54 protein-coding genes (1 of these 54 only partly in view) are annotated in these 55,353 nt (G+C 70.7%); 22 read left to right on the top strand and 32 right to left on the bottom strand.

All coding sequences use genetic code 11. From position 1 onward, the window contains the following. A protein-coding gene (locus ACWD2L_RS08360; RefSeq protein WP_224317165.1) for a helix-turn-helix domain-containing protein crosses the window boundary here: on the top strand, positions 1 to 348 show its 3' portion. 900 nt of this gene lie to the left of the window's left edge; only the last 348 of its 1,248 coding nucleotides appear in the window; the start codon falls outside the window, past its left edge; its stop codon occupies positions 346 to 348. Positions 349 to 399: 51 nt separating this feature from the next. Here the strand turns inward: ACWD2L_RS08360 and cutA are convergent, their stop codons facing one another. Both cutA and ACWD2L_RS08350 read right to left on the bottom strand, forming a co-directional pair. Further along, positions 400 to 726 carry a divalent-cation tolerance protein CutA gene (gene cutA, locus ACWD2L_RS08355; RefSeq protein WP_004921029.1) on the bottom strand — a complete coding sequence of 109 codons (327 nt, stop codon included), beginning with the start codon at positions 724 to 726 and terminating at the stop codon, positions 400 to 402. Between the two features lie 277 nt (positions 727 to 1,003). Then, a complete protein-coding gene (locus ACWD2L_RS08350; RefSeq protein WP_451187898.1) occupies positions 1,004 to 1,684 on the bottom strand; it encodes a hypothetical protein in 681 nt (226 codons plus the stop codon). Positions 1,685 to 1,957: 273 nt separating this feature from the next. Here ACWD2L_RS08350 and ACWD2L_RS08345 point away from each other — a divergent pair, with 273 nt between their 5' ends. Both ACWD2L_RS08345 and ACWD2L_RS08340 read left to right on the top strand, forming a co-directional pair. Next, positions 1,958 to 2,224 carry a helix-turn-helix transcriptional regulator gene (locus ACWD2L_RS08345; RefSeq protein ID WP_326591475.1) on the top strand — a complete coding sequence of 89 codons (267 nt, stop codon included), beginning with the start codon at positions 1,958 to 1,960 and terminating at the stop codon, positions 2,222 to 2,224. A gap of 120 nt (positions 2,225 to 2,344) precedes the next feature. Further along, positions 2,345 to 3,781, top strand: coding sequence for a tyrosine-type recombinase/integrase (locus tag ACWD2L_RS08340; RefSeq protein WP_451187894.1), 1,437 nt, complete (start codon positions 2,345 to 2,347; stop codon positions 3,779 to 3,781). A gap of 34 nt (positions 3,782 to 3,815) precedes the next feature. On the opposite strand, the gene ACWD2L_RS08335 is transcribed toward ACWD2L_RS08340, so the two are convergent. Together ACWD2L_RS08335 and ACWD2L_RS08330 are read right to left on the bottom strand one after the other, a co-directional pair. Next, positions 3,816 to 4,484 (bottom strand): TMEM175 family protein, encoded by a 669-nt coding sequence (locus ACWD2L_RS08335; RefSeq protein ID WP_351335335.1) that lies wholly within the window; start codon positions 4,482 to 4,484, stop codon positions 3,816 to 3,818. A 46-nt stretch (positions 4,485 to 4,530) separates the two neighbouring features. Continuing rightward, the gene (locus tag ACWD2L_RS08330; protein WP_351335332.1) at positions 4,531 to 5,511 is read right to left on the bottom strand and encodes a L,D-transpeptidase; all 981 of its coding nucleotides are present in this window, start codon (positions 5,509 to 5,511) and stop codon (positions 4,531 to 4,533) included. Positions 5,512 to 5,763: 252 nt separating this feature from the next. Here ACWD2L_RS08330 and ACWD2L_RS08325 point away from each other — a divergent pair, with 252 nt between their 5' ends. After that, on the top strand, positions 5,764 to 6,318 hold the full coding sequence (locus ACWD2L_RS08325; protein ID WP_351335454.1) for a glycoside hydrolase family 25 protein: 555 nt from the start codon (positions 5,764 to 5,766) through the stop codon (positions 6,316 to 6,318). 22 nt (positions 6,319 to 6,340) lie between these two features. Here ACWD2L_RS08325 and ACWD2L_RS08320 read toward each other — a convergent pair whose 3' ends face one another. Next, positions 6,341 to 7,051, bottom strand: a complete 711-nt coding sequence (locus tag ACWD2L_RS08320) for an NADPH-dependent F420 reductase (RefSeq protein ID WP_351335329.1) — start codon at positions 7,049 to 7,051, stop codon at positions 6,341 to 6,343. Positions 7,052 to 7,137: 86 nt separating this feature from the next. Further along, the gene (locus ACWD2L_RS08315) at positions 7,138 to 7,827 is read right to left on the bottom strand and encodes a FadR/GntR family transcriptional regulator (RefSeq protein WP_351335326.1); all 690 of its coding nucleotides are present in this window, start codon (positions 7,825 to 7,827) and stop codon (positions 7,138 to 7,140) included. Between the two features lie 189 nt (positions 7,828 to 8,016). Here ACWD2L_RS08315 and leuA point away from each other — a divergent pair, with 189 nt between their 5' ends. Next, positions 8,017 to 9,711, top strand: coding sequence for a 2-isopropylmalate synthase (gene leuA / locus ACWD2L_RS08310; protein WP_451187889.1), 1,695 nt, complete (start codon positions 8,017 to 8,019; stop codon positions 9,709 to 9,711). A 49-nt stretch (positions 9,712 to 9,760) separates the two neighbouring features. Here the strand turns inward: leuA and ACWD2L_RS08305 are convergent, their stop codons facing one another. From ACWD2L_RS08305 to ACWD2L_RS08285, 5 genes are all read right to left on the bottom strand, one after another. Beyond that, positions 9,761 to 9,973 carry an EF-hand domain-containing protein gene (locus tag ACWD2L_RS08305; RefSeq protein ID WP_351335321.1) on the bottom strand — a complete coding sequence of 71 codons (213 nt, stop codon included), beginning with the start codon at positions 9,971 to 9,973 and terminating at the stop codon, positions 9,761 to 9,763. Between the two features lie 46 nt (positions 9,974 to 10,019). Continuing rightward, positions 10,020 to 10,934 (bottom strand): helix-turn-helix domain-containing protein, encoded by a 915-nt coding sequence (locus tag ACWD2L_RS08300; protein WP_351335318.1) that lies wholly within the window; start codon positions 10,932 to 10,934, stop codon positions 10,020 to 10,022. Positions 10,935 to 11,039: 105 nt separating this feature from the next. Further along, positions 11,040 to 11,543, bottom strand: a complete 504-nt coding sequence (locus tag ACWD2L_RS08295) for an ATP-binding protein (RefSeq protein ID WP_351335315.1) — start codon at positions 11,541 to 11,543, stop codon at positions 11,040 to 11,042. 272 nt (positions 11,544 to 11,815) lie between these two features. Further along, positions 11,816 to 12,583 carry an enoyl-CoA hydratase/isomerase family protein gene (locus ACWD2L_RS08290; RefSeq protein ID WP_351335312.1) on the bottom strand — a complete coding sequence of 256 codons (768 nt, stop codon included), beginning with the start codon at positions 12,581 to 12,583 and terminating at the stop codon, positions 11,816 to 11,818. Between the two features lie 109 nt (positions 12,584 to 12,692). After that, a complete protein-coding gene (locus ACWD2L_RS08285; RefSeq protein ID WP_351335310.1) occupies positions 12,693 to 13,883 on the bottom strand; it encodes a L,D-transpeptidase in 1,191 nt (396 codons plus the stop codon). A gap of 300 nt (positions 13,884 to 14,183) precedes the next feature. On the opposite strand from ACWD2L_RS08285, the gene glgX reads away from it, so the two are divergent. Continuing rightward, positions 14,184 to 16,448 carry a glycogen debranching protein GlgX gene (gene glgX / locus ACWD2L_RS08280; RefSeq protein WP_351335307.1) on the top strand — a complete coding sequence of 755 codons (2,265 nt, stop codon included), beginning with the start codon at positions 14,184 to 14,186 and terminating at the stop codon, positions 16,446 to 16,448. Here the strand turns inward: glgX and ACWD2L_RS08275 are convergent. Together ACWD2L_RS08275 and ACWD2L_RS08270 are read right to left on the bottom strand one after the other, a co-directional pair. Continuing rightward, on the bottom strand, positions 16,438 to 16,875 hold the full coding sequence (locus ACWD2L_RS08275) for a VOC family protein (protein ID WP_351335304.1): 438 nt from the start codon (positions 16,873 to 16,875) through the stop codon (positions 16,438 to 16,440). The genes glgX and ACWD2L_RS08275 overlap by 11 nt on opposite strands. Beyond that, entirely contained in the window at positions 16,872 to 17,744 is an 873-nt protein-coding gene (locus tag ACWD2L_RS08270) for an AraC family transcriptional regulator (protein ID WP_351335302.1), read from the bottom strand. The genes ACWD2L_RS08275 and ACWD2L_RS08270 overlap by 4 nt, the downstream gene beginning before the upstream one ends. A 135-nt stretch (positions 17,745 to 17,879) precedes the next feature. Here ACWD2L_RS08270 and ACWD2L_RS08265 point away from each other — a divergent pair, with 135 nt between their 5' ends. Next, positions 17,880 to 18,989 (top strand): HAD family hydrolase, encoded by a 1,110-nt coding sequence (locus ACWD2L_RS08265; RefSeq protein ID WP_351335299.1) that lies wholly within the window; start codon positions 17,880 to 17,882, stop codon positions 18,987 to 18,989. 3 nt (positions 18,990 to 18,992) lie between these two features. On the opposite strand, the gene ACWD2L_RS08260 is transcribed toward ACWD2L_RS08265, so the two are convergent. From ACWD2L_RS08260 to ACWD2L_RS08245, 4 genes are read right to left on the bottom strand one after another with little or no spacing between them, the layout of a single operon-like run. Beyond that, positions 18,993 to 19,646 carry a response regulator transcription factor gene (locus ACWD2L_RS08260; protein WP_351335296.1) on the bottom strand — a complete coding sequence of 218 codons (654 nt, stop codon included), beginning with the start codon at positions 19,644 to 19,646 and terminating at the stop codon, positions 18,993 to 18,995. Then, the gene (locus ACWD2L_RS08255; protein WP_351335294.1) at positions 19,636 to 21,030 is read right to left on the bottom strand and encodes a sensor histidine kinase; all 1,395 of its coding nucleotides are present in this window, start codon (positions 21,028 to 21,030) and stop codon (positions 19,636 to 19,638) included. Before ACWD2L_RS08255 ends, ACWD2L_RS08260 begins: the two co-directional genes overlap by 11 nt. 14 nt (positions 21,031 to 21,044) lie before the next feature. Next, positions 21,045 to 21,830 carry an ABC transporter permease gene (locus ACWD2L_RS08250; RefSeq protein WP_351335291.1) on the bottom strand — a complete coding sequence of 262 codons (786 nt, stop codon included), beginning with the start codon at positions 21,828 to 21,830 and terminating at the stop codon, positions 21,045 to 21,047. Further along, entirely contained in the window at positions 21,827 to 22,747 is a 921-nt protein-coding gene (locus ACWD2L_RS08245) for an ABC transporter ATP-binding protein (RefSeq protein WP_351335288.1), read from the bottom strand. Before ACWD2L_RS08245 ends, ACWD2L_RS08250 begins: the two co-directional genes overlap by 4 nt. A 157-nt stretch (positions 22,748 to 22,904) precedes the next feature. Here ACWD2L_RS08245 and ACWD2L_RS08240 point away from each other — a divergent pair, with 157 nt between their 5' ends. The 4 genes from ACWD2L_RS08240 to ACWD2L_RS08225 all read left to right on the top strand — a co-directional run bounded on the left by ACWD2L_RS08240 (position 22,905) and on the right by ACWD2L_RS08225 (position 29,637). Next, entirely contained in the window at positions 22,905 to 24,773 is a 1,869-nt protein-coding gene (locus ACWD2L_RS08240; RefSeq protein WP_351335285.1) for an ABC transporter ATP-binding protein, read from the top strand. Continuing rightward, positions 24,770 to 26,665 carry an ABC transporter ATP-binding protein gene (locus ACWD2L_RS08235; protein ID WP_351335283.1) on the top strand — a complete coding sequence of 632 codons (1,896 nt, stop codon included), beginning with the start codon at positions 24,770 to 24,772 and terminating at the stop codon, positions 26,663 to 26,665. Before ACWD2L_RS08240 ends, ACWD2L_RS08235 begins: the two co-directional genes overlap by 4 nt. A 237-nt stretch (positions 26,666 to 26,902) precedes the next feature. Continuing rightward, on the top strand, positions 26,903 to 28,699 hold the full coding sequence (locus ACWD2L_RS08230) for a S9 family peptidase (protein WP_351343759.1): 1,797 nt from the start codon (positions 26,903 to 26,905) through the stop codon (positions 28,697 to 28,699). Between the two features lie 143 nt (positions 28,700 to 28,842). Next, positions 28,843 to 29,637 carry an SURF1 family protein gene (locus ACWD2L_RS08225; protein ID WP_351343762.1) on the top strand — a complete coding sequence of 265 codons (795 nt, stop codon included), beginning with the start codon at positions 28,843 to 28,845 and terminating at the stop codon, positions 29,635 to 29,637. Positions 29,638 to 29,782: 145 nt separating this feature from the next. Here ACWD2L_RS08225 and ACWD2L_RS08220 read toward each other — a convergent pair whose 3' ends face one another. The 7 genes from ACWD2L_RS08220 to ACWD2L_RS08190 form a co-directional block, all read right to left on the bottom strand. After that, positions 29,783 to 30,877: a hypothetical protein gene (locus ACWD2L_RS08220; protein WP_351343765.1), complete on the bottom strand. Its 1,095-nt coding sequence runs from the start codon at positions 30,875 to 30,877 to the stop codon at positions 29,783 to 29,785. After that, positions 30,874 to 31,548: a SigE family RNA polymerase sigma factor gene (locus ACWD2L_RS08215; RefSeq protein WP_351343768.1), complete on the bottom strand. Its 675-nt coding sequence runs from the start codon at positions 31,546 to 31,548 to the stop codon at positions 30,874 to 30,876. The genes ACWD2L_RS08220 and ACWD2L_RS08215 overlap by 4 nt, the downstream gene beginning before the upstream one ends. 307 nt (positions 31,549 to 31,855) lie before the next feature. Next, the gene (locus ACWD2L_RS08210; protein ID WP_351343771.1) at positions 31,856 to 32,938 is read right to left on the bottom strand and encodes an aspartate-semialdehyde dehydrogenase; all 1,083 of its coding nucleotides are present in this window, start codon (positions 32,936 to 32,938) and stop codon (positions 31,856 to 31,858) included. Further along, the gene (locus tag ACWD2L_RS08205; RefSeq protein WP_351343774.1) at positions 32,938 to 34,224 is read right to left on the bottom strand and encodes an aspartate kinase; all 1,287 of its coding nucleotides are present in this window, start codon (positions 34,222 to 34,224) and stop codon (positions 32,938 to 32,940) included. Before ACWD2L_RS08205 ends, ACWD2L_RS08210 begins: the two co-directional genes overlap by 1 nt. 300 nt (positions 34,225 to 34,524) lie before the next feature. After that, on the bottom strand, positions 34,525 to 35,274 hold the full coding sequence (locus ACWD2L_RS08200) for a DUF5063 domain-containing protein (protein WP_451187875.1): 750 nt from the start codon (positions 35,272 to 35,274) through the stop codon (positions 34,525 to 34,527). After that, on the bottom strand, positions 35,267 to 35,866 hold the full coding sequence (gene recR, locus ACWD2L_RS08195) for a recombination mediator RecR (protein ID WP_351343777.1): 600 nt from the start codon (positions 35,864 to 35,866) through the stop codon (positions 35,267 to 35,269). Before recR ends, ACWD2L_RS08200 begins: the two co-directional genes overlap by 8 nt. Positions 35,867 to 35,926: 60 nt before the next feature. Next, the gene (locus tag ACWD2L_RS08190; protein ID WP_351343780.1) at positions 35,927 to 36,271 is read right to left on the bottom strand and encodes a YbaB/EbfC family nucleoid-associated protein; all 345 of its coding nucleotides are present in this window, start codon (positions 36,269 to 36,271) and stop codon (positions 35,927 to 35,929) included. A 269-nt stretch (positions 36,272 to 36,540) separates the two neighbouring features. Between ACWD2L_RS08190 and ACWD2L_RS08185 the strand changes: the two genes are divergently transcribed. Then, positions 36,541 to 37,299, top strand: a complete 759-nt coding sequence (locus ACWD2L_RS08185) for an SLATT domain-containing protein (RefSeq protein WP_351343783.1) — start codon at positions 36,541 to 36,543, stop codon at positions 37,297 to 37,299. An 84-nt stretch (positions 37,300 to 37,383) separates the two neighbouring features. Here the strand turns inward: ACWD2L_RS08185 and ACWD2L_RS08180 are convergent, their stop codons facing one another. The 3 genes from ACWD2L_RS08180 to ACWD2L_RS08170 all read right to left on the bottom strand — a co-directional run bounded on the left by ACWD2L_RS08180 (position 37,384) and on the right by ACWD2L_RS08170 (position 41,071). Next, entirely contained in the window at positions 37,384 to 38,034 is a 651-nt protein-coding gene (locus tag ACWD2L_RS08180) for a hypothetical protein (protein WP_351343786.1), read from the bottom strand. Between the two features lie 125 nt (positions 38,035 to 38,159). Beyond that, positions 38,160 to 38,843, bottom strand: a complete 684-nt coding sequence (locus ACWD2L_RS08175; protein WP_351343789.1) for a GntR family transcriptional regulator — start codon at positions 38,841 to 38,843, stop codon at positions 38,160 to 38,162. Between the two features lie 872 nt (positions 38,844 to 39,715). After that, complete coding sequence (locus ACWD2L_RS08170; RefSeq protein ID WP_351343792.1) at positions 39,716 to 41,071, bottom strand: aspartate aminotransferase family protein; 1,356 nt, start codon at positions 41,069 to 41,071, stop codon at positions 39,716 to 39,718. 166 nt (positions 41,072 to 41,237) lie between these two features. On the opposite strand from ACWD2L_RS08170, the gene ACWD2L_RS08165 reads away from it, so the two are divergent. The 3 genes from ACWD2L_RS08165 (at position 41,238) to ACWD2L_RS08155 (ending at position 43,836) form a co-directional block, all read left to right on the top strand. Then, positions 41,238 to 41,741, top strand: a complete 504-nt coding sequence (locus tag ACWD2L_RS08165; protein ID WP_351343795.1) for a hypothetical protein — start codon at positions 41,238 to 41,240, stop codon at positions 41,739 to 41,741. Between the two features lie 89 nt (positions 41,742 to 41,830). Next, positions 41,831 to 42,529, top strand: a complete 699-nt coding sequence (locus ACWD2L_RS08160) for a response regulator transcription factor (protein WP_351343798.1) — start codon at positions 41,831 to 41,833, stop codon at positions 42,527 to 42,529. Next, the gene (locus ACWD2L_RS08155) at positions 42,529 to 43,836 is read left to right on the top strand and encodes a sensor histidine kinase (protein WP_351343801.1); all 1,308 of its coding nucleotides are present in this window, start codon (positions 42,529 to 42,531) and stop codon (positions 43,834 to 43,836) included. Before ACWD2L_RS08160 ends, ACWD2L_RS08155 begins: the two co-directional genes overlap by 1 nt. Positions 43,837 to 43,979: 143 nt before the next feature. Here the strand turns inward: ACWD2L_RS08155 and ACWD2L_RS08150 are convergent, their stop codons facing one another. Both ACWD2L_RS08150 and ACWD2L_RS08145 read right to left on the bottom strand, forming a co-directional pair. Continuing rightward, a complete protein-coding gene (locus ACWD2L_RS08150) occupies positions 43,980 to 44,798 on the bottom strand; it encodes a polyphosphate polymerase domain-containing protein (protein WP_351344006.1) in 819 nt (272 codons plus the stop codon). Next, positions 44,795 to 45,490, bottom strand: coding sequence for a DUF4956 domain-containing protein (locus ACWD2L_RS08145; RefSeq protein WP_351344009.1), 696 nt, complete (start codon positions 45,488 to 45,490; stop codon positions 44,795 to 44,797). Before ACWD2L_RS08145 ends, ACWD2L_RS08150 begins: the two co-directional genes overlap by 4 nt. Positions 45,491 to 45,657: 167 nt before the next feature. Between ACWD2L_RS08145 and ACWD2L_RS08140 the strand changes: the two genes are divergently transcribed. Beyond that, complete coding sequence (locus tag ACWD2L_RS08140; RefSeq protein WP_451187867.1) at positions 45,658 to 47,382, top strand: serine/threonine-protein kinase; 1,725 nt, start codon at positions 45,658 to 45,660, stop codon at positions 47,380 to 47,382. Positions 47,383 to 47,412: 30 nt separating this feature from the next. Here the strand turns inward: ACWD2L_RS08140 and ACWD2L_RS08135 are convergent, their stop codons facing one another. Then, positions 47,413 to 47,757, bottom strand: a complete 345-nt coding sequence (locus tag ACWD2L_RS08135; protein WP_351344015.1) for a hypothetical protein — start codon at positions 47,755 to 47,757, stop codon at positions 47,413 to 47,415. A 211-nt stretch (positions 47,758 to 47,968) separates the two neighbouring features. Here ACWD2L_RS08135 and ACWD2L_RS08130 point away from each other — a divergent pair, with 211 nt between their 5' ends. The 3 genes from ACWD2L_RS08130 (at position 47,969) to ACWD2L_RS08120 (ending at position 49,686) form a co-directional block, all read left to right on the top strand. Then, positions 47,969 to 48,805, top strand: a complete 837-nt coding sequence (locus tag ACWD2L_RS08130; protein ID WP_351344048.1) for a helix-turn-helix domain-containing protein — start codon at positions 47,969 to 47,971, stop codon at positions 48,803 to 48,805. Beyond that, entirely contained in the window at positions 48,802 to 49,050 is a 249-nt protein-coding gene (locus ACWD2L_RS08125; protein WP_351344018.1) for a DUF397 domain-containing protein, read from the top strand. The genes ACWD2L_RS08130 and ACWD2L_RS08125 overlap by 4 nt, the downstream gene beginning before the upstream one ends. 147 nt (positions 49,051 to 49,197) lie before the next feature. Then, complete coding sequence (locus ACWD2L_RS08120) at positions 49,198 to 49,686, top strand: hypothetical protein (RefSeq protein WP_351344021.1); 489 nt, start codon at positions 49,198 to 49,200, stop codon at positions 49,684 to 49,686. Here the strand turns inward: ACWD2L_RS08120 and ACWD2L_RS08115 are convergent. Continuing rightward, entirely contained in the window at positions 49,670 to 50,953 is a 1,284-nt protein-coding gene (locus ACWD2L_RS08115) for an adenylosuccinate synthase (protein WP_351344024.1), read from the bottom strand. The two genes, ACWD2L_RS08120 and ACWD2L_RS08115, sit on opposite strands and share 17 nt — an antisense overlap. Before the next feature lie 262 nt (positions 50,954 to 51,215). Between ACWD2L_RS08115 and ACWD2L_RS08110 the strand changes: the two genes are divergently transcribed. Continuing rightward, the gene (locus ACWD2L_RS08110) at positions 51,216 to 51,986 is read left to right on the top strand and encodes a serine/threonine-protein kinase (protein WP_351344050.1); all 771 of its coding nucleotides are present in this window, start codon (positions 51,216 to 51,218) and stop codon (positions 51,984 to 51,986) included. Between the two features lie 75 nt (positions 51,987 to 52,061). On the opposite strand, the gene ACWD2L_RS08105 is transcribed toward ACWD2L_RS08110, so the two are convergent. Further along, a complete protein-coding gene (locus tag ACWD2L_RS08105; RefSeq protein ID WP_351344027.1) occupies positions 52,062 to 52,583 on the bottom strand; it encodes a GbsR/MarR family transcriptional regulator in 522 nt (173 codons plus the stop codon). A gap of 105 nt (positions 52,584 to 52,688) precedes the next feature. Here ACWD2L_RS08105 and ACWD2L_RS08100 point away from each other — a divergent pair, with 105 nt between their 5' ends. Both ACWD2L_RS08100 and ACWD2L_RS08095 read left to right on the top strand, forming a co-directional pair. Continuing rightward, positions 52,689 to 53,609, top strand: coding sequence for an ABC transporter ATP-binding protein (locus ACWD2L_RS08100; RefSeq protein ID WP_351344030.1), 921 nt, complete (start codon positions 52,689 to 52,691; stop codon positions 53,607 to 53,609). After that, complete coding sequence (locus tag ACWD2L_RS08095) at positions 53,606 to 55,222, top strand: ABC transporter permease (protein ID WP_351344033.1); 1,617 nt, start codon at positions 53,606 to 53,608, stop codon at positions 55,220 to 55,222. Before ACWD2L_RS08100 ends, ACWD2L_RS08095 begins: the two co-directional genes overlap by 4 nt. Positions 55,223 to 55,353 lie beyond the last annotated feature (131 nt).

The following is a 55,353-nucleotide window of genomic DNA, read 5'->3' as shown; positions in this document are numbered from 1 at the left end:
GAGCAGGCGTGGGTCCGCTTCGTGACGCCGTACCGCATGGACTCGTTAACCCTCTCGGTCTATGGCGAACTCGCGCGTCAGGAGCTGACCGCCACGGCCGACTCCGCAGTCGAGCGCCTCGGCGGCGAACTACCCGAGTCCGGCGTGGTCGTCCTGGGTGACCTGGCGTCCGCCCTTCTGCGCGGCGGCGACATAGATCGCGGAGCCTACGTAGCGCACCAGTTCGCCGCAGCGGCGGAGTCGAAGCCCAACACCATGGGCCGGCAGCGGGCTCAGGCCATCGCTGCCGGGCTCCCCGACACTGAGCATGACCTGGCCAGCCACCTGCTGACGTTCGCGACGCTGTGAAGCGTCGAAGCGCACAGGCTCAGTGAGAGCAAGGCGCTGTAGTGGAGACCTCTACCCCGGGCGCGTCTCGTCGACGACCCAGGACAGGTACGCCTCCGACCCTCCGGTCACAGGCAGCGTGACCCACTGGGGGACGTCGTACGGGTGCCTCTCGTGCAGCCATGCCTCTAGCGCGGGGAGGCGATCCGACGACGTCATGTAGGAGATCCGCCACTCCTGAGCCGCCTCGACCTTCCCCTGCCACCAGTAGAAGGCGGTGATGGGCGCATCGATGTGGACGCCCGCCGCCAGTTTGCTCTCAACAGCGCCTCTGGCGAGGGTCTTCGCCTGCTCCTCGTCGTCACTCGTCGTCTGCGCGATCACGATCTCGGGGTCCATGCGGCTACCTCTCCAGCTCGGGTACCGCGACCCTACCCATGTGTTCGACGCAGGCCAGCGAGAGGGCCGGAGGCGGCCCGCAGGGTTCGGGCCGCCATGTTGTGGAACCGTCTGGCGCGCGGATCTGTACCAGGCCTGTGGGGTTCAGCGTCTCCCGCCGACGGCCCATGGAGAGCCGTTGAAGTTCCGCCGCCTTGTGGCTACCACAGGGCGCCCAATCGGTCCGGTCAAGGGGGCCCTTCAGCCGCGAGTGGGCGAGCCATACACGCCCGCGCCCTCACTTTTCGTACGGGGTCTCCGACCGAGATCCATCCAAGTCGGCGGCCTCTGCCTCAGTTATCTGTTCGGCAATCTCCCTGCGGATGGCCGCAGTGTCCGCGGGCGACCAAATGGAGCCGCTCCCGAAAGGCAGCACACGGTCATGGGGCTGGTAGAGCTCCTCGCTTTCCAGACCGCGGCAACAGGCACGGCACTTCCACGGACGGCGCAGAGTGATCCACTGTCTGAGCCCGCACCAGGGGCACAACACGAAGTACGCGCTGGGCCCGTAAGCGGCGGCCCAACTGGCATAGCCCGAACGGCTGCGAGCCACGTTGATGTCGCCATGGGTGCGTTCCGCGACCCAGCCAAGAAGAACCATCTCGCCACCGGGCCACGCACAGGCGCAGGGGCCGTCGCAGTGGCAGGCGCGCGCCTTGCCCAGCTCGACGGCCTTTTCCTTACGGGGAGTGGATGGTCCCTTGACCTCAAGCCATGTCCCGATCTCGGGCAGCCAGAAGTCCGGCAGGTAATGCGCCCCTGACGGCAGGGTAATTCGCTCAGGCTCGTACTGCCAGAGGATGCTGTGGGTGTCGAGGGTGCAGGCCCAGTCGGCTTCGAGCCGAGAACGGAAAGTGGTGCCGCTGTACTCCGTCGGTACGGCTTCGATGGGCTGGCCGTCTGTGGGGAGGTCCGTCACGGCGTCTCCGTTCCAGGTCAGTTATGCGCCGACCCACAGTTTGACCGCTACCCTCGCGCTTCATGAACCGGGCTGTCCGACGGGTGGCCAGTCCCGCTCTCGTTTGCAGACCCATGCCTCGGCCTTAGCGCAGCGGACAACCACCGTTAGCTGCTTCGGCATCGCAACATCCATTTCAGCAACGCCCTCTTTATCGCAAGAACCCGGTTCGTCCAACTCGGCCTTTCCCTGGAATCTCGTCCTGTCATCGCCCCACACGACAGGAGTCGACCCATGCCGGAACCGCGCGGAGCATCCCAGACCGCTTTCTTGACCCTCCCCAGTGCTGCCGAGTACCTCGGTATCTCACCCAACACGTTGTACGTCTGGCGACACCGCCGACAGGGGCCTCCCAGCTTCCGCATGGGACGGCGCGTGATGTACCGGATCACGGCGCTCGACGAGTGGGTCCGCGATCAGGAGCGAGCGGACTCCCGCTCCAACCGCGCCCTCGACCCGCTGAGCCGGAAGCCGCAACGGCGCTCGAAGGCCATGCAGTAGCGCGGTGGCTTACGCGTCCGGCCTCCCCGAGAAGAAGTTCTCCGCACAGGGATTGGATCGTGCCGCAGATCGCGTTAACACCGACCAGCTCATGATCACGCACCACTGGAGGGCCCCGTCATGGCGGGTTACATAGAAGACCGATGGCTGAAGAAGCGCCCCGACAAGCTGACCGGGAAGCGGGAGCGGACCGCGATCTACGGCACCGGGAAGCGCTACCGAGTGAAGGGGATTCCCGGCATCCAGGACCGGTCGTTCCACACCAGCGAGGACGCGAAGCAGTGGCTCGCCAGCGCCAAGACGGACTCCAGCCGTGGTGAGTTCGTCGATCCCCGCAAGGGCGAGATACTTGTCGCCGACTACATCGCCGAGTACTGGTGGGCGGGCCGCTCCGACGAACCCTCGACGGCGGACCCGATGCGCAGCCGCATCTGGAACCACATCATCCCGTTGGTGGGCGACTACGCCCTGCGTGAGATCGACGCGTCCGCTCTACGGACCTTCAAGGCAGCACTACTCACGAGGGTCGAAGAGTCGACGGCTGAGGTGATCTGGGGACACCTGTCCTCGATCCTCGGCAGCGCCGTCGACGACCAGCGTCTGCTGCGCAACCCGATGAAGGCGAAGAACAGCGTCAAGCCCCCACGAGCAATCGACAGCAAGGCCAAGGCGTGGTCACGTGAGGTCGTCGACGCCGTCCGCGCGGAGTTGCAGGACCGCTACCAGATCGCGGTCGATCTCGGCATCGGCCTCGGGCTGCGCCAAGGCGAAGCGTTCGGTCTCGCCGAAGAGGACTTCGACTTCGCGGCTGGAGTCGTCCACATCCGCCGCCAGCTCAGGTGGGACATCAAAGGCCGCCCCTACTTCTCGCTCCCCAAGGGGCGCAAGACCCGCGAGGTCCCCCTGCCGGCCAACCTCGCCCTCCGGGCCCGAGCTCACTTCCGCCGGTTCCCGTCGACTTCCTGCACGTTGCCCTGGCGGAACCCGGAGGCCCCGACCACCGCGCTCGAGGAGCGCCAGCGGAAGCCGATCACGGTCGAACTGATCCTCACCTCGTCGCACGGCAATCGCATCTACTACCGCACCTGGAACGACCGCAGCTGGAAGCGTGCGCTCGCCGCCGCCGGGCTGATCAAGCCCGTGGGCGAGAAGGTACGGCACGACGGCAACCGGGTTCGCCGGGTCCTGCTCTACGCCGCCCCACGCGAGGACATGTTCCACGTCCTCCGCCACACCTACGCGAGCGTGCAGCTGGAGGCCGGCGAGTCGGTCGTCAGCCTGTCCAAGTGGCTCGGGCACTCGACACCGAAGGTCACCCTCGACCACTACGCTCACTTCATGCCCGGTGCGGGGCAGCGAGGGATCGCCGCGATGGACGCCTGGCTGCGGGACCCCTCCCGTCCGAAAGTCCCTGAGAAGTCCCTGATGGCATGCAGGGCAGCTCATCTACCCCCGAACATGCAGGTCAAAGGCATAGTGCGACAGGGTGCGGACATGTCCGTCAAGTACAAGGAGACGGCGCGGGGCGGGCTCGCGGTGAACATCATCGAGTGCTGAACACGCAGGCCCCTGACTCAGCGGCCCTGCGTGTTCAGCGCGAGCGGCGCCAGGCGCCCAGGCGCTCCATCCACGGAGTGGAGGCGAGGAGTACCAGGCTGTAGTACTGCAGCGCGGGTACGGCGAGCGCGACCACGAGGGCCAGCACCAGCGCCATGATGTTGCGCACGGACTCGCCATAGGACCGGGCAACCAGGGCGCGGGACTTCTCCCCGTCGTCGGCGAGCAATTCGGAGTGCGCCTTCAGCACCCTCAGCATCGCCATGTGGCACACCATGCTCGCCAGGAGCGTGAGGTAGTAGAACGTGGCCGCGAACCGATCGCCCCCGAAGGACCCGATCATTTCGGTCGGCAGGGGCAGGACCACGATGCACAGCAGCCAGCCCATGTTCCACACCGACAGGGACCGGTTGAGCGAACCGACCACGGAGAACGCCCGGTGGTGGGCGAACCAGAACCTGGCCACCACGGCGAAGCTCAGCAGGAAGCTCCAGATCTGGTCGAGGTGGTCGAGGATGACGTCCCGGGCGTGCTCGTGCGCGGACGCGGCCTCGGGAACGAGGTCGACCAGAGGCAGCACCAGCAGAGTGAGGGAGATGGCGGTCACCGCGTCGGTGAACAGCAGTAGCCGTTCGCTCGGCAGGCCCGCCGCCTCCTTGCCGGTGGGCGCGGGGGCAGCGGGCTCGACATCGCTGGTGTTCACGAACGTACGTCTCCTTGGAAGTTGTGCTGAGCGTCATCATCGGTCGCTACAGGGTGGCGGACTTCCCCGCGCCCGACGCGCTCCCCGCGAGCCAGTCGTCCCAGCTCAGGTTGAAGGCCGCGTAGCCGTTGTCGGCGGGGGCCTTGGCGCGCGGTGAACCGGTGATGGTGACCGGGTCGCCCTGCTTCACCTGGTCGTAGAACCACTTGGCGTCGGACATCGACAGGTGGACGCAGCCGTGCGAGCCGCGGGCGCTGCCGCTGCCCGGGTTCGGGTCGCCGGTCGAGTAGTGGACGTACGTGCCGGACTGGGTGAGGTGGACGTCCCAGGGCAGCGTCAGGTCGTAATAGTTCGGGCTGCCCTTGTCGCAGCTGATGCCGACGCTGCAGGAGGTCATGTGGACCTTCTTCTGCTTGTCGATGACGGCCATCGTGCCGTTCCAGGTCGGGTACTCGGCGCTGCCCGCGTTGATCGACAGCGTGCGTACCGCCTTGCCGTTCTTCGTGACCTTCAGGGTGTGACCGGGGACGGAGACATCGGCACGCACGTCGTCCCCGACCGTGAACGTGTGGGTGTAACCGTGCACGCCGTAACGGCCGTTGCCGTTGCTGACGCCCTTCATGTCGGCGTCGACCTTCACCTTCGTACCGGAGGGCCAGTACGTCTTGGGGCGCCAGTCGGCGCGCTTGTCGCCGAACCAGTGCCAGGCGCCATCGACCGGCTGCGACGTGCTCACCTTCATGTGCTTCTCGACGGCTCCCCGCGCTTTCGCCGCCACCGGGTTGGTGAAGACCACCGAGACCGGCATGGCGACGCCGACCTTGGTGCCGGTCTGCGGAGTGATCGTATCCAGGAGCATCGGCGGGCCCTTGGGCTTCGCCGGTGACGGTTTGGCGCTCGCACTCGCCTTCCCCGACGGCTCCCCGCCCGCCTTGTCCGTGCCGCCACCGCCACAGGCGCTCGCGCCCACCAGCACCGCGACCGTCGCCAGCGCGACTCCTATGCCACTGCCCCTGCGCCGTTCCACCGACCTGCCCCACTCTCCGAGTCCGCCCTGCACAGCACGCCCCGAACGGGGCTCAGCTCCCTGTCAGACAGTCGCCGGGCCTCCGTCAGTTGCGTCCGCGCACGTAAAGCGAGTTCCAAGACTTTGGATGTCCGAAACGTCCGACTCTGTACGGTGACCGGCAGATCACTCTGCGCAAAGGGGGCCTCACGGCGGGCCGGATCAGGGACGATGAAGGTTCGACCTCGTCGCCCCACCGACCTGGAGGCCCGCATGATCCGTGGCATCGACGTCAGCTCGCACCAGTCCACGTTCGACACGGACGGCCTGTCGTTCGTCTTCATCAAGGCGACGGAGGGCCGTAGTTACGTCAACCCGCGCCTGGCCGCCCAGACGAAGCGGGCCCGCGACGCGCGCTGCGTCGTCGGCTTCTACCACTTCCTGTGGCCGGGGAACATCACGGCGCAGGCCGAGTACTTCGTGAGCAAGGCCCCCGAAAAGGTGGGGGACTTGCTGGCGGCGGACTGGGAGACGACCGGCGAGGGCACGCACGCGAGCAACGCGGAGAAGGACAAGTTCATCCGCGAGGTGAAGCGGCTGCGGCCCAATCATCGTGTCCTGTTGTACTCGAACAGGAATTTCTGGCTGAACATCGACACGACGTCCTACGCCGGCGACGGCCTCTGGATCGCCGACTACGTCAGCGCCGGCAAGCCCCGCATCAAGGCGGACTGGGCCATCCACCAGTACACGGACAGCCCACTCGACAAGAACGTCGCCGACTTCGACAGCAAGGACGCCCTGCACGAGTGGGCGGGCGGCGTCTGACGGGAGTTGACGCCCGCGACGGTCAGGCGCGCCACTCCGCCGCACGCTCCGGGGACGCCGCGTCCAGCGCCTTGCGCACCGCCGCCGCGTCGGACGCGAGGCCGTAGACCGGGGTGCCGGGCTGCTGGCGCCAGGATTCGTCCTGGCCGCCGGCGTCCACGGTGTCGAAGCCGATCTCGTCGAGGAGCGCCGCGACGACCTGCTTCGCGGCCGCGTCGTCGCTCGCGACGGGCAGGGAGACGCGCCGCGGGTCGCCGGACGGGCGGGGCTTGTCGAGGATGTCGTGGGCGTAGGTGCCGTTGAACGCCTTGACCACCTGGTGACCGAGTTGGCGCTCCGTCCAGCGGCTCTCGGTCAGTCCCTCGTCCTCGATTCCGGCGATCTTCCCGTCGCGCTGCTGCGGGTAATAGTTGCCGGTGTCGATGACGGCGACCTCGGAGGCCGCCGTGTCCAGGAGCCCCTTGGGCAGGTTCGGCACGGCCTTGAGCGGAATGGTGACGACCACGACCTTCGCGTCGCGGACCGCGTCCTCGATGGTGGCGGGGGTGGCACCGGTCTCCTCCGCGAGGGCGGTGAGGGTCTGGGGGCCGCGCGAGTTCGCCACGTGGACGTCGTGGCCGACGGCGGTGAGGCGCCGGGTGAGGTTTCCGCCGATGTTGCCCGCGCCGATGATGCCGATCTTCATGTCGAGCCTTGCCCTTCGGGATCGGGAGGTTTCGCGAGAAGCATGCACGTGCACAGGATGTGAACCGGGAGGACACACCCACTATTCCGATCCCCGGGTCGACCTCACCCTCACCCGTCGGCCCGTGACTCCCATTACCCCAACTTTCCCTGAATCGCCGCCAGTTCGTCCCGCGCCGCTCGCCCCGCCGCCTCGGCGTCCCCCGCCGCCACCGCCTCTACGAGCCCCGCGTGCGCCGCGTCGCCGTGGTCCTGTTCGGCTCCTCGTACGTCGACCAGGGCGAGGAGGTCGATCAGGGCCTGGCGCAGGGCCGGGGCGAACTCGGCGAAGAGGTCGGTGAGGACCGGGTTGCGGGCGGCCGCGACGATCGTGGCGTGCAGGGCGATGTCGGCGTCGACGAACGTGTCACCGGGACCACCCGCCGCTGCCCTGCGCGCGGCGAGCGCCGACCGCATCGCCGCGACATCCTCGTCCGTGCGTCGTTCGGCCGCCAGGCGCGCGGCCTGGATCTCCAGGAGCGTACGGACTTCGTAGACGTCGGCGACCGCCGCTCGGCGCAGGCGTGTCGGCCAGTCCTCGACCGGGCGCAGCGCCGTCACGAACACGCCCGCACCCTGCTTCGGCCGCAGCATCCCCTGGCCTGTGAGCGCGCGCACCGCCTCGCGGACCGTGGACCGGCCCACGCCGAGCTCCTTGGCGAGGGTGGTCTCGCCGGGCAGACGGGTGCCGATGGGCCAGTCGCCGTCGGCGATCTGTGCGCGGAGGCGCTCCGCGGCCTGTTCGACGAGGGGGCTGGGGCGGAGGGGGCCGGCCGGCGACGACACGGGATCACCAACTTGTCTGAGGTGTACTTGTCTGAGGACCTGAGGTGTGGCTAGTGTACTGGGCATGTTCCGCGGACTCCTTCTTCTCGGCTGCCGCGGCGGGGCCTGACGCGACCGGCACCCCGCCGCGGGGTGCCGTGCTGCCGGTCGGCCACCGCCACGACCGCACCGAGGAAGGCCTCAGCCGCCATGTACCGCTGGAATCCGCAGACCCCAGGCCCGATGCCGTACCACCGTTACCGGCCGCACCACGAGCGGGTCGCCAACGTCCCTCTCGCCGACCGGAGTTGGCCGTCGAAGGAGATCACCGCGGCGCCGCTGTGGGTGCCCGTCGATCTGCGGGACGGGAATCAGGCGCTCGCCGAGCCGATGGACACCGCCCGCAAGCACCGCTTCTTCGATCTGCTGGTCGGGATGGGCTTCAAGGAGATCGAGGTCGGCTACCCGTCGGCCAGCCGGACGGACTTCGACTTCGTGCGGCACATCGCCACCGAGGTCGAGCTGCCCGACGACGTCACCCCCGTCGTGTTCACCCCGGCCAAGCCGGATCTGATCGAGCGGACCTTCGCATCCATCGAGGGGCTGCCGCGCGCCGTAGTGCATCTGTACATCCCCACCTCCCCCACCTGGCGCGACGTCGTCCTCGGCATGACACGCGCCGAGATCCGGCGGACCGTACGCGAGGCCGCCGCCCACATGGCCCGCCTCGCCGACGCCCGCCCCGACGCGCACATCCGCTTCCAGTTCGCCCCGGAGACCTTCAACCTCACCGAGCCGGACTTCGCACTGGAGGTCTGCAACGGGCTGACCGAACTGTGGGACGCGAGTCCCGAGCGCCCGGTCACCCACAATCTGCCGACGACTGTCGAGATCTCGACGCCGAACGTGTACGCAGACCAGATCGAGTACATGCACCGGCACCTGTCCCGCCGCGAGTCCGTCATCCTCTCCGTGCACCCGCACAACGACCGCGGCACCGGCGTCGCCTGCGCCGAACTCGCCGTCCTGGCAGGTGCGCAGCGCGTGGAGGGCTGTCTGTTCGGCAACGGCGAGCGGACGGGGAACGTCGACCTCGTCACGCTCGCCATGAATCTGTACGCGCAGGGCGTCGACCCGATGATCGACTTCTCGGACATCGACGCGGTGCGCGAGACGGTCGAGTTCTGCAACCGGTTGCCGGTGCATCCACGGCATCCGTACGGCGGCGAACTCGTCTACACGGCCTTCTCCGGCACCCACCAGGACGCCATCTCCAAGGGTTTCGCGCATCGCGCCGCACATCCGGACGAGCCGTGGGACGTGCCGTACCTGCCGATCGACCCGGCCGATGTGGGACGTACGTACGAGGCCGTGATCCGCGTCAACTCGCAGTCGGGGAAGGGCGGGATGGCGTATCTGCTGAAGGAGCACCACGGCGTCGACCTGCCGCGGGCGCTGCGGCCCGAGTACGCGCGGCTCGTGCAGGAGGCCACCGACGACAGCGGCCGTGAGGCGACATCGGGCGAGCTGTACGCCCTGTTCCGCGCGGCGTATCTGGATGTCCCCGGCCCCGTGGCGCTCGCCGACGGCTGGTCGGTGCGGCAGGACGGCGCCGTGCACCACTTCGCGTGCACCCTCGAAGTCGACGGTCAGGTAAGGGAGTTGGAGGGCAAGGGCAACGGGCCGCTGGCGGCTTTCGCGGACGCGCTCGCGGCGGCAGGACGGGACGTGGACGTCCTGGATTTCGGCCAGCACGCGCTGGCGGCGGGCCGGGACGCCGAGACCGTCGCGTTCGCGCGACTCCGTGTGGACGGGGCGCCGGTGTGGGGCGCGGGCCGCGACACGTCCGTGCTGGCCGCTTCCGTACGGGCGGTGCTGTCGGCGGTGAACAGGGCCGGGGCGTGAGACACCGGTGGGGCGTGCGCCGTGCGCATGCCCCACCGGATCCGGATGCCTACTTGTTCAGGTTGGCCCAGAACTCGTCGAAGGACAGGACCTTGTCGCCGTTGGCGTCCTGTCGGGAGATGAGGGCCTCGGCCACGGAGTCCGTGACGTTGAAGTCGCCCATCTGCGCCATGGCGCTCTTGTACTCGGCCGCCGTGATGAAGCCGTCGCCGTCCGCGTCGAACCGCTCGAACGCCTTGCGTGCTTCCTCGATGTCCGCCACCGGGCCACCCCTCGATTTTCGTACTGTCGTGTTGACGGGGGTCAGATTACTTGGCGGTCCGCGCCCGCAGTGCGGCGAGTACCCAGGCGAACTCCTCGCGGTGCGGGTGCTCGGGGGCGCCGCCCTTCAGGACGCCGAGCAGTTCGCGGTAGCGGGCCACCTTGTCGTTCATCGTGGCGAGCAGCCGGTCGAGGACTGCGGAGCGGTCGGCGTCGCCGAGCAGGTCCTGGAGCACCTGCTCGGCGGCGGGCGACGCGGGGTCGGTGCCGTTGCGCACCGCGTCGCCCGCGAGTGCGACCAGCTTGCTCAGGAAATGCATGGAGGCGCCGGCCGCGGACTCGGGGGTGCGGTCCGCCGCGTTGTACTCGGTGGCCTGCCGCATGCGCGCCTTGAACGCCGGGTCCTGCAGCAGCTCGGCCAGCTCCACCCACGCGTCGACCTGCTCGGGCGTCGGGTCGTCCGGCAGACCGGCGCTCATCGCCCGCATCCGTTCCTGGACCGCCGGGTCGACGGTGTCCAGGCCGTGCAGCATCTCCTCGGCGAACTCGTCCATGATCCGCTTGCGCTCGGCGGCGGACTGTCGTGCCAGTTTGTTCATCAGGGCCATCTCCTCGGCGCTCGAGTTCCGTTTCGCGACCGTCGACAGCACCGCCCGGTTGAGCCGCAGCACCTGGATCTGCGCGTCGAGCGCCGTCACGTGCGCGGCGGCGACGGACGCGATGTCCCGCTCCCCGGAGAGGATCTTCCGTACGTCGTCCAGGCCGAGGCCCAGCTCGCGCAGGGTGCGGATCAGCTCCAGGCGGGCGACGGACTCGGCGTCGTAGAGCCGGTAGCCGCCCTCGCTGCGGGTCACGGGGTGCAGGACGCCCTCGTCGGACCAGAACCGGATGGTGCGCACCGTGAGGCCGGTGCGGCAGGCCAGCTGTCCGATCGTGAGCAGCTGTGGGCCGTCGTCGATCATGTCGAGGAGTCTGGGCCTTCCAGTGGGTGGAGACTCAAGCCGTCCGAGACTCAAGTCGTCTGAGACTCAAGCCACCCGGGACTCGAGCCACCCAGCGTACGAAGGTCAGCGGTCGGCGACGCGCATTTCGAACCAGGTCGTCTTGCCGCGCGGCAGCAGGTCGACGCCCCAGCGGTCGGAGAGCTTGTCGACGAGGAAGAGGCCGCGGCCCGAGATGTCCATCGCCTGCACCGGCATCAGGCAGGGCAGTCCGCGGGACGGGTCGCGAACCTCGACGCGGATCCAGCCGCGGCGGCGCAGCATGCGCAGGCCGAAGTGGCGGGCCCCGGTGTGCCGCACCGCGTTGCCGACCAGCTCGGAGACGAGCAGGACGCCGTCCTCGGTCATCTTCGGGGAGAGACCCCAGTGGCGCAGGACGACGACCTGCGTGAGCCGCCTCGCGGTCGCGGCCGACTCGGGGCGCGACGGCAGCGACACCTCCGCCTCGGCCGGGTTCCCGAACAACTCCAGTGCCCTCAGGGCGTGTTCGTCCTCGACCGCGGGAGACCAGCGCGCCGCGGTCGCACTTGCGTGCCGCCGCGGTTGTTCCACACCCTCAAGCCCCGCCATGCCTCCATGATGGGGCCATGGCGGCCCCCGCGGGGTCGTTCCGACGGAATAGGCCCCCCGGAACGCTTCGTTCCGGAGGGCCGTTCAGTCATATGCCGTTGGCAGTACAGGGCTGTTCGCACCCCGCGTGAGCTGCGACAACCCACCGTACGTACGCTGCCGTTGATCGTCTTCGGCCGAATTCGCTTAAGGTTCTCTTAAGGCTCGGATAATGCTCCCCGAACGAGCGAACTGATCAACTCGGCTTGCCCGCACGGCACTTGGGGGCGGCGTCAGGCGAACTTCGCCTTCCCGGGGCCCTCCTCCACGAAGCTGCGCATCCCGGTCTCCCGGTCCTCCGTGGCGAACAGGCCTGCGAACCAGTTGCGTTCGATGGCCAGGCCCGTGTCCAGGTCCGCCTCCAGGCCCGTGTCGATCGACTCCTTCGCCGCCCGCAGTGCGATCGCGGGGCCCTTGGCGAGCTGCCCGGCCCAGGCGTTCGCGGCGTCGAAGACCTCGGCCGCGGGGACCACCCGGTCGACGAGCCCGAGGGTGAGCGCCTCCTCCGCCTTCACCTGGCGGCCCGTGAAGATCAGGTCCTTGGCCTTGGACGGGCCGACGAGGCGGGACAGGCGCTGGGTGCCGCCCGCGCCGGGGATCAGGCCGAGCAGGATCTCGGGCTGCCCGAACTTCGCGTTGTCGGCGGCGATGCGGAAGTCGGCGCACAGGGCCAGTTCGCAGCCGCCGCCCAGTGCGTAGCCGGTGACGGCGGCGACGACCGGCTTCGGGATGCGGGCGACCGCGGTGAACGCGTCCTGGAGGCCGCGGGAGCGCGCGACCATCGCCGCGTGGTCCATGTCGCGCATCTCCTTGATGTCCGCGCCGGCCGCGAACACCTTTTCGCTGCCGCGGAGGACCACGGCCCGGATGTCGGTGCGGGTCGTGGCCTCTTCGGCGAGTTGCTTGATGCGGTCCTGGGTGGCTACGTCCAGGGCGTTCATCGGGGGGCGGTCCAGGCGGATGGTGCCCACGCCGGCGGCTACTTCGAGGTGAACGGTCATGCGGCGCAGCGTACCCAGTTGATCGTTGCGGGCCACCGTCCACCAAGCCTCTCCGGCGTTTGAGGAGCGGGGTCCGGGGCAGAGCCCCGAACGGCAACCACGGTGCTGGTCACTTCTTCCAGTCCGCCCAGGACATGTTCCAGCCGTTCAGGCCGTTCGCCGAGTCGACCGTCTTGTCGTGGGAGTTCTTGACCACGACCACGTCACCCGTCATCGACTCGTTGAAGAACCAGGCCGCCGGGACCTTCTTGTCGTAGCCGCCGCGGACGTCGCGCAGCCCGATGCAGCCGTGGCTGGAGTTGACGTTGCCGAAGGTGCCGCCGCCCCAGTAGTTGCCGTGGATGAACGTGCCGGAGTCGGTCAGACGCTGGGCGTGCGGGACGTCCTTGATGTCGTACTCGCCGCCGTAGCCGACCGTCTCGCCGTTCATGCGGGTCACGCGCAGGCTCTCGCTGATGACCATCTTGCCGTTCCACGTCTCGTAGCCCGGCTTGCCCGTGGTGACCGGGATCTTCTTGATGGTCTTGCCGTCGCGCTCGACCGTCATCGTGTGCGTCTTGGCGTCGACCGTGGAGATCTGGCTGCGGCCGACGGTGAACTTCACCGTCTTGGCCTGCTTGCCGTAGACGCCGGGGCGGCCCTCGACGCCGTCGAGGTTCATCTTGACGGTGACCTTCGTGCCGCTCGCCCAGTACTCCTCGGGCCGGAAGTCGATGCGGTCGTTGCCGAACCAGTGGCCCTCGACGGGGACATCGGGCTCGGCCTTGACCGAAATCGCCTTCTCGACGTCCTCGGGGTGGGTGATGCCGCGCGAGAAGCGGATCGAGAACGGCATGCCGACGCCGACCTTCGAGCCGTCCTCCGGGGTGAACGTGCCGATGAACGTGTTCTTCGGCGTGAGCGTGGTGAACGTGGAGTCCTTGGCGGCCTCGCGGCCCGCCTTGTCCTTGGCGATCGCGTGCACCTTGTACTCGGTCGACGCGGCGAGGTGCCGCGCCGGGGTCCAGCTCCGGCCGCCGCCGGTGATCGCGCCCTGCACCTCGTTGCCCTTGGTGTCGGCGACCTTCACCTCGGTCAGCTTCCCCTTGTCCGCGGTGACCTTCAGGGCCCCGCTGGTCGCGACCCCGTCCGCGCCGTTCTTCGGCTTCACCTTCAGCACGGCCTGCGACTCCTTGTGAGCCGCGGCCGCCTTGCCGGAACTCCCCTTGTCGTCGCCGGAGCCCCCGCCGCCACCGCAAGCGGTGACAAGGAAGAGTGCCGCCCCCAGCAGAACCGTGGATATCGGTCGTCGCCCGTTCAAAATTCTTCTCCCCTCGCACGGCCTTGCCCCAAGGCCCGCACTACCGCGCCTTCGCGCGCACGCATTGCGAAAGGTAACCACACGACCTGGGGAAACGGATCCCCAGGGATGTCACCGTTCCGTCCCAACAGTGGGGAGGATGCCCCGGTTTCGGCCAGCACGTAACCCCTCCCGATCCGCCGGGGAAACGTGAGTGCGAGCGAAGCTCTGGGCAGAACAGGGAGAGGAAGCAGGGGGAGCGCGGCCGGGACGCCGCACGCCCCGCTGCCCAGGAGCCGTGGAGCCGCGGGAGGCCGTCAGGTGTCGAGCGCACCCGAGCAGGAGGCAGTTCAGAGCGCGCCGCGCGCGGGCAACGGCAGAGCGCTGCCGGCCCCGCTCCCCGGCCGCGAACGGGAGCGCGTGTCCCCACTGGAGCCGGTGTGGCCGGGCACGCCCGTGCCGCTCGGCGCCCGCTTCCGGGTCGGGCCGGACGGGGTCGCGGGCACCAACTTCGCCCTGTGGGCGGGTGGCGCCGACTCCGTCGAGCTGTGCCTGTTCGACGAGGAGGGACGTGAACGCCGGGCCGCGCTCACCGAGTTGACGCACGAGATCTGGCACGGCTTCGTACCGGGAGTGCTTCCGGGGCAGCGCTACGGGTTCCGGGTGCACGGCCGCTGGGACCCGTGGACGGGTGCCCGCTGGAACCCGGCGAAGCTGCTCCTCGACCCGTACGCACGGGCGGTGGACGGCGAGTTCGGCCTGCCGCCCGAGGTCTACGGGCACGTACGGGACTGGCCCGAACAGCACGTCGCCGACACGGTGCGCGACGACCGGGACTCGGCGCCGTACGTACCGAAGGGCGTGGTCGTGCACGACGACGCGTCCGGCGACGAGTGGGTGGACGACCGGCGGCCGAAGACGCCCTGGGCGGACTCGGTGATCTACGAGCTGCACATGCGCGGCTTCACCCGTCAACACCCGGGTATTCCGGAGGAGTTGAGGGGTACGTATGCGGGGCTCGCGCACCCGGCGGCGATCGAACATCTGGTGCGGCTGGGCGTGACGGCGGTGGAGCTGCTGCCGGTGCACCAGTTCGCGCACGAGGACCATCTGCTGCGGCGGGGGATGAGGAACTACTGGGGCTACAACTCCATCGGCTATTTCGCCCCGCACGCGGGATACGCGGCGTCCGGCACGGCCGGGCAGCAGGTCGGCGAGTTCAAGCGGATGGTGCGGGCGCTGCACGACGCGGGGATCGAGGTAATCCTCGACGTCGTCTACAACCACACGGCGGAGGCGGGCGAGCTGGGCCCGATGCTGTCCCTGAAGGGCATCGACAACCGCGGCTACTACCGCCTCCAGGACGACGCGCGCCGCTACGCCGACTACACGGGCTGCGGCAACACGCTGCACGTGGTGCAGCCGCAGGTGCTCAGGCTGATCACGGACTCGCTCAGGTACTGGGTCACGGAGATGGGGGTCGACGGGTTCAGGTTCGATCTCGCCGCGGCGCTCGCCCGCTCCATGCACGACGTCGACATGCTCTCCCCGTTCCTCGCGGTCATCGCGCAGGACCCGGTGCTGCGCCGGGTGAAGCTGATCGCGGAGCCGTGGGACGTGGGCTCGGGCGGCTACCAGGTCGGCTCCTTCCCGCCGCTGTGGACGGAGTGGAACGACCGCTACCGCGACGCCGTGCGCGACTTCTGGCGCGGCGCGCTGCCCGACGTACGGGACCTCGGGTACCGGCTCTCCGGTTCGAGCGACCTGTACGCGTGGGGCGGGCGCCGGCCGTACGCCTCGGTCAACTTCGTCACCGCCCACGACGGCCTCACGCTGCGCGACCTCGTCTCGTACGAACGCAAGCACAACGAGGCGAACGGGGAGGGCAACCGGGACGGCACGCACGACAACCGGTCCTGGAACTGCGGCGTCGAGGGCGAGACCGACGACGAGGGCGTACGGGCCCTGCGCAGACGGCAGTTGCGGAACCTCTTGACGACGCTGCTGCTGTCGACCGGAGTGCCGATGCTGGTGGCGGGCGACGAGTTCGGGCGCACGCAGCGCGGCAACAACAACGCGTACTGCCAGGACAACGAGATCAGCTGGCTGGACTGGTCCCTCCTCGACGACCCCGGCTGCCGTGAGCTGTTCGCGCTCACCGCACGGCTCGTCGCGCTGCGGCACGCGCACCCCGTGCTGCGGCGCCGCGCCTTCTTCTCCGGCCGCGCGCACTCGGTGGACGGGCTGCGGGACCTGGCGTGGTTCACCTCGCGCGGCACCGAGATGACGGAGGGCGACTGGTACGCGCCCGCCGGCACGGTCGGCATGTATCTGTCGGGGCGCGACATCCCCGGCCGCGACGCGCGTGGCGAGCCGGTGCGCGACGACAGCTTCCTTGCGATCCTGCACGCGGGCGACCGGGCCGAGAGCTTCGTGCTGCCGGGCGAGCCCTGGGCCCGTTCGTACGAGGTGGTGGTGGACACCGGCGAGGAGGAACAGGGCGTGGCGCCGGCCGTGCCGCACGAGGCCGGCGCCACGATCACGGTGGAGGCGAGGACCGTGCTGCTCCTGAAGGTCAGGCCGTAGGCCTGGGCTCGCCCGCGTACGTGCCGAAGGACCACATGTTGCCCTCGGGGTCGGTGATCGCGAACTCGCGGCTGCCGTACGGCTGGTCCTCGATCTCGCGGAGGATCTTGACGCCCGCGTCGACGAGGCGGGCGTACAGCTCGTCGACCCGGGTGGTCACGACGTAGCCGCCGAAGCTGCCCGGCTTGACGCACCAGGTGCCGGGCTCGGCGTCCGGCTTGTGGGAGCCGAGCATGATCCCGCCGCCCTCGGGCCAGTCGAGCTGGGCGTGGGCGACGCGGTCGCCGTCCTCGTAGACGGCGGTGCGCAGGAAGCCGACGGTGTCGACGAGGAAGTCGATGAGCGCGGGCGCGTCGTTCGCCTGGAGAGTGGGCCAGACGGCGGGCTCGCGGGAGGGCTTGGGCTGGGTGCTCTGTGTGGTGTTCATGGCTCCGAGTCTTCGCCGTTGTGGTGTCCCCCGGCTTGGATGTTCCGGCACTCCTCGGCGAGCCAGCCGGTCGGGCTCAGGCCCGTGTACTGGCGGAAGTCGCGGACCAGGTGCGAGTGGTCGCAGTAGCCGTGCTCGGCGGCGACGCGGGACAGGTCCGGCGGGGCGCCCGCCGCCACCGCGCGGACGACGGCCGCCTTCGCGTGCTGGAAGCGCATCAGGCGGGCGGCCTGCTTGGGGCTCAGGCCCGTCTCGGCGCGGAACAGGGTGGTGAGGCGGCGTTCGCTGAGGGCGACGTGCGCGGCGAGCCCCTTCAGCGTGCCCGCGCCGCGGTGCCGGGCGAGCCACGTCCACGCCTCGGCGACCTCGGGGCGTACGCCGGCCAGCGGGTCGTCGGCCGTCCGCGTCGCCACGTAGTCGGCGACGAGGTCGAACCGAGCCCGCCAGTCGTCGAGCCCGGCCAGCTCCTCCCGTACGAGGGCCGCCGTCCGGCCGAGCACGTCCGTGCCCTCGATCGCGACGGGCCCGGCGAGCTCGGCGGCCGGCGCCCCGAGCAGCGCGCGGGCCGCGAGGGGGTGCACCGCGAGCTGGATGCCGGCCTCGGACCCGGACTGGGCGATGAACTCGGGGTGCTGGTGCAGCCCGCCCACGACGATGTCCGTGCGGACCGCGTCGGGGCCCATGGCCTCCTCGGGGGTGTGGCCGCCGACGACCGGCTCGTCGAGGGTGAAGATCACCGTGAGGTACGGGGAGGGCAGGCCGCGGTGGAGCGCGGGAGGCAGGCCTCGCGTGCGGTAGCCGACCGCCGAGACGATCGGGCCGCCGGGCCGTGGCGTCGCGCGCACGAACTCCTGGGAGCCGGTGCTCATGACGTCCAGTATGCGACGCGGCACGGACTCGTGCCGGACGCCTGGCGGCTACCCGCACCCGCCGCGTACATGCCGTTCACGGACGGTGATTCCGATCATGGGGATTCCGGGCCCGTGCCCCTAGGCTGACGCGCCGTGACCTTTGTGAACGCAGACTCCCTGCGCAAGAAGCCCCTCCTGCTCGCCACGGCGGGCGCCGTCCTCGCCGCCGCCCTCACCGCGACCGTCACCCTGTGGCCGGGGACCGAGGCGACCGCGGCCCCATCCGGTGACGCACGCGCCGTGGCCGCCGAACTGAAGCACTGGCCGAGACCGCAGGCCAAGCAGCTCGCCCGGGTGATCGCGGCGCACGAGCACCAGGGCGCGTACGCCACCTTCGACGCGGACAACACGACGTACCGCAACGACCTGGAGGAGTCGCTGCTGCCCTTCATGGAGATGAAGGGCGTCCTGACGCGGGACACCATGGACCCGTCGCTGAAGGTGATCCCCTTCAAGGACACGGCGACGCACAAGGAGACCCTGACCGAGTACTACAACCGGCTGTGCGAGATCGACGACCAGGTCTCCTACCCGTGGGCCGCGCAGATCTTCTCCGGGTTCACGCTCAAGCAACTCAAGGTGTACGTCGACGAGTTGCTGGCGTACAAGGGCGAGCTGCCGGGCGGCGCGGAGCCGCCGGTGTTCTCCGACGGCATGCGGGAGCTGTACCACGCGTTGCGCTCGCACGGCATCGAGGTGTACGTGGTGAGCGCCGCGAGCGAGGACCTCGTACGCATGGTGCTCGGCGACCCGAAGTACGGCTACGACGTGAAGCCCGAGAACGTGCTCGGTGTCGCCGCCCTGCTCAAGGACCGCAAGACGGGTGATGTCACCAGCTCCCGCAAGGAGATCGCCGCGGGGAACTTCGACCAAAAGGCCCTGGCGAACTGGGAGTTGACGCCGACGCTGTGGGCTCCGGCCACCTGGTACGAGGGCAAGCCCGCCGCCATCAGTACGTACATCGACGCCTGGAAGAAGCCGATCCTCGCGGCCGGGGACACACCCAAGAGCGACGGCCCGATGCTGCTGCGGTCGGTGGACGTGGCGCACGGGGGCGTCCGGGTCTGGGTCAACCGCAAGGACAGCTACATGAAGGAGCTGAACGGGATGAAGGCGGACGGGGTGAAGCGGCAGAAGGAACTCGGGCAGAAGGCCACCGCCGACAAGCGGTGGGTGACTGTGACGCCGGACCAGATCGGCTGAGCCTCAGCCGAGAATCTTGCGGTCGTACGCCACCGCGACCGCCGCCGCCCGGTCCTTCACGCCCAACTTGCCGTAGATGTGCGTGAGATGGGTCTTCACCGTCGCCTCGCTGATGAACAGCTCGCGCGCGATCTCCCGGTTCGACGTGCCGCGCGCGACCAGGACGAGCACCTCGCGCTCGCGGCCCGAGAGCGTCTCGTCGGCGGGCGCCGCGGGCGTCCGTACGGCGGTGACCAGGCGGGACGCCACCGCGGGCGACAGGACCGTGCGGCCCTCGGCGGCGGCCCGTACCGCCGTGAAGAGTTCCTCGCGCGGGGCGTCCTTGAGCAGATAGCCGGTGGCGCCCGCCTCGATCGCGGGCAGCGTGTCGGAGTCCGTGTCGTACGTGGTGAGGACCAGGACGCGGGCCCGTACGCCGCGCGCGGCCAGCTCCCGGATCGCGTCGACGCCGCCGCCGCCCGGCATCCGCAGGTCCATGAGGACGACGTCCGGGTCGAGGGCCTCGGCGCGGGCGACCGCCTCCACCCCGTTGGCCGCCTCGCCGAGCACCGTGAAACCGGTCGTCGACTCGAACATGCCGCGCAGGCCGTCCCGTACGACGGGGTGGTCGTCGACGATCAGCAGACTGATGGCGGCAGGTGCGGAGTCACTGGTCATGGCGGACCAACGGTACGTGAGCGGAGATCGCGGTGCCGCCGCCTTCCTCCGACTCGACGGTGACGCCGCCCGCTAGCCGCTCGGCGCGGGCCCGCATCCCGTCGAGGCCGAAGCCGCCGCCGCCGGAGCGGGCCGGCACGGCGAGGGGGTCGAAGCCGCGGCCGTCGTCGCGCACGTCGAGGGTGACCTCGCCCGCCATGAAGGACAGGGTGACGCCGACGCGGGTGGCGGCCGCGTGCCGGGCCGCGTTGGACAGCGCCTCCTCGGCGATCCGCAGCAGGCTCGCCTCGATCTCGTCGTGCAGCGGCTCGGCGGTGCCGGTGAGGGTGAAGTCGGCGCGCACGCCGGTACGGGCGGACCAGTCCCCGACGGTCTTCTTCAGTGCCTCGGCGAGCGTCGCGTCGTCCAGGGCGGCGGGCGCCAGGTTGTGCACGGAGCGGCGGGCCTCGCCGAGGCTGTGCCGGGCGAGGTCCGCGGCCCGGTCGAGGTGCTCGCGGGCCAGGCCCCGGTCGTCCGTGTTCGCGACGACCTGGAGCTGGGCGATGATCCCGGTCAGGCCCTGGGCGATGGTGTCGTGGATCTCGGCGGCGAGCCGGCGGCGCTCGTCGGAGACGCCGGCCTCGCGGGCCTGGACGAGGAGCTGGGTGTGCAGCGCGGCGTTCTCGTCGAGCGCGTCATGGAGCGCCCTGTTGGTGCGCTCCAGCTCCGCGATGGTGGCGACCTGGGCGAGGGAGCGCTCGCCCTCCTTCGTGTCCAGGTGGACCATGGCCGCGACCAGGCCCAGGTTGACCGCGAGGAGCGCGCCGAACAGGGCCCACTGAGCCGTGTTCTGCGGGGGCAGGCCACCCGCCTGCGATCCGGCGAGGATCACCGCGGACGCGGCCAGGCCCGGTTTGACCAGCCGGGGCAGCAGGAACCGGCCGGCGCCGAAGTAGCCGACGGCGGCGTAGAACGCGTACAGCGGGTTGAGCCACGTGAGGCAGAAGGCGAGTGCCCAGCGCAGCCAGTAGTAGACGCTGCCCGTCACCGAAGGGGCCCTGCGGGCGAGGCCGATACGGAGGGCGACGGCTTCCAGGACGGCGGCGGCCGCGACGAACCCCGCCATCGTCCACCAGTCCGCACGGTCCAGGCCGAAGGCGCCGTTCGTCGGCACCGCCATCACGGTGCCGACGGCGAGCAGGGTGTACGGCGACCACCGGTGGAAGGAACGCCAGCGCTGCTCGACGTCGGCGCTGCCGGGGTCGAGCCGTGCCAGGTCGTCGTCGGGCCCGGCGCCCGCCCCGTACCCTCCGGCGGGCCGACCGCCGCCCCGCCCGTCACCGCCGCGCTCGACGCCCGGCTTCACCTGGTCCCGCTCGTCCATGTCCTCAGTCTGCGCGACCACAGCGGCCTCCCCGGTCATTCCCAGCGGAACCAGCGCGCGGCCACGCCGGTCAGGCCCACGGCCCAGACGGCGAGCACCAGGAGGTGCGACCAGGCCGGCCAGTCGCCCGCCGCGGCCTGGTTCAGGGCCTGCGCCGCGGCGCCGAACGGCGTCAGCTCGACGATGTGGGCCAGGGTGTCCGGCATCGCCTGCACCGGCAGCCAGACACCCGCGCAGAACATCGCGGGGAAGAAGACGACCGAGCCGATCGCGTTGGAGATCTTCGTCGTACGGGCCCGGGACGCGATCAGCGCGCCGAGGGCGAGGGAGACGACGACGGAGAGGAGGAGCGCGAGCAGATAGCCGGCGATCTGTTGGGGCAGCGCCACGTCGAAGGCGATCCGGCCGACGGCGAGACAGACCGCGACCGAGACGAGGACGGCCACGCCGTGGATGCCCATCTGTGCGCCGAGGACGGCCGTCGGCCGCACCGGCGTGGTCGACATGCGGCGCAGGATGCCGCGCTCGCGGTACCCGGTGATGATCGGCGGCATCGACTGGATGCCACCCGCGATCATGCCGAGCAGCACGGTGACGGGGACGTACGCGTCGACGAGCCTGATGCCGCCGAGCCCCGCGTCGGCCTCCCGGAAGGACGGGATGGAGCCGAGGATCACGAGCAGGGCGACGGGGAACAGCAGGATCCCGATCAGGCTGCCGGCCTCGCGCCGAAAGAGCGTGAACTCGGCCTTGAGAACGGCCCGGTCGACGGACGACCGGCCGACGGGGGCGGCAGTGGTGGGCGCGGTGACGGTGGTCATGACTGGCCGGCTCCCGTGAGGTCGAGGAACGCGTCGTCCAACGTGGCGTCGGAGACCCGGAGTTGACGGGCGGTGATGTGCTGCCGGGCGAGCAGCGTGAGGAGGGCGGTGACCGTGTCGTCGGTGCCGGTGAGAGTCACCCGGCCGTCCTTGTGGTCCACGGCGGTGACCGCGGGGAGCCCGGCGAGCGCGTGCCCGTCGAGCGGCGCGGACGGGGTGAACGAGATGACGGTCGACCCGGCGGCCCGGCTGATCAGGCCCGCCGGGGTGTCGAGCGCGGCGACCCGCCCCTGGTCGATCACGGCGATCCGGTCGCAGAGCCGCTGCGCCTCCTCCATGAAGTGCGTGACGAGGAGGACGGTGACGCCGCTGTCGCGCACCTCCTCGATGAGCTCCCAGGTGTCGCGGCGCGAACGCGGGTCGAGCCCGGTGGTCAGCTCGTCGAGGACGACGACGCGGGGGTTGCCGACGAGGGCGAGCGCGATGAACAGGCGCTGCTTCTGGCCGCCACTGAGCTTCGCGAAGCGGGTGCCGAGCTTGTCGGTCAGGCGGAGCCGGTCGGCGAGCGGCCGCCAGTCGAGGGGCGCGGGATAGAAGGCGGAGTACAGCTCCAGCGCCTCCTTCACGGTCAGCTTCGGCTGGATCTCGCTCTCCTGGAGCTGCGCGCCGAGGATCCCGGTGACCTGCGCGTGATCGCGTACGGGGTCGAGCCCGGCGACCCGGATGTGCCCCTCGTCGGCCGCGCGCAGCCCCTCGACGCATTCGACGGTGGTGGTCTTGCCCGCGCCGTTCGGCCCGAGGATCCCGAAGATCTCGCCCTCGCCGACGGTGAAGGACACCCCGTCGACGACGGCCCGCCCGGCGTACGTCTTGCGCAGCCCGGCGACCTCGATGAGCGGTGCTGTGGTGGTGGTCATGGCATCAAGCGTCGCCGCGCGGGCCCTGCCGGGGCATCGGCCATCGCGCTCGAGCACGCATCAACCGATCGGTTGATGGGCGGTACGACTCGGGACCGTCGGCGGGCGACCGAAACTCACTGGGCGTTGTCAGTGGCAATCCGTAGGCTCGCCCATGATGCCGACGACTACACGTGCCACCACAGAAGCGACCGGTCAACTCTCCGCTGTGCGGACGCTGTTGCGGCTGTGGCCGTACGTGCGTCCGGTGCGCGCGCGGTGGGCGGGCGCGGCGCTCGTGGCGGTACTCGCGTCGTGCCTGGCGCTGGTCTTCCCGCTGGTCCTGAAGTGGATCGTGGACGGTCCGGTGACCGAGCGCGACCCGGGCGGGGTGTGGCTGGGCGCCGGGATGCTGCTCGCGCTCGGCATCGTGGAGGCGCTCCTGTTCGGGCTGCGCAGATGGCTGGTGGCGCGGCCCCTCGCGGGGGTGGAGGCGGCGCTGCGGGCCGATCTGTACCGGCATCTTCAGCGGCTCCCGGTCTCCTTCCACGACCGGTGGGCCTCCGGCCAGTTGCTGTCGCGCGGCACGACGGACCTGATGGTGCTGCGGATGTTCCTCGCCTTCCCGCTGACGTTCCTGATCGTCAACGGGGTGACGATCCTGGCCGGTCTCACCGTGCTCATCGTCCAGGACTGGGGGCTCGGCCTCGTCCTGCTCGCCCCGGCCGTCCCACTGATCGCGTTCTGCTACAAGTTCGAGGACGGATACGCGCAGGCCTCCCGCCTCGCCCAGGACCAGGTCGGCGATCTGACGACGGTCGTCGAGGAGTCCGTCCTCGGCATCCGCGTCATCAAGGGCTTCGGCCGGCACCGCAGCCAGGCCCGCGCCTTCCGGGACCTGGCGGGCAAGGTGCGCGGCACGGAGCTGCTCAAGGCCCGGCTGCTCGCCGGGATCCTCACGGTGATCACGCTGCTGCCCGAGGTGGCGCTCGGGGCGGCGCTGGTGATCGGCACGATCCAGGTCTCCGACGGCTCGCTGTCGGCGGGCACGCTCGTCGCCTTCCTCTCCACGGCGCTCGCGCTGCGTTGGCCCATCGAGTCCATCGGCTTCCTCCTCGCGATGAGCCAGGAGGCGGCGACGGCGACGCGCCGGTACTTCGAGGTGATGGACGCGGATCCGGAGGATCCGGCGTCGCCCCATCAAGCCCCTGCGGCGCTTGAGCAGCGGGGTCCGGGGCAGAGCCCCGCGCCCGCAACCCCGCCGCAGCACACAGGCGACGGCCTGCGATTCGAAAACGTCACCTTCCGCTACCCGGACGCCACCGAGGACTCCACCCCCACCCTCACCCACATCGACCTCCACATCCGCTCCGGCGAAACCTTGGCCCTCGTCGGCAAGACGGGCTGCGGCAAAACCACCCTCACCGCCCTCGTCCCCCGCCTCTACGACGCGACAGCGGGCCGCATCACGCTCGACGGCCGCGACATCACCACGATGCCCCGCCCCGAGCTCCGCGAACTGGTGTCCGTGGCGTTCGAGGAGCCCACCCTGTTCTCCGCCTCGGTCGCCGACAACGTCCTGATGGGCGCCCCCGAGGCCACGGGGCCGGAGCAGCTGGAGCAGGCGCTCGACGTCGCACAGGCCGGGTTCACGCACCACCTCCCCGACGGCCTCGACACGGAGGTGGGTGAGCAGGGCCTGAGCCTGTCCGGCGGCCAGCGCCAGCGCCTCGCCCTGGCCCGCTCCGTCGTGGGCACGCCCCGCTTCCTGATCCTCGACGACCCGCTGTCCGCGCTCGACGTGCACACGGAGGCCGCGGTGGAGGCGGCGCTGCGCCGGGTCCTCGCCGGCAGCACGGCGCTCGTGGTCGCGCACCGGCCGTCCACGGTGCTGCTCGCGGACCGCGTGGCGCTGCTGTCCGAGGGCCGGATCACGGCGGTGGGCACCCACCACGAACTGCTGCGCACGAACGCCGAGTACAGACACCTGATGTCGGGCGAACACGCCGGGGGGACGGACGCGGAGACGGAGACGGAGCGCGTATGACGACGACCGCGAAGCCGAACGACAAGACAGCCGCACAAGGCGATCCGCACCACCCTGACCAAGCCGAAGACGCCGAGGACACCCGGCTCCCCTCCCCCGGCGACCTCTTCGACCGGGACGACCTGCCGACACCCGAGGGCGCGACGGGCAGCCTGCTCCGCTCGCTGCTCGCGCCCCACCGCCGCATGGTCGCCCTCACCGTCCTCGCCCTGCTCCTGCAACAGGCCGCCGTACAGTCGGGGCCGCTGATCGTCGCGTACGCCATCGACAGCGCGGTGCCCGCGTTCCGGGCGCACGACTACGGGCCGCTGATCACGGTCGGCGCGGGCTTCCTGCTGTGCGCGGTCGGCTCGGCCGCCTTCGTGTACGCGTACGTCCGGCTCTCGGCCCGCGTCAGCCAGAACGTGCTGGTCGACCTGCGCGGCCGGATCTTCCGGCACGCGCAGGCGCTGAGCGTGGACTTCCACGACCGGTACACGTCGGGCCGGGTCATCTCACGCGCCACGACAGACGTCGAGGCACTGCGCGAACTGCTCAGCGAAGGGCTCCAGGAACTGGTCAACGTCGTCGTCGGATCGATCTACATCACGGCGATGCTGCTCTGGCTCGACCTCGGCATCGGCTCGGTCGCCGCCCTGTCCTTCGCGCCGCTCTACGTCCTGATCACGCTGTACCGGCGGCGGGCGGCGCGGGCGTACGCGGAGCGCTCATCGGCGATCGCCGCGGTCATCGTGAAGTTCGTCGAGACGATGAACGGGATCCGGCCGGTACGCGCCTTCCGCCGCGAACGCGCGAACGACGAGCACTTCGCGAGGCTCAACCGCCGGCACGAGCGGTCCAACGGCACGGCGATGCTGGAGATGGCGCGGTACGTGATCGGTTCCCGGCTCCTCGCGAACACGGCGGTGGCGGGCATGGTGCTGTGGGGCGCGTACCGCGTGGCGGGTGGCACGCTCGAACTCGGCGTCCTCGCGGCCGCGGTGCTCTACATCCGCCGCCTGTACGACCCGATCGACCGCCTGGCGATGTTCCTCAACGCGTACGAAAGCGCGGCCGCGTCGCTCAAGAAGATCGCGGGCCTGCTGGTGCAGGTCCCCTCGGTACCGGAATCGGCCACGCCGCGCCCGCTGCCCGAGCCGACGGGCGAACAACCGGGCCGCGAGGTCGAGTTCCGGTCGGTCTCCTTCGGCTACCGCACGGGCGGCGAGGTCCTCCCCCGCTTCGACCTGACGCTGCCGGCCGGCCGGACGGTGGCGGTGGTCGGCTCGACGGGGGCGGGAAAATCAACCCTGGCCAAGCTCCTGGCCCGCTTCTACGACCCGTCGCACGGCCAGGTCCTCCTCGACGGCGTGGACCTGCGCGAGCTGTCCAACGCGGAGCTGCGGCGCGGGGTGGTGATGGTGACCCAGGAGGCGTTCCTGTTCTCCGGGACGGTCGCGGAGAACATCGCGATCGGCCGCCCCGAAGCGACCCGCGAAGAGATCGAACAGGCCGCGAAGGCCATCGGCGCCCACGACTTCATCGCGGCGCTCCCCGACGGCTACGACACGGACGTCCGTAAGCGCGGCGGCCGGATCTCGGCGGGCCAGCGGCAGCTGGTGGCCTTCGCCCGTGCCCTCCTCGCGGACCCGGCGGTCCTGATCCTCGACGAGGCGACCAGCTCGCTCGACATCCCCGGCGAGCGGGCGGTGCAGCGCGCCATGCGCACGGTCCTGCGCGGCCGTACGGCCGTCGTGATCGCCCATCGCCTGTCGACGGTGGAAATCGCGGACAGGGTGCTGGTCATGGAGGCGGGCGAGGTGATCGAGGACGGCCCACCCTCGAAACTCATCGCCGGAACCGGCACATTCGCCGACCTCCACCGAGCGTGGCGCGACAGCGTAGTCGGCTGACGCGGCACCGGCGTTACGGCCACGGGGCTCCGCCCCGGACCCCGCGCCTCAAACGCCGGCGGGGCTGAAAAGATCGCCTCAGTCGCCGGCGGGGCTTGATAGATCAAGCCCCGCCGGCGATTGAGGTGATCTTTCCAGCCCCGCCGGCGTTTGAGGCGCGGGGTCCGGGGCGGAGCCCCGGGGTTGGGACGCGGGGAGCGGGCTCGGGCCGGTCCGGGCTGCAGGCACTATGGGGGCATGACTGAGTGTGATGAGGGCATGGCCGACTGGGAGAAGCGGTTTCGGGCGGCGAGGGTTTCGTTGCCCGATTGGGCCGAGGACGCGCCGGAGCGCTCCCTGTTCGTGTCGAACGCCACGGGGACGTACGAGCTGTACGCCTGGGACCGGGCCACGGGCGTACAGCGCCGCGCGACGGACCGGGCGAACGGGACGACGGACGGGGTGCTGACCCCCGACGGCGCGTGGATCTGGTGGTTCAACGACACCGACGGGGACGAGTTCGGGACCTGGCTGCGGCAGCCCTTCGGGGGCGGCGAGGACGTCGAGGCGGTGCCCGGTCTCGCGCCGTCGTACCCCGCCGGGCTCGCCCTCGGCCGCGACGGGCACACGGCCGTGATCGGCTGCTCCACCGACGAGGACGGCACGACGATCCACGTCGTACGTCCCGGTTCCGACTCCCCCGCCGAGATCTACCGGCACCGCGAATCGGCGGGCGTCGGCGACCTGTCGTACGACGGGACGCTGATCGCGATCGAGCACACCGAGCACGGCGACGCGATGCACGGCGCCCTGCGCGTGCTCCGGCTCGACGGTTCGACGCTCGCCGAGCTCGACGACTCCAAGGGCGGCACCGAGGACCTCGGCCTCGAAGTGCTCGGCTTCGCGCCCGTGACCGGCGACACCCGGCTGCTCGTCGGGCATCAGCGGCGCGGCCGCTGGGAGCCCATGGTCTGGGACGTCGCCACGGGCAAGGAGACCGACCTGGCGCTCGACCTGCCGGGCGACGTGTCGGCGGAGTGGTACCCGGACGGCTCGGCGCTCCTCGTCGTGCACGAATTCGAGGCGCGCGGCGACCTGTGGCGCTACGAGTTCGCGACGGGTGCGCTGACGAAGGTGGACACCCCCGTCGGCTCGGTGTCCGGTGCTTCCGCGCGGCCCGATGGCAGCGTCGAGTACCTGTGGTCGTCGGCCGCCGAGCCGTCGGTCGTGCGCTCCACCACGGGTGCGGTCGTCCTCGACCCGCCCGGTATGAAGGCCCCGGCTTCGGTGCCGGTGGAGGACGTGTGGGTGGAGGGGCCGGGCGGCCGGATCCACGCCCTCGTACAGAAGCCGGCGGGTGCGAGCGGGCCGCTGCCCACCGTGTTCGAGATCCACGGCGGGCCGACCTGGCACGACTCCGACGCGTTCGCGGCGGGCCCGGCGGCCTGGGTCGACCACGGGTACGCGGTGGTCCGGGTCAACTACCGGGGCTCGACCGGATACGGGCGCGAGTGGACGGACGCGCTCAAGCACCGCGTCGGCCTGATCGAGCTGGAGGACATCGCGGCCGTGCGCGAGTGGGCCGTCTCCTCCGGGCTCGCCGACCCCGAGCGGCTCGTCCTCGCGGGCGGCTCCTGGGGCGGCTATCTGACGCTCCTCGGCGTCGGTACGCAGCCGGGTGCGTGGGCCGTGGGGCTCGCCGCGGTGCCGGTCGCCGACTACGTCACCGCGTACGAGGACGAGATGGAGGCGCTCAAGGCCCTGGACCGCACGCTGTTCGGCGGCTCCCCCGAGGAGGTGCCCGAGCGGTTCGAGGTGTCGTCCCCGCTGACGTACGTCGACGACGTGAAGGCGCCGGTCTACATCTCGGCGGGGGTCAACGACCCGCGGTGCCCGCTCCAGCAGATCGACAACTACGTGGACCGTCTCGCGGCGCGCGACGCGGTCCACGAGGTGTACCGGTACGAGGCGGGGCACGGTTCGCTCGTCGTCGAGGAGCGCATCAAGCAGGTCGCCCTCGAACTGGACTTCGCGAAGCGCCACTTGCCCAGCTGAGCTCCATCCGGCCAAATCAAGCCCCGCCGGCGATTGAGGCGCGGGGTCCGGGGCAGAGCCCCGCGACGTGGGGAAACGATGACCTCACCCTCACGGCCGGGGCCGGTAGCCGGTTCCATCAGGCGGAGCCGTACCGTGGGGGTGTGTACCGGTTCCTCCTGACCCCGCTCTGGTGGGGGATCAACATCTTCGTCCTGCTCGCGATCCCCGTGTGCATCTTCATGGGCTCGTGGCAGCTCAGTCGTTTCGAGGACCGGGTGCAGGACCACAAGGCCGCGTCCGAGCAGACGAAGGTGAACGAGACGGCGGCGCCCGAGCCGCTCGCCTCCGTGCTGCCCGTGGACCAGAAGACCTCCGGGAAGCGGACCACCGCGACCGGCCACTACGGCAGGCAACTCCTGGTGCCCCAGCGGGACCTCGGCGAGCGCAGCGGCTTCTACGTCGTGACGCTCCTCAAGGTCGAGGGTTCCGGGAAGGCGCTGCCCGTGGTGCGCGGCTGGGTGCCGGGCAAGGCGTCCCCCGCGAAGGCGCCGGCCGCGCCGAAGGGTGAGGTCACGGTCGTCGGGGCGCTCCAGGCCTCGGAGTCCGCGACCTCCAGCGGGGTGTCGGCCTCGGGTGGGCTGCCCTCCGGGCAGGTCGGTGTGATCAGCGCGGCGTCGCTGGTGAACCTGGTCCCGTACGACGTCTACGACGGGTGGGTCACGCTCGACAAGGCGGATTCCGGGATGACGGCGGTACCGGCGTCCGCGCCCGAGGGCAGTGGGCTGGACCTGAAGGCGTTCCAGAACCTGGGGTACACGGGTGAGTGGTTCGTGTTCGCCGGGTTCGTGGTGTTCATGTGGTTCCGCCTTGTGCGCCGCGAGGCGGAGGCCCTTCGGGATGCGGAACTGGGGATCGCGGAGCCGGAGCCTTCGGCGGAGACCGGAGCGACGGTGTAGCGGGACCGTCCTCCGCTCCCGAGGCTCTGCCCCGGACCCCGCTGCTCAATCGCCGCAGGGGCTTAATAGCTCAAGCCCCGCCGGTAAATCCAGCCCCGCCGGCGTTTGAGGCGCGGGGTCCGGGGCGGAGCCCCGGCATTTCGACCTAGGACGCGGGGAGCAGGCCCGTGCGGTAGAGGGTGCCTTCGCAGGCGTTCGAGATGGTTGTCGCGGCGGTCGGGGCGCCCGGTTCCGCCGTGTGGGAGACGGCCACGCTGCCTTCCTCGCCGCCGTCCGACCCCAGCTGCGTCGTCGTCTGCGTGTCCGCCCCCGTCGTGGCGTCGCCGCCGTTCGACCCGTCGCCGGTCGGCGTCGGCGAGGGCGACGGGTCGCCGCCACCGCTGCCACCGCTGTCGCCCCCCGTCGCGGAGCAGGACGCCGAGGGCACCCACGCGAACCGCACCTCGTAGGCCTTGCCCGGTTCCAGGATCACCTGGCTCGGCTCGGTCGAGGGGTCGGGCAGCCCGGAGCCGTCGCCCGAGGTGTGGTCGACGACGCTCACCTTGGCCGGGTCGGCCGCGCCCTGCGCGACCGTGACCACGGCTCCGGCGTTGTCCACCGTGCAGTTGGAGCCCGAGATGTTCGAGACGCGGAACGTGCCGTAGACCTTGCCGCCCCCGTCGGGCGCGCCGACGCTGGCCTGCGGCCTGCCCAGCGCGCTCGCCTCGCAGGCGGGCGAGGTGGCCGCCGCCGTGGACGCGGGGTCGGCCCCCGCGCCGGCGCCGCCGGTGGCCGTGCGCCCGTCGCCCTTCTTGTCCTTCTTGGCGCCCTTGTCCTTGTCCTTGGCGTGCGACGGCTTGCCCGCGTCGCCCTGGCCCGCGCCGCCGGACGCCGTGCCCGCGCCCGCCCCGTGGTGCGTGGCCTCGCTGTTGCCCGCGATGGCCGGCCGCTCGCCGGAGGGGTCGGGATTCGCCACGTGCAGCACCGCGGGCACCGCCATCGCCGCGAACACGCCCACGGCGATCGCGCCCACGGCGGCCTGCCGCTTGCGCGCACGGCGGGCGGGGACGGCCTTGTGCAGCTCGTCGAGCGCCTGCTCCGAGGGTTCGAGATCCGCGACGGCCTGTCGCATCATCCGCCGCACCGCGAGCTCGTCGTCACCGAACCCGGCGGCGTCGTCGGCGGAGTCCGAGGAGTGCCGGTCTTCCTCACTCACTTCGTCGGCCGCCCGGCCCGGGCCACCGTCGAGATGGTGGTTCATGCTGGCTCCTCCATGGCGACGCGCAGCGCCGCGATCCCGCGCGATCCGTACGCCTTGACCGAGCCGAGCGATATCCCGAGCGACTCGGCCACCTGCGCCTCCGTCATGTCCGCGAAGTATCGCAGGACGAGGACCTCGCGCTGGCGGCGCTGCAGCCCGCGCAGCGCCTTCTTCAGGGCGTCCCGCTCCAGGAGGTCGTACGCGCCCTCTTCCGCGCTCGCCATGTCCGGCATCGGCTTGGTGAGCAGCTTCAGGCCGAGGATGCGGCGGCGCAGCGTGGACCGCGAGAGGTTGACGACGGTCTGCCGCAGATACGCGAGCGTCTTCGACGGGTCACGGACCCGCCCCCGCGCCGAGTGCACGCGGATGAACGCCTCCTGCACGACGTCCTCGCAGGAGGCGGTGTCGTCGAGAAGCAGCGCCGCGAGCCCCAGCAAGGAGCGGTAATGGGCGCGATAGGTCTCGGTGAGATGGTCGACGGAGGTACCGGCCTGCGTCATCGTCTCGTCAGCACCCTGTGCCGGAACGCGCGCCGGCCGCGCAGCTGGCATGGGGGCGATCACCGGCATGCCGCCGGCTGCCCGGCCGCGCCGGGTGCCAAGGGGTGCGAGGGGCGGACGAAGGGCCGCGCCCGTCGCCCGTACCGCTGTGAAGTCCAGTACTTCTGCCACGCCTGTTGGACAAGCTTCCCCCCGTCAAGGTTGTACGCGTCAGGCGCCCCATTTGCGACGGGCCTCGTCATCCCCACCGATGACGCCGCCTCGAAAGCCGACATGCGCACCACACTCTTCCCTTATGCCCCGTATGTCCGACGCTGGTCGACGTCTCACCACGGCGACCGCAAAGACGCTCCCCGCCCTGCGCACGGTTGCAGGGCGGGGAGGAAATCCGCTTACACAAAACTCACACAGAATCTTATGAGCGGATCCACCCCTGGGAAGGGGAAGCCCGCATCGCGGGCACCGAAAGAGCCGCAGCTCACATCGCCGCGAGCTCCGCCGCCACCAACTCGGCGATCTGCGCGGTGTTCAAAGCCGCACCTTTGCGGAGATTGTCCCCGCATACGAAGAGTTCGAGCCCGGCCGGATCGTCGAGCGAACGCCGCACGCGGCCCACCCACGTCGGATCGGTGCCCACCACGTCGGCCGGCGTGGGGAATTCACCGGCGGCCGGATTGTCGAAGAGCACGACACCCGGCGCGGTCGCGATGATCTCGCGCGCCCGGTCGACGGTGACCTCGCTCTGGAAGCGGGCGTGCACGGTGAGGGAGTGCGTCGTGACGACGGGCACCTGCACACAGGTGACCGCGACCTTCAGGTTCGGCAGGCCGAGGATCTTGCGGGACTCGTCCCGCACCTTCATCTCCTCCGACGACCAGCCGTCCTCGCACAGCGTGCCCGACCAGGGCACGACGTTGAGCGCCACCGGCTCCGGGAAGGGCCCCGTCCGATCGCCCACGGCCCGCCGCAGATCCCCGGGGGTGGTCCCGAGTTCGGAGCCGGACACGAGGGAGAGCTGCGCCCGCAGCGTCTCGACCCCGGCGCGGCCCGCCCCGCTCACCGCCTGATAGCTGGACGCGACCAGTTCACTGAGCCCGAACTCGGCGTGCAGCGCCCCGATCGCCACGATCATCGACAGTGTCGTGCAGTTGGGGTTGGCGATGATGCCCCGCGGCCGCACGCGCGCGGCGTGCGGATTCACCTCGGGCACGACGAGCGGCACATCCGGGTCCATCCGGAAGGCCGGCGAATTGTCCACCACCACGACGCCCTTGGCGGCGGCGATGGGCGCCCACTGCGCGGACACCTCGACGGGTACGTCGAACATCGCGACGTCGACGCCGTCGAAGACGGACTCCGTCAGGGCGACGACCTCGACCTCCTCGCCGCGCAGGGTGAGCTTGCGCCCCGCCGAGCGCGGGGAGGCCACGAGCCGGATCTCGCCCCAGATGTCCGCGTGCTGCGACAGAATCTGCAGCAGAACGGCGCCGACGCTCCCGGTCGCTCCCACGACCGCGAGCGTCGGCCGACGCACAGGGTGGTCCCCTGAAGGAGGGGCCATCAGCGGCCGGTGCCTCCGTAGACCACGGCCTCGTCGGAGTCCGAGTCGAGACCGAAGGCGGAGTGCACGGCGCGCACGGCCTCGTTCACGTCCTCGGCACGCGTGACGACCGAGATGCGGATCTCGGAGGTCGAGATCAGCTCGATGTTCACGCCCGCGTCCGTGAGCGCCTCGAAGAAGCCGGCCGTGACGCCCGGGTTCGTCTTCATGCCGGCGCCGACGAGGGAGATCTTGGCGATCTGGTCGTCGTAGCGCAGCGAGTCGAAGCCGACGGCGGCCTTCTGCTTCTCCAGGGCGTCGATGGCCTTGCGGCCCTCGGTCTTGGGAAGCGTGAAGGAGATGTCGGTCAGACCCGTGGAGGCGGCCGACACGTTCTGCACGATCATGTCGAGGTTGATCTGGGCGTCCGCGACGGCCCGGAAGAGCTTCGCGGCCTCGCCCGGCTTGTCCGGTACTCCGACGACGGTGATCTTCGCCTCGGAGGTGTCGTGCGCGACACCGGAGATGATGGCCTGCTCCACGCCCATTTCCCCTTGCTGGTTCTTCTCGATCGGCTCGTTGCTGACCCACGTGCCCTTCAGCCCACTGAAGCTGGAGCGGACGTGGATCGGGATGTTGTACCGACGGGCGTACTCCACGCAGCGGTGGAGCAGCACCTTCGACCCGGAGCTGGCGAGCTCCAGCATGTCCTCGAAGGAGATCCAGTCGATCTTCCGCGCCTTCTTCACGACACGCGGGTCGGCGGTGAACACGCCGTCGACGTCCGTGTAGATCTCGCAGACCTCCGCGTCGAGCGCGGCTGCGAGAGCGACGGCGGTGGTGTCGGACCCACCACGACCCAGGGTCGTGATGTTCTTGCCCTCCTGGCTGACGCCCTGGAACCCCGCGACGATGGCGATGTTGCCCTCGTCGATGGAGGTCCGGATGCGCCCCGGAGTGACGTCGATGATCCGTGCTTTGTTGTGGACCGAGTCGGTGATGACACCGGCCTGACTGCCCGTGAACGACTGGGCCTCGTGGCCCAGGTTTTTGATCGCCATCGCCAGCAAGGCCATGGAGATCCGCTCTCCGGCGGTCAGCAGCATGTCGAATTCGCGCCCGGCAGGAATCGGAGATACCTGCCCGGCGAGATCGATCAACTCATCCGTCGTGTCACCCATCGCGGACACCACAACGACAACCTTGTTGCCGTTCTTCTTGGCGTCGACGATCCTCTTGGCGACCCGCTTGATGCCCTCGGCATCGGCTACGGAGGAGCCTCCGTACTTCTGCACGACAAGGCCCACGTGCGCTCCTCGCTCAGTCCGTCTGTCACCGCATGTACGTATGCGCACTGCGGTCGGCTCAGTTTAACGAGCGGCCGAAATCCGCCCCGGCCATATCACTCCGTGAGATGTCCCGCCCACGTGGTGATCACCGGGTTTCCGTTTGCCGATCTCCGGCCGCCCGGACAGTCGCATGCCCGGACCCTGCCGGGGTAACCGGGGAAGTGGGGCGGGTCACATTGTTGTGGCGGTCGGCCGGGGTTGCGGTTGCGCAGTTCCCCGCGCCCCTGTCGGGGTACTGGTCACTGCGCCGTCGCCGTCTTACTTCACAGGGCGGAGGCCCAGGGGGCCCGCGATCTCCTCTGCCATGACCTGGCCCGCCTCTTCCTCGAGGGTGCTCTCGGCGGACGCCAGGTCCTCGTCCGTGTCCAGGCCGTCCAGATCGTCGAGCGGCTGGTTCAGGCGGACGTGCGCGACCAGCGACTGCAGGGCGCGGAGCGTCGCGGAGGCGGTCGAGCCCCAGTTGGAGAAGTACGAGAACTGCCACCACCACAGCGCCTCGGTGATCCGGCCCGCGCGGTAGTGCGCCATGCCGTGCCGCAGATCGGAGACGACGTCCGCCAGATCGTCCGAGATCCGCGCGGCGACCGGCGCCTTGCGCGGCTCGTACGGGTCGAAGACCTCGGAGTACACGTCGACCGGTTCGAGCATCACGGCGAGCCGCTCGCGCAGGTCGTCCATGTCCGGCTCGGCGCCCAGGTCCGGCTCGTAGCGCTCGTCCGGGAGGATGTCCTCGTGCGCACCCAACCGACCGCCGGCGAGCAGCAGTTGGGAGACCTCGAGCAGCAGGAAGGGCACGGCCGAGTCCGGCTCGTCGCCCTTGGCGATCTCGGTCACGGCCACGATGAACGACTCGACCTGATCCGAGATCTGGACGGCGAAGTCGTCGGGGTCCTGGGTGGTGGAGTGCAGTGTGACCGCGTCGGGCGTCGACGGCTGCGGAGCCCTCGGCGGCTGCTCGGCCACCGAGGACTTCTGCGGCATCGGCGACTGCTCTGGCGTCTTAGACATCTAGGAGTCTTCTCCCCTCGAAGGCGCGGCCGAGGGTCACCTCGTCCGCGTACTCCAGGTCGCCCCCGACGGGGAGGCCGCTGGCCAGGCGGGTGACCTTCAGGCCCATGGGCTTGATCATGCGGGCGAGGTACGTCGCTGTGGCCTCGCCCTCGAGGTTCGGGTCGGTGGCGAGGATCAACTCGGTGACCGTGCCGTCCGCGAGGCGGGCGAGCAGCTCCCGTATCCGCAGATCGTCGGGGCCGACGCCCTCGATCGGGCTGATCGCGCCACCGAGCACGTGGTACCGCCCGCGGAACTCACGGGTGCGCTCGATCGCGACGACGTCCTTGGGCTCCTCCACGACACAGATGACGGAAGCGTCCCGCCGCGGATCGCGGCAGATGTTGCACAGCTCCTCCTGCGCGACGTTGCCACACGTCGCACAGAAGCGGACCTTCGCCTTGACCTCCATCAGGGCCTGCGCGAGGCGCCGTACGTCCGTGGGCTCCGCCTGCAGGATGTGGAAGGCGATCCGCTGCGCGCTCTTGGGACCGACGCCGGGCAGTCTGCCCAGTTCGTCGATGAGGTCCTGGACCACGCCTTCGTACACGGATTGCCTTTCCTGCTGCTTACGGTTGTCGCTTGGTACGTACGGTAGTTGGCGGCGGGGTCAGAAGGGGAGACCCGGAATGCCGCCACCGCCGCCGAGTCCCTGGGCGAGCGGGCCGAGCTTCTGCTGCTGGAGCGTCTGCGCGTTCTCGTTGGCCGCCGCGACCGCCGCGACCACCAGGTCGGCGAGGGTCTCGGTGTCCTCCGGGTCGACCGCCTTCGGGTCGATCACGAGGCCCCGCAGTTCACCGCCGCCCGTCACCGTCGCCTTGACGAGACCGCCGCCCGCCTGGCCGTCGACCTCGGTCTGCGCCAACTCTTCCTGAGCCTTCGCGAGGTCCTGCTGCATCTTCTGGGCCTGCTCGAGCAGCTGCTGCATATTGGGCTGGCCACCACCGGGGATCACGATGAGCTCCTCTTCCGGTCCGATTCTGGTCTGAACCCGAGCCTACGTGGTGAAGAGGCCCACCGCCCCGGCTACCTGGAGCCTCGTCGGGCACTCCACACCCCCATTTCCGGTCTGCACTCTTTCGAGTGAGATGGGTTGCTTTCCATACCTGATGCGGGACCACTTCCGGGCGGAGATCCGGTGAAAACTGGGGTTCGGCCACCCATTGGGCGGTAGGAAGATGCTGCACACCAGCCCCAGCCGTGACCAGATCGAGGGAGTTCCGGGTGAGTCAGCCGGAGATGCAGCCCGAAGGTGCGCCCCAGGAGGGGTCGGGCGAGGACGGCGACCGGGACAGCCGCGGCGAGCGGGTTCCCCGGCAGGGCGATCTCACCGGCCGGACGCTCCCGCTCGGCGACTGGGCGGAACCCGCTGAGCGGCTCGACGAGCTGTACCGCTGGGTCGAGCAGGGCGCCCTGCGCACGGCGGACTGGTACCTCTCGGACCGCGTGTGGAAGCGCAGGGGCGCGCGGGCGCTGCGTACGGGCACGGTGCTCGGCGCGGTCTGCGGCGGGGTGCTGCCGCTGCTCGACCTGTCGGGCGTCCTCACCGGTGCGGCGCCCTGGGGGTATCTGTCGCTGCTGCTCGCGGTGGCGTGCGTGGGGTGCGACCGGTACTTCGGTCTGACGTCCGGCTGGATACGGGATGTGGCCACGGCGCAGGCCGTGCAGCGGCGCTTGCAGGTGCTGCAGTTCGACTGGGCCTCGGAGAACGTACGAGAGGTGCTCGGGCCGACCGAGGGCACCGCCAGTGAGGCGGCCGAGCGGTGTCTCGGGGTGCTGCGGCGGTTCTCGGACGACGTGACGGAGCTGGTGCGGGCCGAGACGGCGGACTGGATGGTCGAGTTCAAGTCCGGCCCCGCGCCCTTGACCATGCAGGCGTCCGTGCCGGCCACCCGCCCCCCGGACCAGCCGACCAACCGCTTCCCGCTCCCGCCCGGCACCCGCCCCAACATGCCGCGGCAACGCCCACCGGAGCCGCGGTAGCCCATCAAGCCCCTGCGGCGATTGAGCAGCGGGGTCCGGGGCGGAGCCCCGTGGCGTGGGGGCGGTCTACCGCAACCGTTCCGGTCAGCTGAAGATGAGCATGGAGCTCTGGGCGAGGCTCCGGGTAGCCGCCTGATGCAGCCCGAGCCACACATGCCGCTCCCGCCCGAACGGCCCATCCCCCCTCGGCACCGCCGCAGCCGGCTCCTCCAACGACGTCGGCGCAACCGGCGGAGCGGGCGGCGCCGGCGGATTGGCCGCGTCGATACCGATCGCCGGAGCCACGAATTCCAGCTCCCGGAGCAACGCATGGGACGAGCCCAACGGGCCGCCCCCCGCCAGGAGTTCGTCGTTGGACAACGGCTCGGGGAAGTCCACGGGAACGTACGCGCCCGCATGGTCGTAATGCCAGACCAGATGGGAACTCTGAGCCGTCGACTCGAACATTTCCAGCAACTGCTCGTAGTCACCGCCCAGTTCGTCGACCGGCGTCACGGCGAGGCCACAGATCTGCAGGAGGTACGCCCGGCGCAGGAAGTGCAGCGCGTCGTAGTCGAAGCCCGCGATCGGGGCCACGTCCCCGGACAGGCCCGGCATGTACGCGTGGACCGGCACCGGTGGCAGTCCCGCCTCGTTCAACGCCTTGTCGTAGAGCGCGAGTTCGTCGGCGAACGGATTGTCGGGGCTGTGGCACAGCACGTCGACCAGGGGGACGAGCCACAGGTCACAGGCCAAGGGGGCTCCTCAGTGCTCCGGAGTGTTCCGGCGCGGTGGACGGTATCGGCGTCGTAGCCAGGGTAGTGCGATGCGGGGCCGGGTTGACCTGTCTTGCGCCTACCCGTTGTCCCCGCTCTACCCGCTTACTTGCCTGTCAGAGCCTCGATCAAGGAGAGCGAGTCGTCGTTGTACGAGGCGATGAGCGCGTGCGCGGCGGCGGGGTCGCGGTTCACGAGCGCGTCGACCAGGTCGCAGTGGCCCGCCCACAGCCGACCCCTGAGATCGCCCGCGGTGCGCAGGTGCGGGACCGCGCACATCCAGGACTGGACGCGCAGACGGTGGAAGAAGTCGGAGAGATACGCGTTGCCGAAGAGGGCGGAGAGTTCGCGCCAGAAGCGCAGGTCGTAGCCGATGAGGACGTTGAGGTCGCCGGCTCCCGCCGCGCGGGCCGCCTCCTCGCCGCGGCGGCGGACCCCGGCGAGGTCGGCGGCGGTCTGCTGGGCGCGGGACGGGTCCTCGGCGAGGCCGCGGAAGATTCCGTCCGCGACGAGGCTGCGGGCCTCGATCATCGCCCGGTAGTCCGCGAACGAGTACTCGTGGACGCGGAAGCCGCGGTGCTGCGCGGAGTCCAGGAGGCCCTGGGCGCTCAGGTCGACGAGGGCCTCGCGGACGGGGGTGGCCGACACCCCGTACCCCTCGGCGATCTCCTTGACGGTGAATTCCTGGCCGGGACTGAGGCGTCCCGCCAGGATCTCGTCGCGCAGCGCGTCCGCGATCTGCTGGCGCAGGGTGGAACGGGTGACGGCGGGGCCGTCAGATACGGGCACGGATCGGGTCCCCCGGTTCGGCTGGCGTGGTGGTCGCACGGTCTGGTGTGGCTGGCCAGGTTACGCCTGCGGGGTCTTGGGCGGGGGTGGGGTTGCGGCGCGTGGTGCGGGGTGGGCGTTTGCCGGGGGCGGGCTTTTGCCGGGGTGGACGCCCGCGGAGATGGGCACGCGGCACCGGGGCCCGAGCCATCGCCAGGGTGGACGCCCGCGGAGACGGGCACGCGGCACCGGGGTTCCAGGGCTTGGTCGAGGCCGACGCCTGCCGTAATGAGCGCCCGGCGCCTGCCCTCCTCCGGCTTCGCCGGCCCCGCTCACCTCCCACCCACCCGCCCCCTCCGGGGGCTCCAACCCCGGGCGGGGCGGGGCCTGTTGCGCGGCACCGCGAGGTCCGGGCCGCACCGGAGTCGGCGCCCGTCGTGACGGATGCGCGGCACCGTGCGCCGCCTTGCCCACCCTGCCGCCCAAGGCGGCAGATTGCCCAAGGCGGGGCGGGGCACCCCGTGAGGCCGACGCCCCCGGAGGAGGCGGGCGGGTGGGAGATGGGCGGGGCGCCCGAGGCGTCACCTGCGGTGAAGCGGGCAAAATCAAGCCCCTGCGGCGATTGAGCAGCGGGGTCCGGGGCGGAGCCCCGAGGCGTGGGGGCGGTCTACCGCAACGGGTAGGAGGCGGAGGCGGTGACCGAGATGGGACGGCGCCCCACCCGGGGCCACAGCCCCCGGAGGGGGCGGGTGGGTGGGAGATGGGCGGGCACCGGGCCAAGCCCCGGGAGGCCCGGTCACACCCCGACACCGGTCACGCCCGGCTCCCGGCCCCCGCCCCGCCCCGCGCCACGGAACCCCGACCCCCGGTCACACCCCGCCCCGGCCCCCGTGTCACCCCACGTGCTCGTCCGCCACCGCCAGCGCAGCGTCCAGCGCGGAGAGGCCCTCCTTGACCTCGGACTCCGTGATGTTGAGGGCCGGGACCACGTGGGTGCGGTTCATGTTGATGAAGGGCCACAGGCCGTTCGCCTTGGCGGCGGCGCCGAACGCGGCCATCGGGGCGTTCGCCTCACCCGCCGCGTTGTACGGCACGAGCGGCTCCCGCGTGGCCCGGTCACGGACCAGCTCGAGCGCCCAGAACATACCGACGCCGCGCACCTCGCCCACCGACGGGTGCCGCTCGGCCAGCTCCCGCAGGGCCGGCTCGACGACCTCGGAGCCCAGCCTCGCCGCGTGCTCGACGATGCCCTCCTCCTCCATCACGTTGATGGTGGCGACAGCCGCCGCGCAGGCCAGCGGGTGGCCCGAGTACGTCAGGCCCCCCGGGTACGGCCGCTTCGCGAACGTCTCGGCGATCGCGCCCGAGATCGCCACGCCGCCCAGCGGGACGTAACCCGAGTTCACGCCCTTCGCGAAGGTCAGCAGGTCCGGCGTCACGTCGTAGAGGTCCGCGGCGAACCACTTGCCCGTACGGCCGAAGCCGGCCATGACCTCGTCCAGGATGAAGACGATGCCGTAGCGGTCGCAGAGTTCGCGGACGCCCGCGAGGTAGCCCTTGGGCGGGAGCATGATGCCCGCCGTGCCCGGCACCGTCTCCAGGATGATCGCCGCGATCGTCTGCGGGCCCTCGAACTGGATCGTGGATTCCAGGTGCTCCAGGGCGCGGGCGCACTCCTGCTCCTCCGTCTCCGCGTAGAAGCGGGAGCGGTACAGGAAGGGGGCCCAGAAGCGGACCACACCGGCGGTGCCGGTGTCGCTGGCCCAACGGCGCGGGTCACCCGTCGCGTTGATGGCCTGCTGGGTGCCGCCGTGGTACGAGCGGTACGCGGAGAGCACCTTCGGGCGGCCCGTGTGCAGGCGGGCCATCCGCAGGGCGTGCTCGACGGCGTCGGCACCCGCGTTGGTGAAGAAGATCTTGTCGAGGTCGCCGGGAGTGCGCTCGGCGATGAGGCGTGCGGCCTCGGAGCGCGACTCGATGGCGAAGGCCGGGGCGAAGGTCGTCATCTTCCCCGCCTGCTCCTGGATCGCCGCGACGACCTTCGGGTGCTGGTACCCGATGTTCGTGTAGACGAGACCGGAGGTGAAGTCGAGGTAGCGGTTTCCTTCGTAGTCCCAGAAGTAGGAGCCTTCGGCGCCGGCGACGGCCAGCGGGTCGATCAGCTCCTGTGCCGACCAGGAGTGGAAGACGTGCTTGCGGTCCGCGGCCTTCACGGCGGCGCCGACCTGGGGATTCGGCTGAGGGGTCATGGGGCCGAGGGTAAATGGGCGATGCACCGGCACACCATCGGCGTCCTGTCTGTGGGACGCCGCCGAACCCGACAACCTGTCGCCCCGCGCCGCCCTGTCCCCTCCGGGCCCCCTCCTGAGCTGCATTTAGCGTGGCGTTAGGAAACCGTCGGGCAGGCTGGTCGGCATGAGAAAGCCGAGCACGCACCGCTGGCGCAACGTTGCCGTGACCGCGGCCTGGGTCGCCGTGGGAACGGCCGCCGGCGCCCTCGGCGCCTGGCAGCTGGCGGGCAGCGACGCGAACGCCGGGACCGGCACGCACGGCCACCCGCTCGACGACGCGGCGGTGCACCGCGCCCTGGCCTCGGCGCAGGCCTCGACACCCCGCGCCGACGCCTCGTCCGCCACCCCGTCCCCCGCCGACCAGCGCCGCACGCTCCGCTTCACGGGCGGCTCCGCGACGGTCGAGTGCGGGGCCGACGGCAGCGTCTACCTGGTGTCGTGGAGCCCGTCGGACGGCTACGAGATCGATGACGACGTCGTACGCGGTCCCGGGCGCGTGGCCCGGATCGAGGCGGAGCCCAACGACGACGATGACGGCCCCGACCGGCACTACGAGATCCGGTGCGCGGCGGGCTCCGGCACTCCTCGGGCCGTGCTGGTCCCCGACGATGACGATGACGACGACTGACAGTTGCAGCGCCTCGTCGTTGCGCTCCCGGGGCTCCGCCCCGGACCCCACCGGCTCTCGTCCAACGGCGGGCTTGATTAGGTGATCAAATGCCACATCTCCTCGTCGTCGAAGATGACCCCGCCCTGCGGAACGCCCTGGTCCGCGCCCTGCGCGACCGGGGTCACGCCGTCGCCACCGCGGCCACCGGCATGGCCGGCCTCGACGCCGCTGTCACCGACCGGCCCGATCTTGTCGTGCTCGACCTGGGCCTGCCCGACGTCGACGGCGCCCGAATACTGCGGATGCTGCGCGCGGTGAGCGACGTACCGGTGATCGTGGCGACGGCCCGCGACGAGGAGGGCGAGATGGTCGCCGTGCTCGGGGACGGGGCCGACGACTACATCGTGAAGCCGTTCGGCGCGGCCCAGTTGGACGCCCGGATCAAGGCGGTGCTGCGCCGCCTCGGGCTGCCCGGCGACGTCGACGAGCCGCTCACCGTCGGCGGGCTCGTGATCACGCCCGCGTCCCGCGAGGTCACGCTCGACGGGCGGCCGCTCGACCTGACACCCCGCGAGTTCGACCTGCTCGCCCATCTCGCCCAGCGGCCCGGCCAGGTCGTCTCGCGCCGCGAGCTGCTCGCCGAGGTGTGGCAGCAGCCACTGGGCGGCGCCGACAAGACGGTGGACGTCCATCTGTCGTGGCTGAGGAGGAAGTTGGGCGAGTCCGCGCAGGCTCCGCGCTACTTGCACACCGTACGTACCGTGGGCGTGAAGCTGATGGCTCCCGACGACGGGGCGGTCTCGTAGTGCGCCGCACGCTGCTGCTGCTCACCGCGGCCACCACCGCGCTCGTCCTGGCGGCGCTGCTCGTCCCGCTGACCCTGCTCACCCGCAGCCACGCCGCGGACCGGACGACCGCGGAGGCGACGGCCCGCGCCCAGTGGGTGGCCGCCGCGATGGGCCCCTCGCTGCACAGCCCGGACGAGCGGGCGGGCGCGGAGCAGGCCGTGGAGAGCGTCAACTCCCCCTCCCAGCCCGACACTTCCCTCGTCTTCGCCGACGGCCACGTCATCGGCGCCCCGACCGCCGTCACCGACGCCGTACGCCTCGCGCGGGCGGGGCGCGCCTTCACGTACGAGCCGCCGAGCGGGGGCCGCCAGGTCCTGGTGCCGGTGCAGGGCGCGGAGGGCGGCACGGCCGTCGTCCAGGTGAGCCTGACCAGCCGGCAGTTGTACGACGGGGTGCTCTCGTCGTGGCTGACGCTGGCCGGCATCGGGCTCGGCCTCGTGCTCATCGGGCTGCTGCTCGCGGACCGGCTCGGGGCGCGGCTCGTCGGGGCGACGCGGGCGCTGGCCGGGACCGCGGACCGGCTCTCGGGTGGCGACCTGACCGCCCGCGCCGAACCCCAGGGTCCGCCGGAACTGCGCTCCGTGGCCGGCGAGTTGAACCATCTCGCCGCCCGCATCGACGAGCTGCTCACCGCCGAACGGGAGAACGCGGCCGACCTCGCGCACCGGCTGCGCACCCCCGTCGCGGCGCTCCGCCTGGACGCGGAGGGGCTGCGGGACGCGGAGGAGGCCGAGCGGATCGCGGCGGGGGTCGCGGCGCTCGAACTGGGTGTGGACGACGTCATCCGCAAGGCCCGCAAGCCGCTCCGCGAAACGGGGGCGGGTGCGGATCTCGCGGCGATTGCCCGGGACCGGGCGGCGTTCTGGGAGCCGCTCGCCACGGATCAGGGGCGGGACCTGGAGGTGTCGGTGCCCGAGGTCGCGGTGGCGGTGCCCGTGCCGGAGGACGAGTTGGTCGCGGCGCTCGACGCGTTGATCGGGAACGTGTTGGACCACACGCCGCAGGGCATCTCCTTCCGGATCTCCGTCCGGGTGGACGGCGCCGGCACGGAGCTGGTGGTCGCGGACGCGGGCCCCGGCCTTTCCCCGGAGTCCGAAACCCGCGGCTCCAGCGGAGGCGGCTCCACGGGCCTCGGCCTCTCCATCGTCCGCCGCACAGCCGAGGAGACCGGCGGAACGGTTTCCTTTACATCCGGCGGGCCGGGGGCGGTGGTCACGCTCCGGTGGGGCCAATCAAGCCCCCTTTCAAGCCCCGCAGGGGATTGATCTTTCAAGCCCCCCCCGGCGATTGAGGCGCGGGGTCCGGGGCAGAGCCCCGCGGCCGCAACCACCGGCAACCGGCTCCCGCCCTGGGGCGCCGCCCCAGACCCCGCTGCTCAATCGCCGCAGGGGCTTGATTTGCCCGCGCCTCAATCGCCGCAGGGGCTTGAAGTGGCGCTGACCCGGGGGAACGCCTCCCGGACCGCCCGAGACCAGCGGTTGTTGCCCAGCTCGGGTCGCAGCGCCGCGAAGCCTCCGCAGTACTTCGTGAACTCCGCCGCCCGCACCCCGAACCGGTGCAGCACCCGGTCCGCCTCCGTCAGAGACCCCCTCGTCTTCGTCTCCACGAGGACGAGCCCACCGTCCGCCCGCACCGTCCGCCCATCGGCGGGATCCCGTACCACGAGCCCCGCGTCACACGTGATCCGCTGCCCGTCGGCGACGAACGTGGCGCGCTGGTAGTCCGTGACCAGCGAGGGGGCCAGGCCCCCCGGCGCCTCGATCCCGTACGCCCCACCGAGCACACCCGCGAGAAAGCCCTGCTGCGCCTCGTCGAGCGGCCGCTCCTCGCCCTCGAGCCTGCGGCGGTGCTTGACCGTCTCGCCCCGCCCGTTCTTGAGCTTGACCTCGAACTGCCGCTCCCCCGTGTCCTGGTAGAGCCGCTCCCGGATCTTGTAGCGGAGCCGGCGACCCTGCCGGTGGTCGTGGTACGTGCGCAGGTCGGCCGTGTCGTAGTAGGTCGATCTGTACGAGAACCAGCGCCGGCCGTTCACCGAGAGCGAGCGGAAGGGGCCCTCCGGGCGCCGCGGGTCGGTCAGCAGCGCCGCGAAGTCCTCGAAGACCTCCACCGGCACCAGGTAGCTGTTGTCGTAGCGGGCCAACAGCTCTGCCCTGTTGTTCAGTTCATCGAGCGACAGCGGCTTGGCGGCGAGTGCGGCGCGCCCGATGGCGCGTACGGCGGGGATCACACGGTCTCCTGGTGATAGGCGGCTGCGGTCTTCGTCGTACTACGAGGCCCATGCGGCTCATGACGGTCATGAACGCCGCTGTGGGTACGAGAGGTACGTATGGGCTCCTCCGTTCGTTCCCTTGCCTCCGGCTGCCGGAATCGGACTTCCACCACCATCAGGTCGCGTACGTAGTCGATCTCCTGCACCGTCCAACCATGGGGCCGCCCCACTCGCCTCGCCAGTTCGGCCCGCAGCGCGTCCTCGTCGACGTACACGGCGTCGAGGGTGACGACGGCCCGGCGATCACGGGCGTACAGGCGCGGATGGTCGGCCACGTAGACGACCATGAGCAGCAGCGCGGCGAGCGCGGCGGTCACTCCGAGGCCGAGTGCGCGCAGCCCGCACAGCAGCCCGAGGACCAGCGTCACGAAGTAGTACGCCACTTCCTGGTGCCGCAGCGCGTCGGAGCGCAGCCGCACGATCGACAACACCCCGAACAGGCCGAATCCCAGGGCGAGCCCGCCGCCCTTACCGACCTCGCCGAGCGCGGCGACGACCGCGAACAGGGCGACGTTCAGCGCGAGATACGCGGGCACGAGCTCGCGCCTGCGATGCCGCGGATAGAAGATGCCGAAGGTCAACAGGGTCACGGCGAGCAGATCGAGGCCGAGATGGGCGCCGAGCTCCGCCACAGGTGGGAGGTTGTCCATGGCCCCGACGCTACGAACGGCCGGGTTAACGCCGCGCTTGGTGACAGTTAACGATCCGCGTCAACGTACGTGGACGGGCGGAACCGTTGGGCCCGCGGGGCCCCTCTCTGTCGTATGTCCGGACTAGTCTCATTTCGTTGCACACATACCGGGGGAGGGTGGGCGACATGGAGGGTATGCACGACAAGGGGATGCGGAACATCGGCCCGTACCGGCTGCTCGGCCGGCTCGGCGCGGGCGGTATGGGCGAGGTGTATCTGGCCCGCTCGGAGCGGGGTCGCACGGTCGCCGTGAAGGTCGTACGCGAAGAGCTCGCCGAGCAGGAGGAGTTCAGGAACCGGTTCCGGCAGGAAGTGGCGGCCGCCCGGCGGGTCGGCGGCGCGTGGACGGCTCCGGTGCTCGACGCGGACACGGACGCGGACATCCCCTGGGTGGCGACCGGGTACGTGGCGGGCCCCAGCCTCCAGCAGGTCGTCTCGCACGACTACGGCGCGCTGCCCGAGCGTTCGGTGCGCATCCTCGCCGGTGGCCTCGCGCACGCGCTCAAGGACATCCACGCGGCGGGCATCGTCCACCGCGACCTCAAGCCCTCGAACGTGCTGATCACCATCGACGGCCCGCGCGTCATCGACTTCGGCATAGCGCGCGCACTGGAGACCGTGACCGACGGCGGGCTCACCCGCACCGGGGCCCTCGTCGGATCCCCCGGTTTCATGGCACCCGAGCAGGTGCGCGGCGACCGGATCACCCCGGCGTGCGACGTGTTCTGCCTGGGGTCTGTACTCGCGTACGCGGCGTCGGGACAGCTGCCGTTCCGGACGGGCAACAGCGGAGCGCACGCCCTGATGTACCGCATCGCGGAGGAGCCGCCCGAGCTGGCGGAGCTGCCCGAGGGCCTCCAGGACCTCGTCCGCGACTGTCTGCACAAGCAGCCCGGCGACCGTCCCACGCTCGACGAGATCCTGGAACTCACCGGCGTCGACGACACATTGGAGGACGGCGGCCGCACCCGCGACCCATGGCTGCCGGGCGCCCTGGTCGCCCAACTCGGGCGGCACGCCGTGCAGTTGCTCGACACGGAGAACCCGGAGCACACGGCCCGGACCCCGGCGCCACCACCGCCCGGCACACCCGACGCCGCCTCGCTGAACCACCTGCCGACCGTGATCTCACACGAAGCCCCGGCACCCCCGCCACCCGCACCCGCACCCGCACCCGCACCGCAGTACGGCTATCCGCACCCTTCGCAGCCTCAACCGCCCGGCGGTTGGGGCCAGACCCCGCCCTACGGCCCGCCGCCTCCCGGCCCTCCGCGCCGCGACCGTTCCACCCCGGTCCTCATCGTGGTCGCGCTGATCGTGGCGCTCGGCGCGGGCGGTTCGGTGTACGCCTTGATGAACGGCAAGGACAAGCCGTCCGGTCGGTCGGACGACAAGGTTGCCGCCTCGTCCACGACCTCCGCCCCGGCCTCCCCCGTCGCGTCCGCCCCGAGTTCCCCGAGTTCCCCGAGCCCGGAGTCGTCCTCGCAGTCCGCCGCGGGTGACATACCGACCACTTTCCTCGGCACGTGGGAGGGCGCGATCGACAACGCCAACGGCCACCACCCGCGCAGCATCACGCTCCAGCAGGGCGCACCCGGCGACACGGTCTTCTCCCTGACGGCGGACGGCTACCAGAAGGACGGCTCCCCCTACCACTGCGTGTTCCAGGGCCACTTGGAGTCCGCGACGTCCTCCACGATCCGGATCGGCCCCACCGACCCGACGACCGCCCAGCCGAGCGGCGCCTGCGCGCCGGGCGAACCGAGCACGATCACCCTCACGGCGAGCGGCGGACTGAAGCGCGCCATGTCGGGGGGCGAGGCGCCGGTCACGTACGACAGGTCGGGCTGAGAGCAGGGGCGGGGGTGGATTTGCCGGTGTTCACCCCTGGGAGTGAAGGGCGGCACAGAGCAGCCGGGCGTGCACAAAACGATCGCCACAGCCGGATGGCTCGTGACGCCAACTCAGCGGCCACGTCGCCCCGTTGATCGCCGGAATCGGCACGTACGCGATGCGTCCCGGCCCCGCCGCGAGCGTCGTGACACCCGCGGGCCACGCCTTGTACGCCGTGCTGCCGACCGACACCAGGAAGTACACGGGCCGGGCCCCGTTCGCCTGCTCGACGACCGGCCCAGGGTCGCCCCCGGTCATCCCGGCCAGCCGGTCGGCGACGCGCCGCCCCTGGTCGCCGTCCACGCGCACGGCGTCGAATTGGACGCCGGCCATCCGGAGTTGAAATCCGGTATGTGGGATCCACACATGTGGTGCGGCCCCACAATTCTGCTCACTTTGCGTGTTCACGGTTTGAGTAAATCCGCTGGTGGCTACCGTTCACCATGACTCTGCGTCGACCATTGGGAATGGTCGCGTAGGGACACCGGCCGGTTGAGTCCGGTTGGGTTCGGTTGAGTTCACATCTGCTCCGGGGGTGACCGCAATGGCGCGGGCCGAGAACAAGGACGAGGCGGGGGGCGTGGCGCATCTCGTCGCCTCGCTGACGAAGGCGTTGCGCAAGCAACAGGGGCTGACCCAGGTGCAGCTGGCTGACGCCATCGGCTTCACGGCGTCGGCCATCAGCGGAGTCGAGACCTGTGCGCAACCCGCGAGCGACGCGATGCTCGTGGCGCTGGAGCCGGTGATCGGGGCGGGGCTCGGGGTTTTCGAGGACGCGCGCAAGTACGTGCTGATGGAGAAGTACCCGCGCCGGTTCAAGAAGTTCTCGCTGATGGAGGCGGCGGCGGTGACCATCTCCTCGTACGAGACGCTCGTGGTCGACGGGCTGTTCCAGACGGAGGAGTATGCGGATGCGCTGATCGGCGGTAGCTTTCCGGCGCCGAGCGAGCAGAAGCAGCGGGAACTCGTGGAGGCGCGGCTCGCCCGTCGCCAGCTGTTCGACCGTGACCCCGCCGCGATGATCGAGCTGATTCTCGAAGAGTCCGTGCTGCGGCGGCCGTTCGGAAGCTGGGAGGTACTTCGGGGGCAATTGCTCTCCCTCGCCGAGGACGCGCGGAGGGAGAATGTGACCGTGCAGGTGCTGCCCATGGAGCGCGGGCTGCGCGGCTCGTACGCAGGCGAGCGCGGCCCGATGAAGCTCGTCGAGACCAAGGAGCACCAGCGCGTCGTCTACCTGGAGATCGAGGACCAGTCGCTCCTGATCAGCGATCCGGTAGACGTGGCTCAACTCGCCCACCGCTATGCGAAGATCCGTTCGCAGGCCCTGAGTCCCGACGATTCCCTGGGCCTCATCGAGCGCCTGGCAGGAGAAGACCGATGACGCACCCCGACACCGCGACCCTGCGGTGGTTCAAGTCCAGCTACAGCGACGACGGCGGCGGGCAGTGCCTCGAAGTCGCCTACGCCTGGCGCAAGTCGACGTACAGCGACGGCGGCGGCGGTAACTGCGTCGAGGTCGCCGGATGCCCTCACGCTGTGCACGTTCGTGATTCCAAGGACTCCGGGCTGCCCCACGTGGTCGTGGCCGGTGGGGTCTGGGAGCGGTTCGTGGCGTGGGCGCGGTGACGCGGTTCGCCCCGCCCAGACACACCCCCACTCAGAAAAATGTCGCACTGACACGCGCCCCTGCGACATTTTTCTGACCTCACACCTTCGGGCGGCCCGATCGGTATCCGGCCCGCGCCTGCCGCCTGGCGCGCGAGGCTGCTCGCCATGCTGCCGAACCAGGATCGACGCCGGGCGGGCCCGCCCAGTGCCACCGCTGTCTACCGTGCCGTCATCGAGGTCATGGGTGACACCGGCCCCCGCCATGTGACTCGCGTGAGGGTCGCGGAACTCGCCCTCACCGACCGCCAGTTCCTGCGCAGGACCTGGCCCAATGCCGACACTCTGAGCCGCTTGTCCGCAGAGGTGGAGCTGGAACACGTACTGAACGGCGTGGGGGCCCGCATGGGGTACAAGGGCCCACCTGATCCGGTGTGCCGTCTCGCGGCCACCCTGCCGTTCGCCCTCGGGCAGGCTCCGCCGGGGGACGGTGTTCAGGACCGCATCGATGAACGCGCTCGGACCGTCGCACACCTCTGCCTGACCGGTGTCGCGGAGTGCGGCTGCGGGCGCCCGGACGCGCCGGTGCCCCGGCCCGCCGAAGCGGACCGGGGCACCGGTGGAGCGACGAGTCCGCCGCTTACAGGAACGAGTTGACCTGGATCGTCTCGTCGCGGCCGGGGCCGACGCCGATCGCCGAGATCGGGGCGCCGGACATCTCCTCCAACGCCTTGACGTACGCCTGCGCGTTCTTGGGGAGGTCCGCGAAGGTCTTCGCCTTCGTGATGTCCTCCGACCAGCCCGGCAGGTACTCGTAGACCGGCTTCGCGTGGTGGAAGTCGGTCTGGGAGTACGGGAGTTCCTCGACGCGCTTGCCGTCGATCTCGTACGCGACGCAGACCGGGATCTGCTCCCAGCCGGTGAGCACGTCGAGCTTCGTCAGGAAGAAGTCGGTGAGGCCGTTGACGCGCGTCGCGTAGCGGGCGATCACCGCGTCGAACCAGCCGCAGCGACGGTCACGGCCGGTGGTGACACCGCGCTCGCCACCGATGCGGCGCAGGTCCTCGCCGTCCTGGTCGAAGAGCTCCGTCGGGAACGGGCCCGCGCCGACCCGGGTCGTGTAGGCCTTGAGGATGCCGATGACGCGGCTGATCTTCGTCGGGCCGACGCCCGCACCCGTGCAGGCGCCGCCCGCGGTCGGGTTCGACGAGGTCACGAAGGGGTACGTGCCGTGGTCGATGTCCAGGAGCGTGCCCTGGCCGCCCTCGAACAGGACGACCTTCTCCTCGTCGAGGGCGTCGTTGATCACCAGGGTGGTGTCGGCGACGTAGCCCTTGATCTTGTCGGCGTAGCCGAGCAGCTCCTCGACGACCTGCTGCGCCTCGATGGCGCGGCGGTTGTAGAGCTTGGTGAGGAGCTGGTTCTTGACCTCGAGAGCCGCCTCGACCTTCTGGGTCAGGATCGACTCGTCGTAGAGGTCCTGGACGCGGATGCCGACACGGTTGATCTTGTCCGCGTAGGTCGGGCCGATACCGCGGCCGGTCGTGCCGATCTTCCGCTTCCCGAGGAAGCGTTCCGTCACCTTGTCGACCGTGACGTTGTACGGCGTGATGATGTGCGCGTTACCGCTGAGCAGGAGCTTCGACGTGTCGACGCCGCGCTCGTTCAGACCGCTCAGCTCGGAGAGCAGGACCGACGGGTCGACGACGACACCGTTTCCAATGACCGGCGTGCACTCCGGCGAGAGGATTCCGGAAGGGAGGAGATGCAGCGCGTACTTCTGGTCGCCTACGACAACCGTGTGGCCGGCGTTGTTGCCGCCCTGGTAGCGCACTACATAGTCCACGGATCCACCGAGCAGGTCGGTGGCCTTTCCCTTGCCTTCGTCACCCCACTGAGCACCGAGCAGCACAAGTGCGGGCACAGGCGTACACCCCTTCCGGGCGGGGCATGTCCAAGGTCAGGGGCCGTGGCCGCTCCTTTGCGGCGTGCCTTCGTAAGCCTTGGGGTGCCCCGGAATAGACCAAGCCCCTGGCGCAATAGCGCAAGGGGCTCTTGCACAAAGATGCTACCCGAGGAAGCGAGGCAAGGCCGAGGTGGCGGCTTTGGATCATCCATCTGACCGTGCGGACGACGCGCGCGGGAAGCTGTCGCGGCAGCTTCTGGTGATCGTCGATCCGCTCGCGATGCGTGCCGACGGGGAGTCCGTGCGCATCGCCAGGGACGTGTTGTGTGCGGGTTCGACGGCGAAGGTGTGTCTGCCGCAAAGCCCCGCGGAATTCGCGAAAGCGCTGGCCAAGCGGGGTGCGAGACGGCCCGTCGTGGTCGGCGACGACCGGGCGCTGCTGCGCGCGGTGTCGCTGCTGCACCGGGAGCGGGAGCTGGCGGGGGTGGTGTTCTCGATGGTGCCGGTGGGGGCGGCGGTGTCGCTCGCGCACTCGCTCGGGGTGCCCGCGGGGACGGTGGCGGCGGCGCGGGCCGCGCTCGACGGGGCGCCGCGGCGGCTCGACCTGCTCGTGGACGACAGTGACGGGGTGGTGCTCGGGGACCTGCGGATCCCGCCGGTTTCCGCCGGGGACGAACCGGAAGGTACCGGGCCGCCCTGGCTGCGCACCTGCCGGTCGCTGGTGCGCGGCCTCGCGGTGCGGCCCGCCCGTTCCGCCGATCCGGATGCCGGGCCGCCCGCGCGGCTGCGGGTCGAGGCGGACGGGGTGACGCTCGTGGATCTGGATCAGCCGGTGGTGGGCGTCTCGGTGGGGCCCGCCACCGGTACCGGTCTTGCCCGGGTGGAGGTGCGGGGCGCTGCCGCGGAGGGGGTGGTGACCGCGCGGGCCAGGACGGTCACTGTGACCGGGAGTGACTTTCGGTATCGGGCGGATCAGGTGACGATCGGGGGGCCGGTGCGGAGGCGGACGTGGTCCGTGCGGGTGGGGGCGTGGCGGTTGGCGCTTCCGTAGAGCGGCACCGGGGCTGAGGTCGCGGGGCTCTGCCCCGGACCCCGCGCCTCAATCGCCGGCGGGGCTTGAAATGGCTCAGTCGCCGGCGGGGCTTGAAAGGCCCAGCGTTTTGCGGTGGGCGCGCCAGCGTTCCATCAGGCCTGCCAGTTCGGCCTGGACGAATTCGAAGAAGGCGAGGGTTTCGGCGATGCGGCGGCCCGCGGGGGTGTCCGCGCCCAGGCTCTCGACGCCCTCGCGCAGGGCGTCCTCCCAGCGCTTCATGACGCTGTCGCGGCTGCCCAGCGCCTCGTACCACTGGTTGCTGTGCACCCGGAACAGATCGCGTCGCGTGCCGGGATCGCGTTCACGCGTGACCATGTGCTGCTGGGTCAGATAGCGCACCGCCCCGGACACCGCGGCCGGGCTGACCTGGAGCTGCTTGCCGAGTTCCGCGGAGGTGAGGGCGCCGGAGTCGGAGGCGAGGAGGGCCGCGAAGACGCGAGCGGGCATCCGCGTCATGCCCGCGTCGAGCAGCTGGGCGGCGAAGCGCTCGACGAACCTGGAGCGGGCCTCCTCGACCGCCCGTGCCTGCGTCTCGTCCATGCCCTGCGCGCTCATGTCCCGATCCTCTCCCCTTGCCCGGTCTGCTTGCCTGGTCTGCGACGCCAGTTTATACGTTTCCTTAACTTCACAACTTTGTGAAGTGCGCGTAACTTCAGAATCATGACGAAGGCAATCACGGTCTCCGGACTGCACAAGTCGTTCGGCAGGACCCACGCGCTCGACGGCCTCGACCTGGATGTCGAGGCCGGAGAAGTGCACGGCTTCCTCGGCCCGAACGGAGCGGGGAAGTCCACCGCCATCCGCGTCCTGCTCGGCCTGCTGCGCGCCGACTCCGGCGCCGTCCAGCTGCTCGGCCGCGACCCCTGGGCCGACGCCGTGGAGCTGCACCGCAAGGTCGCGTACGTACCCGGTGATGTGACGCTGTGGCGCAACCTCAGCGGTGGCGAGGTCATCGACCTCTACGGGCGGCTGCGCGGCGGGCTCGACAGGAAGCGCAAGGCCGAGCTCATCGAGCGCTTCGAACTCGACCCGACCAAAAAGGGCCGCACGTACTCCAAGGGCAACCGGCAGAAGGTCGCGCTGGTGGCCGCCTTCGCCGCCACCGACATCGACGTGCTGATTCTCGACGAGCCGACCTCCGGGCTCGACCCGTTGATGGAGGACGTCTTCCAGGCCTGCGTCGAGGAGGCCGCGCGCGAGCACGGGCGGACGGTGCTGCTGTCCTCGCACATCCTCAGCGAGGTCGAGGAGCTCTGCGACCGGGTGAGCATCATCAGGAAGGGCGTGACCGTGGAGAGCGGTTCGCTGGCAGAGCTGCGGCATCTGACCCGTACCAGCGTGACCGCCGAACTCGCGGGCGCACCCAACGGGTTGGGGGTCCTTCCCGGCGTGCACGACCTCGACGTTCAGGGCACGCGTGTGAAGTTGCAGGTCGACACCGACAAGCTCGACGCCGTCCTGCGCTCGCTCGCCGGGTCCGGCGTGCGCTCGCTGACCAGCACCCCGCCCACCCTGGAAGAGCTGTTCATGCGGCACTACCAGGAGGACGTACGTACCCCCGAGGCGGCGGTGGCGCGATGACCACCCTCGTGGGCGACGGGCGCTACGTGTCGCGGTCCGGCGGCGCGCGGCACCTCGCGGGTACCGGGGCGCTGCTCAGGCTCGCGCTGCGGCGCGACCGCGTGATGATGCCCGTATGGATCGCCGTCACCGCCATGATGGTCGTGTCGATGCCGAACACGCTGAAGAGCGTGTGGCCGACGGTCGCCGAGCGGGCCGACATCGCGGCGTCCATGAACACCAACAGCTCGATGCGCGCCATGTACGGGCCGGTCTTCGGGGACTCGCTCGGCGCGCTCACGGCCTGGCGCGGGGGCACGTTCGCCGCGGTCTTCGCCGCGATCATGAGCCTGCTCGTCGTCGTACGGCACACCCGTGACGAGGAGGAGAGCGGGCGGCAGGAGCTGGTGTCCTCGGCGATGGTGGGGCGGCGCGCGCCGCTGACCGCCGCGCTGCTCGCGGCCCTCGTGGCCAACGGTGTGCTCGCGCTGATCGTCGCCGGTGGACTCGCCTCCCAGGGTGGCTCGGGGGCCCTCGCCCTCGGGCTCGCGATCGGCGGTTGCGGGATGGTGTTCGCGACAATGGCGGCGATCGTCGCCCAGTTCACCGAGAGCGCGCGGCTCGCGCGCGGCGCCACCTCCGCGGTGCTCGGTGTGGCCTTCGTGCTGCGCGCGGCGGGCGACTCCGGGACGAGCGACGGTTCGTCCCCGCTGACCTGGATCTCGCCGATCGGCTGGGTCGAGAACGTCCGCGCGTTCGCCGACGAGCGGTGGTGGGTGCTCGGGCTGCTGCTCGCGGCCGTCCTGGTCCAGGGCGCGGTGGGTTACGAGCTGGCCGGGCGGCGGGACATCGGCATGAGCTTCCTGCCGACCCGGCCGGGGCCCGCCGACGGGCGCCTCGGCACTGCGGGTGCGCTGGCCTGGCGGTTGCAGCGGGGCAGTGTGGCCGGCTGGTCGATCGGGTTCCTCGCGGCGGGTGTCGTCTTCGGCGGGATGACCGAGGGGGCGGCCGATCTGGTCGGCGACAGCGCGAACACCAAGGAGATCATCGAGCGGATGGGCGGTCAGTCCGGCATTACCGACGCCTTCCTCGCCACGATGGTCGGCATGCTCGGCATGGTCGCCGCGCTCTACATCGTGCAGGCCGTGCTCCGGCTGAGCGGCGAGGAGACCTCGCAGCGGGCCGAACCGGTCCTCGCGAACGCGGTGGGCCGGATCGCCTGGGCCGGCGGCCACCTGGTGATCGCCTTCGCGGGCGCGGCGTTGATCATGCTACTCGGCGGGGTCGGGCTCGCGGTCGGCTACGGGCAGGAGTTCGGCGCGGTCGTCGGCGCCTGCCTGGTCCAGCTCGCCGCGATCTGGACGCTCGGCGGGGTGGCCGTGCTGCTGTACGGGGTGTGGCCACGGGCGGCCGCCGCCGCGTGGGCGGCGGCGGGAGCGGCACTGCTCATCGGCTGGATCGGCCCGGCGCTCGAGCTGCCGCAGGCGGTCGTGGACATCTCGCCGTTCGGGCATCTGCCGAAGCTGCCGGGCGGGGACATGACGTGGGGTCCGGTGATCGTGGAGGTGCTGCTCGCGGCGGTGTTCGTGGGCGTCGGCCTGGTCGGTCTGCGGCGGCGCGACATGGCCGGCTGACGGCGACGTCACAGCTCCACGGGGAGCCCCTCCAACCCCCGGATCACGAAGTTCGGCCTGCGCCGCGGCTCCGACGCGAGCCGCAGCGTCGGCGCCTGTGTCAGCAACGCCCGCATGGACGCGGCGAGTTC

It is taken from the genome of Streptomyces sp. NPDC002754 (assembly GCF_053592315.1).
The sequence above is the reverse complement of the archived record's forward strand: the minus strand, read 5'-3'. Positions and strand labels throughout refer to the sequence as shown.

Bases quoted from the DNA above. Each gene is read 5' to 3' on its own strand.
- ACWD2L_RS08130 (WP_351344048.1), top strand. From the start codon at position 47,969: ATGGCGCGGGCCGAGAACAAGGACGAGGCGGGGGGCGTGGCGCATCTC.
- ACWD2L_RS08110 (WP_351344050.1), top strand. From the start codon at position 51,216: ATGCGTGCCGACGGGGAGTCCGTGCGCATCGCCAGGGACGTGTTGTGT.
- ACWD2L_RS08125 (WP_351344018.1), top strand. From the start codon at position 48,802: ATGACGCACCCCGACACCGCGACCCTGCGGTGGTTCAAGTCCAGCTAC.
- ACWD2L_RS08240 (WP_351335285.1), top strand. From the start codon at position 22,905: ATGCCGACGACTACACGTGCCACCACAGAAGCGACCGGTCAACTCTCC.
- ACWD2L_RS08245 (WP_351335288.1), bottom strand. From the start codon at position 22,747: ATGACCACCACCACAGCACCGCTCATCGAGGTCGCCGGGCTGCGCAAG.
- ACWD2L_RS08135 (WP_351344015.1), bottom strand. From the start codon at position 47,757: ATGGCCGGCGTCCAATTCGACGCCGTGCGCGTGGACGGCGACCAGGGG.
- ACWD2L_RS08295 (WP_351335315.1), bottom strand. From the start codon at position 11,543: ATGGCGGGGCTTGAGGGTGTGGAACAACCGCGGCGGCACGCAAGTGCG.
- ACWD2L_RS08260 (WP_351335296.1), bottom strand. From the start codon at position 19,646: ATGACCAGTGACTCCGCACCTGCCGCCATCAGTCTGCTGATCGTCGAC.
- ACWD2L_RS08230 (WP_351343759.1), top strand. From the start codon at position 26,903: ATGACTGAGTGTGATGAGGGCATGGCCGACTGGGAGAAGCGGTTTCGG.
- ACWD2L_RS08140 (WP_451187867.1), top strand. From the start codon at position 45,658: ATGGAGGGTATGCACGACAAGGGGATGCGGAACATCGGCCCGTACCGG.
- ACWD2L_RS08120 (WP_351344021.1), top strand. From the start codon at position 49,198: ATGCTGCCGAACCAGGATCGACGCCGGGCGGGCCCGCCCAGTGCCACC.
- ACWD2L_RS08325 (WP_351335454.1), top strand. From the start codon at position 5,764: ATGATCCGTGGCATCGACGTCAGCTCGCACCAGTCCACGTTCGACACG.
- ACWD2L_RS08160 (WP_351343798.1), top strand. From the start codon at position 41,831: ATGCCACATCTCCTCGTCGTCGAAGATGACCCCGCCCTGCGGAACGCC.
- ACWD2L_RS08220 (WP_351343765.1), bottom strand. From the start codon at position 30,877: ATGAACCACCATCTCGACGGTGGCCCGGGCCGGGCGGCCGACGAAGTG.
- ACWD2L_RS08105 (WP_351344027.1), bottom strand. From the start codon at position 52,583: ATGAGCGCGCAGGGCATGGACGAGACGCAGGCACGGGCGGTCGAGGAG.
- ACWD2L_RS08290 (WP_351335312.1), bottom strand. From the start codon at position 12,583: ATGACCGTTCACCTCGAAGTAGCCGCCGGCGTGGGCACCATCCGCCTG.
- ACWD2L_RS08270 (WP_351335302.1), bottom strand. From the start codon at position 17,744: ATGAGCACCGGCTCCCAGGAGTTCGTGCGCGCGACGCCACGGCCCGGC.
- cutA (WP_004921029.1), bottom strand. From the start codon at position 726: ATGGACCCCGAGATCGTGATCGCGCAGACGACGAGTGACGACGAGGAG.
- ACWD2L_RS08340 (WP_451187894.1), top strand. From the start codon at position 2,345: ATGGCGGGTTACATAGAAGACCGATGGCTGAAGAAGCGCCCCGACAAG.
- ACWD2L_RS08165 (WP_351343795.1), top strand. From the start codon at position 41,238: ATGAGAAAGCCGAGCACGCACCGCTGGCGCAACGTTGCCGTGACCGCG.
- ACWD2L_RS08200 (WP_451187875.1), bottom strand. From the start codon at position 35,274: ATGTCTAAGACGCCAGAGCAGTCGCCGATGCCGCAGAAGTCCTCGGTG.
- ACWD2L_RS08300 (WP_351335318.1), bottom strand. From the start codon at position 10,934: ATGATCGACGACGGCCCACAGCTGCTCACGATCGGACAGCTGGCCTGC.
- ACWD2L_RS08210 (WP_351343771.1), bottom strand. From the start codon at position 32,938: ATGGCCCCTCCTTCAGGGGACCACCCTGTGCGTCGGCCGACGCTCGCG.
- ACWD2L_RS08250 (WP_351335291.1), bottom strand. From the start codon at position 21,830: ATGACCACCGTCACCGCGCCCACCACTGCCGCCCCCGTCGGCCGGTCG.
- leuA (WP_451187889.1), top strand. From the start codon at position 8,017: ATGTACCGCTGGAATCCGCAGACCCCAGGCCCGATGCCGTACCACCGT.
- ACWD2L_RS08170 (WP_351343792.1), bottom strand. From the start codon at position 41,071: ATGACCCCTCAGCCGAATCCCCAGGTCGGCGCCGCCGTGAAGGCCGCG.
- ACWD2L_RS08345 (WP_326591475.1), top strand. From the start codon at position 1,958: ATGCCGGAACCGCGCGGAGCATCCCAGACCGCTTTCTTGACCCTCCCC.
- ACWD2L_RS08095 (WP_351344033.1), top strand. From the start codon at position 53,606: ATGACCACCCTCGTGGGCGACGGGCGCTACGTGTCGCGGTCCGGCGGC.
- ACWD2L_RS08100 (WP_351344030.1), top strand. From the start codon at position 52,689: ATGACGAAGGCAATCACGGTCTCCGGACTGCACAAGTCGTTCGGCAGG.
- ACWD2L_RS08145 (WP_351344009.1), bottom strand. From the start codon at position 45,490: ATGGACAACCTCCCACCTGTGGCGGAGCTCGGCGCCCATCTCGGCCTC.
- ACWD2L_RS08275 (WP_351335304.1), bottom strand. From the start codon at position 16,875: ATGAACACCACACAGAGCACCCAGCCCAAGCCCTCCCGCGAGCCCGCC.
- ACWD2L_RS08235 (WP_351335283.1), top strand. From the start codon at position 24,770: ATGACGACGACCGCGAAGCCGAACGACAAGACAGCCGCACAAGGCGAT.